The following is a 56,710-nucleotide window of genomic DNA, read 5'->3' on the forward strand; positions in this document are numbered from 1 at the left end:
GTACGACGTCCGGTACGTCGGTGATCGACGGCGGTGTCTCCTCCAGAGCGACGTACGGCGTGATGCGCTGTTGCCAGGTGTGGCGTACCGACTCACCGAGCCGGCCCGCGATGCTGACCAGGTCGAGGGGGAGGAGGGGAGTGCCGGGCTCGGAGACGCGATACGCCGGGTCGACCGCAACGGCATCGTGGGCGCTGGGCACCTCGTCCGGCAGCGCCGCTTCTGCCTCGGCGGTCAGTTCCGGTACGAGGGCGCCGATGGCCCGCAAGGGCGCCAGAGCCTGGTACGCAGTCTGGGCGCCGAGGGTGCGGGCGCGGGCGTAACCCACCAGCCGTTGCGCGGTGAGCGGGGCCCAGCGAGGGGTTTCGAACCACTCGTAGTCCACGTCCTCGTACATGCCTTCGTCGACCAGCGCCGCGATCTCGTCCCACGTGGGAACGAACTCCCTCAGCACCTTGGGCGGGTGTGGAGCCACGAGTGCGGCGCTCAGCCCGATGTTCTGGGCTTCCTGGTGTGCGGTGTTCCACAGGACCGACAGCTGCTGCCGGAGCCGCTGGCTTCCGGTGAACAGCACGGCCGAGGTCGCCGGCACGGGATAGTCGGCGCCATCCCAGCTGGGGTCCACCCCCGAGAACGCGTATCTGCTCGGCGTGGGCAGATCGTCCCAGGCGCACAGCAGGGCCGCTGCATCCGGGAGATCTACCTCGGCCTCTCTCAACTCGTCCAGGTACCAGGAAAGCTCCTCGAACGACTCCTCGTGTGAGCGGACGAAAGCGAGGTCCCGGAGTGATACGCCGCCCTCCAGGCGGATGCCCTCCTGGTGCAGCCACCGTACGAGGTTGGCCGCGTCGGGTGAGGGGACCGCGTCCCGTCCGGAGGAGCGCCTGGTGTAGCGCCGGTGGTGGACCACTCCGAGACGCTCCGTCTCACGGGCGAGGGCGCGCTCGGCCTCCCACACGGACATGTCGCACTCCGCGGCCAGCTCGATGGTGGCGGCCCAGGGCATCATGGGGCGGCCGTCGGCGCCGTGGACGATGAAGCGGCGCAGGACGGGTAGCACCTCCGGCGACACGGCAGCCCATCGGGCGGCCAGGATCGGATCGGGTGTGGGGCGTCCCAGCCAGGCGAACGTGGCCATGCGTCGGTGCACTTCATCTGCGGTGAGGCCTGTCGTGGCTGCCACTGCCGGCACGTCCCAGGGGTGCACGGCGGGCCGCCAGCGGTGCTTGTCCTCCTGAAGGTAAAGAAGCTTCAACTCGGTGTCCGTGCAGACGTGGTCGCGATGGTGGTCCGGTACGGCGCCCAGTGGTTCGCCCACGAACGGTGCGTATCGGGTGCATGCCTCGGCCAGCTTTCCGAGCGGCTCACGAAATCTCGCGGAGGTCCGGGCGATGCCGGAGAGATCTTCGGGCGTGTGCCGGTAGTAGATCTCATCGGCGGCCTGTCGCTTGGGCGGCAGGGGCCGCCCCCAGGCAGTGATGGCGAGGCCGTCCAATGGATGGGGTTTGCTGCCCAGGAGTCCCTTCATGATGTACCAGTCTGTGAATTCCGGTTTCCAGTCGAGGTCGCCGTCACTGATGACTGCTGGCCCCGCCAGGCGCGGATGGGCGATGCGCAGGCCCCGCGTCGCGCGGAGCACCTCTGCCACGGTTGCGTCCTGTTCGTCGGCCACCAGAATCGCGTTACGCCAGTCGCCCTCGACCTTCGCCGCGATGTCCGACCAGCCCGGCTGCGGAACGGGGTGGCCGGAGAGGGACAGCGGAACCGCTGCGTTCCGGGTGCGGAACTCCGGTCCGAGCACGGCCAGCCGCCAGGGGCGGACCGCCTCGGAGAGCTTCTTCTCCTCGTACTTCGGGCGTCGGTCCTCCATGGAGGCGTCCAAACTGAACCAGCCGACCTCGTCGAGGTTCCTCTGTCGGCCGCGGCCATCCGACACGAGCACGCCTTGATCCCGCAGAGCCCTCCAGAGGATGCGAGCGACCGAGGGGTCGTGAGACTCCATGGCCCATAGCCACTGAAGGTTCAACCTCCCGCCTGTGGCCAGTACTCGGGCGCCCTGCTGGAACTGCTTCCGTGCCCATTGGGTGTCGTAGCTCTCCAACGTCTTGCGGTTGACGCTGAGTTCGCCCGCGTGCGCGCCAGACAGGTTGAGCACATATCCGTAGGTCCGCTTGTTCGCGGCGATCCCGTCGCACACGATCGCTCCGTTGCCCGAGACCCACCACAATGTGCCCGGCACCGCCTCGAAGGCGAACCGAGTGGAGAACGCTCCCGGGCCTTCACCGGACTTGATACATCCGGGCAGCCAGGTCTCCTCCGCGCCGTCCTGGTCGCGTACTTCCAGCTGGAATTCGCTGATCAGGATGAGAGAGCGCAGTACGGAAACGGCGTAGCCCCCGGGAAGCGCCCCCGCACGGCGCAGGTACAGCCGGACGCGCGTTCCGCCCTTCGGCAACGCCGCGCCGCCGTGCTCGCCCTCCTCCCGTACGCGGAAGAGACTGCCGCTGACGGGGATCTCGACGCGCAGTGCCTTCTTCGCCGGGCGACCGTCCGGGCCGACATGGCGGGTCACGATCGTCATCTCGTCGGCGAGCATGAAGTAACTGAAGACACCGATACCGAAACGGCTGTTGGGATACAGCCGCAGTGAACTGTCGTGGCGAAGCCACGCGGCCTGTTCCCGGCGGAAGGAATGGGACTGGTCGAAGCGGCGGCCGGCCCGGGTGAAGGTGTTCTTCAGTTGGTCGAATGTCATACCGACGCCGTTGTCCACACACTCGACGTAACGACCGCGACTGTCCTCGCCCACCTCGATGCGGATCCGGCCCGCCCACTCCGCCGGTTCCCGGCCGAGATCCCGCAGATACCGACCGCGCATCTCTCGGTAGCGGCAGGCATCCAGAGCGTTCTGGTACAGCTCCCGCAGCGCGAGTTCGGGCTCGCCGTCATACAGCTTCTCCCCCATGAGCAGACGGCGGATCTCCGTCTGCGCCAGCGAGAACTGGGCGAGCGGAACGTCGTACGAGTCCATGCCGTGCTCGCGGTCCGGTCGCAGCCGGTGGTCGGACAGCCTCGCCGGGATGCCTCGCAGCAGCGCGGCCTCGTCCTGGGGGAGGCGGCGGGCGGACTCCCGTAGCAGCTGACCGAGGTCGTCGGCGTCCTCGACGACCGAGGCGAGCGCCGCGTGGATCGCCGGGTGAGGGCAGACCGCGTCCAGATGCAGATACGGAGGGGCGCTCCCTTCCTGGTCGACATCCCAGAAGGCATCCCTGAGCACGGCGACCGCCTTGCTCGGCACCACCGGATCGGAGACGGCGAGATGCTCGGCAAGGACTTCTGGCAGACACCGGGTGTCGAAGGCGAGCATCCCCGCGAGCCGCAGCAGCGCTGCGAGAGGGCGTACGCGCAGGCGCCACGGTGTTCCGCGGACGATGTGGCGGTCCGGCGGTAGCGGCTGGTCGTCCGGTGGAGCTCCGACGGCGAGGCCCGCGGAGACCATGCGCAGTGCCGTGGAGAGTGATTCTGCCCGGCCGCCGAGCCGCTCGCCCGTCGTCGGCAGTGTCACGTCGAGGAGCCGAGCCACGAAGCCGTCGGCCAGCACCGCGGGTATGGCCTCCTCGTCGGTCGCGAACCGCTCCTCGATCCAGCGGTGGACCAGCCACAGGGTGACGGCATGTCGGTCATCCCCAGGGTCTGCCAGCCATCGGTACGAGTTCGTGAGCTTCTCGGTGATCTGGGGGTAGTGTTCGGTGATCTGCTCGTAGAGTCGCCGCTGGTCGTCGGCCTCGTCGTCGCGCCACACGAGTTGCGGATGGAACTCGGCGGCCTGGCTCTGCCGCTCGGCCCAGGCCATTTCGTGCAACAGGACACCGGCGATCAGCGCGGTGACCTCCAAGGCGGACAGCTCGGCGCCCTTGGGCAGGAGCTGGAGGAGGCGGCCGGTCAGCAGCCGTACCGGATAGTCGTCGTCGGCCCATGGATCGGGCAGCCGCTTCTGAGCACGGTGGACGTGGCGGGCGGCCTGTGCGGCCAGGTCCGCCAGACAGTCCTGAAGGTGGGCCACGGCATCCGTGTCGCAATCCGGGACCCGTTCCCAGAGGGCAGGTGCGCGCACGGCGGCCTGCCACGTTTCCAGTAGCTGTCTGCCCTCGGCGACCACCAGGGACCTGGTCTGTTCCGCCAGGTCGGTGCCGTAATGGATCAGGACCTTCTGCGGTCCGCCCAGCGTTCGTAAGGAAAGGGACTGGGTGTCGCGTCGGGTCTTCTCGTAGATCTGCTCCACGGTCGTGGCCTCGGTCAGCGGGTCGAAGGCCCGGGCGAGCGCCGACGTGAAGAAGCTCCCCGTCTCCGCGAATCCGCTGGGTTCACCTGGGCCGCAGCTCGTCATCATGGCGAAACCGCTGTGTGGAGGGCCCTGGACGACATTGCTGCCGAAGGCGGGTTGTTGCTCGTCCCCGGCCCACCGGCAGGCGTCGATCAACCACAGCACGCTGCTGGCCGAGCAGTTGGCCAGATAGCGGCTGATGTCGGCCTCCAGAAGCGACTCCCGTACGTGGGGCTGCTCCCACCCGGCCGCGCTGTCGCGGTTGTCGGCAGGGGCACGGGCGTCGGAGGGCACCAAGTAGTCGGTGGTGCCGACCCGGATGCCGTGCCCGGTGAAGTAGAGGAGCAGTGTGCTGCTTGGCGGCGCGCTCGCCGAGAGCTCTGCGATGCGTTCGGTGATCGCGTTTCGGGTGGGATTGCGCAGGGTCTCCACGGCGTAGCCGCTGTCCTCCAAGGAGGTGCCCAGCACATGCAGATCCGCGTCGACCGTCGCGGACAGGGAGGGAAGAACATGTTCCGCCCCCGGATTGTCGCCCACACCGATGAGCAGGGCTATGCGTCTGTTGTCTTCCACTGGGCCTCGTTCCCTTTCCGACCCGCGCATTTTTTCACCCGGCCTGGCTACAAGGAGGCATAACGGTCGAGTCGCTGGTGGACGAGCCAAGGCGCACGCTCGGGCGCCACCCTCAAGGACGGTCCACACCGGCCAGTCGTCGGAGAAGGCCGCGCCGCTGTACCAGCACTCGGACTTGAACGGCAACAAGAAGTCGCGAGCGGGCTGGACGACCTCGTGCGGACGGCCCGCAGCAAGCCCGCTCAGAAGCCTTCTGGTGCGCGACGCCTGAACTGGTTCAGACAACAACGAAGGCCCAGGTCTTCGACCTGGGCCTCAACTATGGAGCGGGTGACGGGAATCGAACCCGCACTCTGAGCTTGGGAATCACTGCCGCCTTGGTGGTCGGTAGGGTCGCTGACCTGGTATTTCTTTCCGGCGTATGTGTTGTCTGCGGGTACTCCTGGCACCTGTGTTGACCGCTGTCCACCACTCCGAAGGGCACGCTTGAGGCACGCCCCCGGCGGACGTCGGGATGACACGGTTCACTGCGCCCGCCGTGTGGGACGCCGTGACTCTTCCCGCATCGTCCGTGAGCCCGCGTTGCGGGCGCAAGCGTTGGCACTCTCAGCCGCGCTTCTCCTCCTCGGCCTCCCCCAGCCGGATGCCCTGGTGGGTGAGCGTGACCATGGCGGGGATGTTGCCGGGCTGCCAGTCGACGGTGATCAGGCCCTCACCCGCCAGGTAGGTACAGGCGGCGGCGAGGTCCAGTTCCGGGATGTCGAGGTCGTGGGCGAGCCGGGTTCCGGTCCTTCCGAGGAGGCGGTTCCTTCGCCAGCTTCGTACAGCGCCCCGAGGATCTGCTCGCGGTAGCTCTTTCGCTCGCGGAGGGTCGCCATGGCCACTCCTCTCCTGGGGCCCGTGGCCGTCAGATCTCGTCGGCGTGGGTGTGGGTGCGGCTACCGGCGGGCGGTGTGCTGCTGGCCGACGGCCGCGCCCGCGTCTCCGAGAGGGGCGGACCGCTCTGGCCGACTCCGGCACTCCCCGCCCCGCACCGCTGCTTCTTCCGGACTCGACCCACCAGGCGGTGAAACCGGGTACGGCCGTGCTCCGTATGGAAACCACCCAGTCCCGGACCGGCATCCTCGACGCCGACGCCGACGCCGACGCCGACGCCGACGCCGACGCCGACGCCGACGCCCGGACCGGACTCCCGGCCCGCCTGGTCATCGACGACCGCGTCGTACACCTCACCCAGGCCACACAACTCCTCGTCGCCACCGTTGACGATCCGGGGCCTGACGCGTGACACGTGGTGCCAGAGGTTTTCCGTCCAGGACTCTTGAGGGAGTTGGGACGACCGGAGGCCCGCCTCGGTCCTGCCGCTCGTTCGGTTCGTACGGGGCTGATCACCCATCAGCCCCTTCTCCGTGAGCGCCGGTGCCGATGGACGCTCTGCGGTGGTGAGCCAGGAGAGGGCGGGTCTACGGCGTAATCGGCGCCCATCGAGGGGCCGATGGGTTGGGTCGTCCCGGGTGCCGGGGGCGCGGAAGGAACCGGGCAGTGCTCCAGCCGGGCCGCGCACGGCACCCACCTGGCCATGCGCGGCGCTGCCACGGGCGCGGATCTCCCACGGGCATCCGCGCATGAGTACGCCTTCGTCAGGGCTCCGGGTCGTATCCGACGGCTGGCGAGTTCACCTCAGTCCGAGGCCGGCGGCGGGGACGACTCGGCGGCGCGGCGGTATTCGGCGTTGATGCGCTGGGCTTCTTCGAGCTGGTCCTCAAGGATGATGATGCGGCAGGCGGCCTCGATGGGGGTGCCCTGGTCGACGAGTTCCCGGGCGCGTGCCGCGATGCGCAGTTGGTAGCGGGAGTAGCGACGATGTCCGCCCTCGGAGCGCAGCGGGGTGATCAGGCGGGCCTCGCCGATGGCACGCAGGAAGCCCTGGGTGGTGCCGAGGAGGGCGGCGGCCCGGCCCATCGTGTAGGCGGGGTAGTCGTCGTCGTCAAGGCGGCCGAACGAGTCGTCTGCTGTCATTGCACCTCTCTCATGGAACGCATGGAGGGGCCCTGGTGCCGTACGGCACCAGGGCCCCGAAGGAACTACTACACCATCTGTCGGCCCTGATACTGCGCCGACCTCCTGTTTCCGCCGCCCCGGCCGATTTGCTGCCGGGGGTGCGGGGATCGCGGTTGCTTGACCGGAGACCACCTCACTATCGATGTCCTGCGGTACCCGGGCTCGGCCTTCGGCCCGGGCGATCCTGATGGCGCCTGGCTCCTCCGTTCTTCCTCATTGATCAACTGCTGGTGAAGCGGGGAACTGCGTACTGCTGGTGGCCTGTCACAGCGCCACTCTTCGACAGCCGGCCCCGTTGCCCATCCTGCATCTGCTCTGGCTTGGAACCCCACTGCCGAACTTCCCGGTACGCGCGCCCGCAGCCGACGCCTTTACCGAGGTACTGCTCACTGACTGCGCTGCTGGTACTGCTCCTGGCGGCCCCTGATGACTGCGGGCCACCCGGTCCGGCCGTCAGTCCCGTCGCCGTCCTGCAACAACCCTGGCTTCGGAACTCCACCACCGGACCGCCCTGCGAACTGCAACTGCATGTACTGCTGCCCGGCAGTTCGTCTCTGCCGAGCCCTTCGGTCTCTCTGAGCTACGAGAGAAACCATAACCACGCCACCGCCCAATGTCTACTGCGGCCATCATAGATTTTCGTGCGCCTCGGGCTGAGCTAGCTGCACATGGTGGTCCCAGGCATGCAGGGCCGGCCATCACTGCTGGTCAGGCCCAAGGGCGTGGCGGCAGCCGAACGCGGGGGCCCGGTGTGTCGCCGATGCACAGTGCTTCGACTACTGCTTCCGGCGCGGTCCATCGCCTCGCCCGAGCGACTGCGGTCACCCGGCGCGCCTCTGGCGGCGAGACGTGGAGTGCCCTACTCGCCAGGGGCGCGACCACTGGTGAGCGGGGGACGGCCGGTGAATAGAATCGGCTCTCATGCCGAAGCCTGACGAGCTGCTCGCTGACGTCGCCGCCCTGGTGGAGTCGGGGCAGAGCAATCAGATGTCCCTGACCGTGGTCACCGGTGGTGCTGTCATCACCGGTCGGCTGGCTCCCGAAGCCGTGTGGAGGCAGCGGGTGTCAGAGGTCCTGACGGACTCCGCCCGCCTGGGCGAGTTCGCCTCCATCTTCACCGCCACAACGCGCCGGGAGGGTCCGCCCACACATCTGCACTTTCACATGGCCCGCATCCTTCAGGGACCGTTGGGGATCCCGGAGACGGGCGGGATGTACCGCGTCTCGATCGACGACGTAAGCGCCTGGACGATGGGCGACTTCAGCTACTCCGACCACTGACCCGGCGACGTGTGGAAGGACCCGTCGGGACGCCGGAGGGCCCGACCGGCACGTGCCGGTCGGGCCCTCCTCGCTGCTCGGGTGGCAGCCGGTGCCGTGCCCCTCGCTCAGTCGGTCACCGGTACGCCGAGCATCGCGGACGCCTGCTGGAGCGGGGTGAGGGGGTGCGTCGGCACGGTGGCCCTGGGCAGGACGTGGCAGGTGAAGCCGAGCTGCGTCATGGCTCGGAGAACCTCGCCGGCGCTGAAGTCGCGTCGGTCCTGCCGGGTGATGATCTGGCCGACCTGCTTGGCGGGGTAGGTGCGGCGGCCGATGGTCACGGACTCGCCGGTGACCTGCTCGGGCTTGACGCCCTTCATCGATTCCAGGACACCGCTCTTGGTCAGGTCGAACGGGAAACGGGCGATGACACAGCGCATGATGCCTCACAGAGGAAGGGGACGGTCACGTCGGAACTGCGGTCGTGAGGCGGTTCAGCGTGCGAGGGCGAGGACGACCGAAGAGCGGCCTTGTTCGTCGACAACGGGCAGGGCCGACTCCGGCCGGCGATGGCGCATCGCGTGCTCGGCCTCGACCGTCGTGGTCAGGGGTGAGGCGAACGGCTCGCGTTCGCCGAGGACATCGCGGAGCCGGAGCCGGTCCGTGTACGTGTCGCCCTCACGGACGGCGGCGAGCTGGGCCCGGGTGATCACCCCGGTGCACAGGTCGTCCTCGTCGCAGACGAGCAGATGACCCGTGCGGGCGCCGGCCATGACAGACCAGGCCACTTCGACGGTCATGTCGTCACAGACTTGCGGAACGTCCGACTCCATGGCATCGACCGCCATCCGGTGCACGGGGTCGCCATGTGCCGAGCGGTCCTGCATCTGGATCAACGTCACAACGTGCCTCCTGCAGAGGTGGGTCAGTTTCCTGATCAAGTGGTTCTCAGGCCGCCGCGTCGAAGGATGACTGCCGCCCGTTCATGCGCCGGGTAGCCGGGCGGGGCCTGCGTCGGCCGCGGGATGCGCTGCTGCGCCGGGGCCGCTCGGTCACGGGTGCGGTGATGGTGACCGGGATCCCGGAAGGGTCCTGGGCGCCGGTGATGCGGTGTAGTGACTCTTCGCCCGGGCGGACCTGGGTGGTCTGCGGGGTGATCCCGGCGGTGGCCATCAGACGGGTCATGCCGCGGCGCTGGTTCGGGGTGACCAGCGTGACGACGCTGCCGGACTCGCCGGCGCGGGCGGTGCGGCCGCCGCGGTGGAGGTAGTCCTTGTGGTCGGTCGGCGGGTCGATGTTGACGACGAGGTCGAGGCTGTCGACGTGGATGCCGCGCGCCGCCACGTTGGTCGCGACCAGCACGGTGACGTGGCCGGTCTTGAACTGGGCGAGCGTTCGGGTGCGCTGGGGCTGGGACTTCCCGCCGTGCAGCGCGGCGGCTCGTACTCCGCTGCTGAGCAGGTGTTCGGTCAGGTGGTCGACGGCGTGCTTGGTGTCCAGGAACATCATGACCCGGCCTTCGCGCGCCGCGATCTGCGTCGTCATCCGCTGCTTGTCGGCGCTGTGGACGTGCAGCACGTGGTGCTCCATCGTCGTCACCGCGCCGGCGGACGGGTCGACGGAGTGCACGACCGGGTCGGTCAGGTAGCGACGCACCAGCAGGTCGACGTTGCGGTCCAGGGTGGCGGAGAAGAGCATGCGCTGGCCTTCCGGGCGTACCTGGTCGAGCAGGGCGGTGACCTGGGGCATGAAGCCCATGTCGGCCATCTGGTCGGCTTCGTCGAGGACGGTGATGGCGACCTGGTTCAGCCGGCAGTCACCGCGGTCGATGAGGTCTTTCAACCGGCCTGGCGTGGCTACGACGACCTCCGCGCCTCCGCGCAGCGCGCCGGCCTGCTTGCCGATCGACATGCCGCCGACGACCGTGGTCAGACGCAGTTTCACGGAGCGGGCGTACGGGGTGAGGGCGTCGGTCACCTGCTGGGCCAGCTCGCGGGTGGGGACGAGTACGAGAGCGAGCGGCTGGCGGGGCTCGGCGCGCTGTCCGGCGGTGCGTGCCAGCAGGGCGAGGCCGAAGGCGAGGGTCTTGCCGGATCCGGTGCGGCCGCGGCCGAGGACGTCACGGCCGGCCAGGGTGTTGGGCAGGGTGGCGCCCTGGATCGGGAAGGGCACGGTCACGCCCTGCGCGCCGAGGGCGGCCAGCAGTTCCCCGGGCATGTCCAGGTCGGCGAAGGCGTCGACCGCGGGCAGCGCGGGGGTGATCGTCTTGGGCGGGGCGAACTCGCCCTGGACCACGGCGGGCCGGCGGCCGCGGCCGCCCGAGCGGCTCGGGCTTCCGGAACGGCTCGGCGTGGACGAGCCGAAGCGGCCGCCCCGAGGCGAACCAGCGCCGCCCGTGCCGAAAGCGGGGCCGCCGGTGCGGCTGCGGGTGCGAGAGGAGCGCTCGTTCCTACGTGCGGGGTTCATTCAGAACCTTCCTTGATACGGCACGCATCAAGGAACTCCCGCAGCAGAAAAGCAGCGCTGGGAATTACGAGACCGGGCCGAATGGAACGCGAAAGCGCATCTGGTCCACGGGAAATCCGTACAGGCCCAGGCGCTGAAATAGGCGACGTCCGGTGGATGTGAAATCCAGGACGGCGGTCGAGGGGCGCGACTGTGGGGAGGGCGCGACCCGAAATCCTGCGTCCCGCAGGAGAAATCACCGCGGGGAAATGTGTGCAGCTGAGGTCCGCACCCCGAGAGATGCGGGCCCCAGCTACAAAATGCGCGTCAGTGTCAGGCGGGAACAATGTTCTCGGCCGTCGGGCCCTTCTGGCCCTGCGCGATGTCGAAGGTCACCTTCTGGCCTTCGAGCAGCTCACGGAAGCCTTCGGCTGCGATGTTCGAGAAGTGGGCGAACACGTCGGCGCCGCCACCGTCCTGCTCGATGAAGCCGAAGCCCTTTGCCGCGTTGAACCACTTCACGGTGCCAGTAGCCATGTCATATCTCCTTGGGGCAGTGCACCGGAATCCGCACCGTGCGGACACCGTGTCGCCGCGATGATGCCCAGCCCGGAGAATGGCCGGGAAATATAAAGCGCTCCTCAGCGGCGCGGAGGCCGACTGGAGACGCTTGAAAATTTTGGGTACCAAAACTGCAACCGAGATCGACAGTAGCATGCTGCGGTGGCTTGTGTGCGCTAAATATTTCCACCCTATGTGCGGTGGTAGAAAGCCTCCTCGCGGGGTCCATAAAATTCTTGCACCGCGGGCATAGATATGGGGTGACGAGCAGGGCCGACAGCAGGGCGGGCTCACCGCCGGTCATGTCGATGGCCCAGGTGACCTGCCGGCCGCCGGCCAGGTCCAGAACATCGCCTCCGTCAAGGTCGGCTGCCTCGTCCGCATCGCCGAGAACGTGCCCGTCGCGTACATCGAGGCCAACACGGCCCAGCCTGCGTGCCGCACGCGGTCCCCCTACGGGAAGGCGGCCTGACGGCGGGTCGCAGGCCCCACCGCCGACGCGAGTTCGGCTCAGTCCGGCAGCTCCCCTCGGGCCGCTGGCAGGCCCGCTCCTGGGCGCCGGACGTCAGCCGCCGGACCGCCCCGAAAACCTTCGGCACCAAGACCGACGCGCAGACCTGGCTCACCCTGACCCAGGCCGACACCGAGCGCAAGGACTGGGTCGATCCGGATGCGGGCGCCGTGAACTTCGCGCCGTACGCCCTGCATGGGTCGAAGAGCGCGGCCTCGCCGCCACCACGGATGAGCTGGTCAGGGGTCACGTCCTTGACCGTGCAGCGGAAGGGCGGTCCCTCGCCGTCCCGCTGCGCTGTTGCGAGGCCGTCGCGGACGGCCTTGAGCGCCTCGGCCAACTCGGTACCGCTGGATTCCATGTGGTCCCCTTTATCTCCGGGCACCAGTAGGCCAGTTGGCCACTGACGAGCGTTACCCAAAGCCTGGAACCGGTGCGCTTCGCAAGCGCAAGTCGGCAATTATTCGACGCTTCAGTGGTGCACGTCACGCGAATCGCCTCTCGTCATTCGAGATGGGTGGCCGGCACTGGGGTCTGGGGGCGGCTTGTTGCCTCATAGCTCGCTGTTTCCCGCTGAGTTGGGGCACGCAGAGGGCATGCCGACCCACAAGGGGTCTAGGCAACAAGTAAGCCCCAGGTCGCTGACCTGGGGCTTCTGTATGGAGCGGGTGACGGGAATCGAACCCGCGCTCTGAGCTTGGGAATCACACGGCGCTTGACCCATGCATGGGGCCTGACCTGCAGAAATGTCAACTTGGTCACGTCTCTTCAGCGTCTGGCGGCTCCCCTGTTGTCCGCTGTTCACCGCCTCTACTGCCACGTAGTGGCACGCCCCCTTGGATGGCGTGCAGGTGCGTCGGTGACCACCTCCTGCCGGGGCGAGACGTCAGATCGAGACAACGGCGGAACCTCAGGTCTCGGACCTGGGACTGCTGTTCACCGCTCCCAGGGACACGGTTGGGCCACAGAGCGCGGAGAGCATCCCGCCCTGCGGAGACTCGTTTGATCGAGCCGGTCCGGCCACGATCCACTCAACCTGGCGCCGTTGTCAGTGCCTCCTTCTAAGGTCACCACATGACGACATTCCGTTCCGGTTTCACGCTCTGGCAGATGGTCAGCAGGGCTCGGGAGCTCACTGAGCACCCGAGCGTGCTGGAGCGCATGGATGCAGTGCTGCGCATCATGGGTCCTGCCTTCGGCGGGACTGGGTACGGCAAGGGCAGGCCATTGGTGAACGCCTTGGAAGACGTTGCCCAGGAATCGCTCCTGCTCGGAGACTTCGCTCTTGCGCAGCGGTTCCAGCGCTTCGCCGCCTACGCCGGCGGCGAACTGTTCCTCGAGATCCTGGAGAACTACTACGACGAGAATGCTCGGCATCGTAGCGAGGAAGGGATGCGCAGGCTGGTGGCCATGGGCGCCGATCGAGCGGTGGCCGTTTTGGATGCCCTCTCCAAGGACAACCCCGAGGCGACGGTGGCCGACGCGCGGGACCTTTTTCGCGGTATAGCCCTGTCCGTGGACCACTTGGGCCTCGGTACGGGGGAGGGTGGGATTCGGCTCCCCACTCGAGAGAGGAGGCGACTCCAGCAGTACGGGCACATGGAGCTGGTCCTGAGGAACCTGCCGCGACCGGCCTCGACTGAGGCAGCGCGGATGGTGGGCGACGTCCTCGCGGATGCCGACGCGGGGTTGCTCGCTCAGCTGTTGGAGCTGAAGGCCCGGCGAGCGGGTCTCGACGCTCTGCGTGCTGTGGTGGAGGACGAGACGAGCTCGGAGAGCGCCCTCCACGCCCGTCTGAAGAATCAGGAGTGGATCTTCGGCGGTGCCTACGTGGCAGAACTGGCACGTAGGCAGTACACCGCGGACACGATTCTGGATATCCCGCTTCTGCGTGGTGATGGGTCTCTTCACGTGGTGGAACTCAAGCGTGCCAACATCAAGGACCTGGTGATTCGCCGCAGCGGCCACCTCATGTTGGGTGCCGCGGCCCACCACGCGGTGTCGCAGGCGCAGAACTACCTCCGCACCATGGATGAGAACCGCGAGGTCATCCTCGCAGACCATGGAGTCGATACCCGTAGAGCCTCGGCAACGGTTGTGATCGGGCATCCGCGATTCGTCAGTGGGGGCATTACCCCCCAGGACATCGCGGAGACACTTCGCACCTACAACACGCACGCGGCACGCATCGAAGTGATCACGTACGAAACCCTGCTGGAATCAGCAGCCCGGATGCTGGCCCTCGCGTCGGCACAGCAGGATCCTGACCAGACCGAGGAGCCCACGGCATGACCGAAGACAACCGGCCCGCGATCGAACAGCTGCTGGCCCGCCTGTGCGGCGGCGTGATTACAGGCAAGGACTACGTCGGCTACTTCCTCAACGAGCACGGAGAAGAGCTCGTCTTCGCCCAGCGCCGGGGAGAGAAGACCGCCCGGTTCTGGCACAGCGACGCCGACTGGCAGATGCTCCGCGTCGACGACCACTCAGTACGGGTCGGCAGCGTGATGGGCGGAGTGATCACCGTTGGCGACCTGATCATCGATCGCAATGAGGCGACATGGCTGTCCTCATGCCTTGCTGCCTCCCGCCACCTGCGTCAGAAGCGCGGCTGACACGTCGCTCGGAGAATGGGCAACGACGAAGGCCCAGGTCACCGACCTGGGCCTCAATTATAGAGCGGGTGACGGGAATCGAACCCGCGCTCTGAGCTTGGGAATCACCCGGCACTTGAACCCGTTTATAGTCTCTGAACTGGGAGAACGCGCCCGAAGAGTACTTCACGTCATCCCTCTCTTGGGCCGTTGTCGTTCGCAGTTCACGTCTACAGTGGCACACTGTGGCACGGTCACTTGCGTGATACAGGAGAGCCGACGCTTCTGCTGGGGCACTGCATCGTGCGGACTGCCGAATCATCCTGTTCCCTCACCGCGCCAACAGTTGATATGGACGTCTGCTGGTTACGTTGCCAGCTTCGGCCGCCACCGACGGCAGACTTTGCGCACTGGGTTTGTGCACGGGCGTGAGCCTGAAGGTTTCGTGGGCCGGACCGAGACGAGGTCCGACCCCCTCCGCCCTCAGAGAGTCGAGTCGGCCAGCCGTCGGGTCTTCCGCGGGACGTCATGCCTGCCTGCCGTCCGGCTGTCGCGCATCAGAGTGTGCTGGGTGTCGACCAGCCGGGGCGTCAGCCGCAGGGGGACCTGCTGTACCGGGTGGAGGAGGCCGTCGTCACCGAGCTCCGCCCGCCAGACCCGGTAGTCCAGCTCGGAGTAGGCGGGATTGACGCCGATCTCCCCTTTAGGAAAGGTTCCGTTGAAGGGCAGCGAGATGTCCATGTGGTTCCAGTAGTTCCATGCCTGGACGGCCTTGTACGCGTCGAAGAAGTGGTAGAAGTCCGGGTATCGGCGGAAGCGGCGCAGCTCGCGATGGACGAGGTGCCCCAGGAGCGGGCCGAAGGTCTCCGCGACGTGGTCGAAGTCCCACCGGATGCGATGCCACTGCTCGGAGGCCTGTTCCGGTCCGAGGAAACGCGCGGTGGCCAGGTGGCTGATGCGCGCCGTGAGGTGGGCTCGGGCATGGGCCGCCTCGATGCTCGGGTCCACTTGGCCCAGGATCTGCTCCAAGAGGGCGAAGCCGGGACGGAACCGTGCCAGGTCGAAGTGACCCGCCGTGCCGGGGAATCCCTCGAACAGCACTTTCTTGTAGAGCCAGTTGTTGAACTCTCCCTGCTCCGCCAACCGCTGCGTGTGGGGCGAGCGGGAGTACATCATGAGGTACTCCGACAGGGCCTCGAAGTAGACGTAGCCCAGGACGGGGAGTCGGGGGATGGTCTCGGAGAGGAGGCGGGGGAACGCCTCGTACTCTGCCGGTTCCGGCCGGTGGGCGATGGCGGCCGCCAAGCCGAGGAAGTCCGCCGAGTTCTTCACCCGGCTCACCACCGCTTCGCGGAGCGCGCACCGCTCCGCGGGACCCAGGAGGTTCTCCAGCTCGCGGTAGTTGCGCAGGTGGATCGAGCCCAGTCGGAGGTAGTCGATGCCGGCCAGGCCGCGGTAGCCGTGGCGCGGCGTGGTGATCTCCAGGATCAGCGGGGTCGTGACCCGGCCGGAGAACGGGGAGCGGGCCAGGGAGGCGGGCGCCTCCCTGGTGAGGATGTATTCGGCGAGGTTGTGCATGCGCAGCCCTCCGGACGTGGGCGTGAGCGGCGCGCAGTAGAGGCTCCCCACCAGGCAGCCGCCCGACGGCCGGAGCGTGCCGTCGCGCATGATGCGGTCGAAGGAGTGGGTGACGTGGAGCAGGTGCTGGGTGTTCCCACCGCGCAGCGACGCGAACATGGCGTTGTCGGTTAGCAGGGCCCCCTGAGGTGCCGCTTCGGCCAGCCGGGCGTTCCACGCCGCCGCCTGTTCGGCGAGAGGGCCGGAGCGGTGGGCGACGCCCGGTCCGGCGGGCGCGGAGTAGGAGACGTGGGCGTCGGCCCACATGCCGTGGAGATCGGGGTTGCTCATGGGGCGATCACTCCTAGGTCGAAGCAGAGCTGAACGGCTCCGTCGTCTTCTTCGGGCTCTGTCGGTTGATCCCGGGTGGTGGGCAGGACGTACTCGGTGGCCTTGCGGGCCAGGTGGAGCGGGAGCGGTAGGGCGAGCAGGGGGGCCCGTCCGGGCGACTGCCGCAGCCGGTGGGCGAGGGTCGCCCACAGCTCGGGGTCGTCGTCGGGCAGGCATCCCGCGACGACGATCTCCAGCAGCCCGGGGTTCCACGCCGGCCGGTCGGTATCGATCGTGGAACCCGTCTTTCCCTCCCTGGTGTAGGAGCGGAAGGCCCAGCGCGACGCCATGACGGACACGTTCGTGCCCGGCCCCGCCTTCTCGCCGGTGCTGCCGAACACCCGGTTCCGCGGGTGGTGGCCGGACGGTCTCCACAGCCCGGTGGCGATGCCGAACCTCTCCTCCTCTTCGCCGTCGTCCGAGGTCTGCGGTCCGTGGCCCCACCACTGGGGGGTTTCGGTGTCGGTGCTGTCCCGGACCCGGACCAGGCGGAGCCCGGAGCCCTGGACGGCCAGCCGTTGGGCCGGCCGGCCGTGGAGCCGGACCCTGTCCGGCTCGATGTGGCCGTCCTGCAGCCACGGCCACAACCAGCGGGCATTCTGGGCGTGGACCAGCAGCAGGGTCGGGCGATCGCGCAGGCCGAACAAAACCTCCTGCACGGCGTCCGCCACGATCCTCCGATGCCGTTCGGTGGAGCCGTTCCGGTCCTCGTCCTGATCGGGGGCGACACCTTCCTCCGTCCCGGCGGGGCCGCCCGCACCGTCGGAGGGCGGCTCCTCGTCGGAATCGTCGGCGGTCGGCAGTTCGGCCGATTCGGCCAGGCGCATCAGGAGCGTCGGGTACGGGACCCACTCGCCGGTCCTGACGTCCCAGCCGGTGATGCGCTCCGGGGCGGGGTCGCCGGGGCGCACGCGGACGGCGATCGGCACGAGGTCCGCCCGGCGGGTCGGCCCGTCCCGGCGCCGCTTGACCAGCCACAGGGCGGCGTACTGCGTGTCGGCGGGGATCGCCGGACCGAGGCCGTGGGCGGGTACGGCGCGGTGGCCGAGCTGACGGAAGCCGTCCGTCCAGCATGCTTCGAGCTTCCTGGCCCTGGCCGTGTCGGCGTCTGCGGGCTTGCCCGGCACCCTGCGCGGGTTCACCACGAACTGGGTCACCCGCCCCGCGTCCCGGAACCCGAGTCGCAGAGCGAACTTGGGGTCGGAGGAGCGCGGAGCGTAGGCGCCCTTGGGATGGATCTCCAGCAGGGCGAGCGAGGCGCGGTCACCCGCCGACGCGGCGGGCAGGCGCCGTACGACCTGGGCGCGGCGGTCCGCGATGGCCGCGTGCAGGGCACTGGTCCTCCTCTGGTCGGCGGGGGAGAGGGCGAGGCTGTCGGCGAGCCCGCCGATCCGTGCCAGGCGCAGTTCCACCGCGAGCTCGGGCGTCTGCCACGAGAGCGTCTCCCCGTCCGGGGAGGGTGCTTCCCCGGCAGGTTTCCGCACGGGTTCCCCGTCGAGGCCGAGCAGGGTGGCGAGTGCCTGTACGCCCGCGTCCCTGATGGGCTCGGTGAGCCAGAGGAACTCCGCCCGAAAGGGTTCTCCCGCCAGCAGCTCGGCCAACTCCTGACGACGTTCCGTGGTTTCCCGCGTGTCCGGGGCGAGGACTTCCCCGGTACGCTGCCCGGCCGGTCTCCGCACCGTGAACCAGCGGTTCGCCCGCACCGGGTCCGGTGCCCGGCGCAGTTCTTCAGGCAGGGCCTGCTCGAACCATTCCGTGAGCGGGACGCGATCACCGGGCATCAAACCGGCCTTCACCCCGTGCGAGCCCATCGGCGCGCTGTGCACCACGGCGGCGGTGACTCCCCCCGTACCGGCGAGCCAGCGGGTCGGGTCGCCGGTGAGGCTGTCGGGCTGGGGGAACGGCTGCCGGAGCCGCAACCGGGAGAGCATTCCGTCAGGCCCGCCCGCCTCCCATCGACGGGCGCGAAGCGCGCGGTCGTACCGGAGGCGTCCTACGGAGAAGCGGGCGGAGGCCCGGTTCTCCGGGCCGTCTTCGATCCATGGCGCGTTCGCCAGCAGGTAGACGGAGGCGGCGCGACGGGGCGGGAGGTACAGGCCGTTCGGTCCGGTCCGCGTTGCCCACCGCCGGACACCGGACCGCAGGTGGACCCGGAACTCCGGGGAGAACGGGACGGTCTGGAGGGTCAGCGTGAGGAGAGCCGAGAACCACCACGTCCGCCCGTCGCGGTCCACGTACCGGTCGGGCGGCCAGGAGAGTAGCTCTGCACCCCGGTCGGAGGGCCGCCGGGCCACACCGCGGAATCCCAGGGACCCGCCTGGGTAGGAGAACGGATCCAGTCCCAGGGCCAGACCGGCGAGGGCGTCGGGGAGCAGTTGGTAGAGCCGTCCGTCCGGCTGCGCGGTACCGGCGGCCGTCGGCGTTCGGGCCAGCATCGGGACCTCGCGCCGCTCCCAGCGGAGTTCACCGGGACGTAACGCGTCGAGCACCTCGCGGACCGCCTGCCGGTGCTCGGGCTCGGGGCGCAGGTCGTTCGCCCAGGCGTGCACCAGTGTCGCGAAGACGTCTGCGGGTACGGGGCCGCGGGCGTACAGCCACGGCTCGTCGCGGGAGACGTCGAGCCATTTCGCCACCGAGACCACTTCGGGGGCCAGCGCTTGGAGGAGCGAGTTGAGACGGCCGACCGGGACGGCGAGGCAGTCGTTCGGCCGCTTGAGTCCCAGGCGGTAGAGGTCGAGGAGCAGCTTCCGCTGGGGCCGGAGGAGGGCCAGCGTGTAGTAGGGGACGGTCCACTCGGCGTCCGGGTCGGGGACGTAGCCGGCGAGTCTGATGCTGTCGTAGCGGGTCACGGGGTTCCTCATGCCGTGCGGCGCGGCGTGTCCGGCCGGTGGGTGGGGATGTTCTTGAGTGCCAGGTAGAGGGGCTCGTAGAGGGTCTGTACCAGCTGCCGCTGGTCGAGGGGGAGCGGTCCGTCGTCGTCGAAGTACGGGGCGAGGACGTGGACCATGCTGGCGAGCAGTCCGGTGCGGAAGGTGTCGGGCCCCAGGCCGGCGGCCTCGCGTTCGGCGAAGCGGGAGTCCACGAAGACGACCCTGGCCGGGACCCCGCCTCGTACCAGCCGCCCGATCACCTGCCACATCACGACCAGCCGGTCCCAGGTGAAAGCGGCCTTGTCCTCGTCGTTCAGGTGCCGCCAGGCCATCTTCCGGGTGAGCAGGTGGCGCCACCGGATGCGCGCCTCCCGGCGGAAGGCGCGTCCGGCCCGGTCGAGGTCCGGAGCCGAGGAGACCAACTCGTCGAATCCGCCGCCGGCCACCAGGCGGGTCACCCAGCTGTTGATGTCCTGGACCGCCAGGCCGATGTCGTGCGGGCGGGGGTGCGGCCGGGCCAGGAAGAAGACCGAGCCGATCGCCGCCTGTCCGGCGTCGTTCAGGATGTTGTGCCCGCGTTCCACGGACATGAGCGGTGCGATGAGGATCTCGGCGTCCATGGAGCCGAAGGAGGAGACGTCACCGCGCCGCAGCGTCCCGGGCTCGGTGACCGTGGACGGGTCTCCCGGCGTGGCCCCGCCGAAGGAGACCTCCAGCTCCGCGTCGTCCGCGATCAGCCGACGCACCTTTCCCTTCCAGCGGGGGATGGTGTCGAGGAGCTGGAAGCCCCGGCGGGCCTCCTCGTACGAGCCGACGAGCACCAGCAGGCGCTTCCTCCTAGCGCTCCCGATCAGGTTCAGTTCCTGTTCGAAGTCGCTCTGGAGCTGGTCTCCCCGGGGTCGGGCGAGGCCTTCGAGCATCAGTTCCAGGACCTTGGGCCGACGGTCGGGCCGCATGCCGGACAGGTGGAGGGGTTTCCCGTCGGGCCCCGGGATGAAGATCTTCCGGAAGGAGGTACGGCGCAGCGCGCCGCGTTCCTTGGGGGAGGACTTCAGGATGGCTTTGACCGGCGCCAGCACGTGGGCGCCCACCGCGGTGCCCGCCCAGCTGGTTCCCGACATCAGGAGGACGTTGGCCGGCGGGGCGCCGTCGAGCGAGGACACCTCGTGCAGTGAGGTCAGCAGCGACCGTCCCACTCCGGCGCAGCGGAAGAAGCGGAGCACGGCGCTGCCGGAGCCTGGTGCGGCGTCCGGCTCCTCGGGGAGGAACTGGAACCCGAGGATGTTGCCCATCGGCGATTCCGGGACGAGGGGGCCGTAGTCGAGCGGGGGCCGGCGGGACAGCTGGTTGTCCGTCGATTCCAGGTTGAGTGCGGCCTCCACCGTCGGCCACAGTTCGGTGAGGACGTCGAGGCGTTGCTGGAGCACCCCGAGCAGCAGAGTGAACTCGAACCGCATGGTCTTGTCGAGAAGTTCGTCCGCGGAGGCGGGAGCGATCCCGGACAGCCGCCGCAGTGCGGCTTCGGCCCTGGCCCGGGTGCGGTCCTCGTCCAGGGTGTGCAGCAGATCGTGGGCGAGGCCCACCAGCTCGGCTAGTTCGGAGGACTCGGGATGGACGCCCCCGAGGGGCTCATCGCGGAAGGCGTCCAGCACCTCCATGACCGCGGCCCGGCGCGCGTCGTCCGGGTCCGCCGGCTCCTCGCCCTCTCCGGTGCCGTGGGCATCAGGGTCGTCCGGGTCGTCCTCCTCGGAATGTTCTTCCTCGAATTCGTCGTCCGTCTCGTCGTCGGGCTCGTCCTGGGCGTTCTGGCCGCCGAGGGCGGAACGGCCCCGGAACCAGTCCTCGACCAGCTTCTGCTGGAGGGTCCAGGTGCTGAAGTAGTCGGCCTGCACCCAGGCCCGGAGCTTGGGGTGGCGCATCAGCATCGAGTACAGCCGGTTGGTGGCGGCGATCGACGCGGTCAGGGCGGAGGACCAGCGGTCCACGTCCGCGTCCGACAGTTGTAGGCGCCCGTTCCTGGCGAACTCGTCGGTCGTGTGGGCCTGCAGTTCGTCGAGCCAGGAATCCGGGGATCGTCCGACGAGGGTGGCGGAGGGCACGAACATCGAGTCGAGCTGCATCTGTACGCGATCGGCCTCGTCCACGATGATCAGATCGCTCCGGACGCACGCGATCTCCAGAAACCGGGCCCGCTCCCGGTTCTGGTGCCGGGGGGCCAGTCCGTAGAGAAGGCTGGCGGGGTTGGCCACCCAGATGTCCGCGTCGACCAGGTCGCGGGCGCCGCGTTGCCGGGGGCACCCGGACCACAGGGGGCAGCCGTGCCCGGTGCCCGACCGGCTGGTGCCCGTCTCGCCGGGCCCGTCGGCGGTCGGCCCGGCCGGTGGTTCCGGGGTCGGCGCGTCCGTCCCGGCCGGCTCCGGCACGGCCGTTCGCGGGTCCGCCGGGTACAGGCGGGTGCAGGGCGATTCGAGGATGTCCAGGGGCTGGTGTGCCTCGGTACCACGCAGGGCGTCGAGCGGGCAGGCAGTGCTCAGATAGGTGAAGTGCCTGGCCTCGTGGCCGAGCAGGGATGTCGCGCCGGCGCCCGCGAGCCTGCGGTGCATGCGCTGGGTGTTCCGGGCCCGGGTGGAGGACCCCAGCACGGGGGCGACCTTCAGTTCCAGCGCGCCGAAGAGGGCCACCAGCATCAGCTGTTCGGCGACGTCCCCCACGACGATGGTCACCTTCCGTCCTTGCCGGACGGCCTGGACGGTGAGTACGTCCCGCAGCGTGCTCTTGCCGGCACCGACCATGCCCACCAGGTGGAAGAGGCCGGCGACGGACAGCTTCCGGCTCGGCCGGTAGGCCGTTCCTTCGGAATCGAGCATGTCCAGTTCGACTCGCTGCACCCGGTTGTGCCAGGCCTTGCGCGGGTCGGTGATCCCCAGCCGGTCGTCCATCCACGCGGCGGTCGCCAGCAGCTCGTCCCAGGTCGTCTCGACCGGAAGCCCCACGTCGGGAGGGCGCAGGAGGCCGTGCGCTCGGGCGACACCGACCGGGAGGTGTTCGGGCAACCGGACGGAGGTGAGGAGCTTGCCCTGCGGGAAACGGTAGGACCTTCCAAGCCCGGCGATCTTCAGTCGCTGCCTCAGATGGAAGGGGGGAGCGGTGGTGAGGGCTCGTTCGTACGCTCTCCAGCGATCGGAGGCGATGGCCGGTTCGTGCCGTTGGGCAGGCGCGTCGTGGTCGCTGATCAGGTAGCCGCGCACCTCGGCGGGGAAGGACGCGTACTGCCGCAGCGCGCGTTCCCAGGTGCGGGGGCGCCGGAGCATCCACAGCAGGTGCCGTGCGACCCGGAGCATCCTCTCCCGCTCCGGTGTCCGGTCCCCGACCAGGGCGAAGGGATAACCTCCGAGGACCGTCCATGCGGCGCGGGCCGGCTCGCCGGGGCAGAGGCGTTCCAGCAGGTAGAGCCCCAGCTCCACACGGAAGAGGCGGGTCGCTCGGATCGGGCCGCGGTCCTTGGGCCAGGCGGTGCGGACGCGGGGGGAGAGCTCGGCGAACCAGGAGCTGCGGTCACGCATCAGAACAGTCCCTCCGGTGCTTCCCCGGGCGCGGCCGGGGCGATGTCCTCGTACGGGCGGCCGGCGGCGACGAGTCGCCGCGCAGTGCGGAGCAGTTCCCGGTCGGTCACGAGTTCCGGCGATGCGGTCGGCCGGTAGCGCTCGAAGACCGCCTGGAAGCCGGGGTGATCGCGGAGCCTGCCGGCCGGTATCACCCACAGGCAGCGGTCGTACGGAGGGTCGGGCGGCGGCGGGGCGGCCCGGCGTCCCAGCAGTGCCGGGCTCGTCCAGTCCTTGCAGTCGACGGCCAGGGTCGGGCCGCTGGGGAACCGGACGCGCATGCCGTACGCGCCGAAGCCGGGCCACAGTTCGACCTCCGCCCCGATGTCCGTCAGTTGGCCGGCCAGCCGCTTCTCCATGAGGCCGGGCGCCGACACCCACTGGCGCAGCGGCCTGATCAGCAGCTGGACTCCGCCGCCTTCGTCGGCCCGGTACTCGCGCCCGCGTCGGACGGTGCTGGCCTCGTGGCACCGCCGCTGCTCGCACCACAGTCCGCCCCCGGTCGTGGGGTGGAGCAGGCCGTGACAGCGCTTGCAGGAGACGTAACTGCGCCGTTCCCAGTCGAGGTGGCCAGCCGGTGCCGGCTGGTAGACGTCGTACAGCAGGTCGCCGAGCGAACCCAGGTCGCTGCCCGCCGCCGCGGGGAGGGTGGCCAGTTCACGGCGGGTCAATACGGGACGCCGCACCAGCAGGAGTCGAAAGGCCCGGTACGCCTCCGGGTACTTCTCCTCGCGGCAACGCTGGGCCACGACGCTCATGTGGTGCTGCCCGGAGTACCGGGCTGCGGAGTCCTCCGCGTCCACGGCCCATTCGTAGCAGAGCTGGGTCGGCTGGCGGGTGGCCTCGTCGAGGAGCCGGGCCTCCGGAGGAACCACGTCCGGCGGCAGTGTGACGGGCCAATGGTCGAGTGGGCGGCGCGCCGCCCACTCGACGAGTTCGGGAAGGCTCTCCGGGGGGCGTGCCTTGAGCAGCAGGCAGGTGAGGATCGTGGCGTTCAGGGCCCGCTGCGCCTCCTCGGGGTACGGCACGGCGGACGCAGTCCCCGGATCGCCGACCTCACCGAGGCGGACCATGGCGGTGGCGACGCTCCGGAGCAGGAGTACGCCGTCCGCCTCCGACCATCGGGCCGTGCGGACTGTCCGGTCGGGGTTCATCTCAGCCTTTCGTCGGGTCGGGAAGGTCGGGGCGGCACCAGACGGACATCTCGCAGGCCCGGCAGTGGGGGCCCGGACGGGCGACCGCGGTGGTGTCCGCGTGCCAGTCGGAGGCCAGGGACCGCACGACCCGGCGTGCCGAGGCGCGGATCTCGGCGTCGAAGGGGTCGATGACGGTGAGCCGGGCGCCACGCGGACCGAGGACTTCCAGCTCCACCCGTGTGGTGGAGACGTCCTCGCCGACTACCGGGCTGGTGCTGAGCAGGACGGCGAGCGCGAGTTGCGGCCTTTCGCGCAGGACGTCGGTCTCCGGCGGAGGGTCCCGCCGGGCGTCCGTCTTCGTCTCCCGGTAGACCCAGGAGGAACCGTCGAGGTAGAGCGTGTCGGTCTTGGCGAGCACCACTACGTCGGCCTCGGTGTCGTGCACCACAAGGGTGTGTTCGTGGACCAGCTCGCTGACGGTGGAGAGCCCGTACGGGCAGTGGCGGGCGTGCGCTGCGATCATCCGCGCGCCGAGGTCCGCCTGGTCGGGCGGGACCGTCCAGCGTCCCGCTGACCAAGAGGTCCGGCCGTCGGGGGCGTCGTCGGGGCGGCAGGCGAGTCCCGGGTGGGACTCGTGGCGCTGCTGGATCCAGGCGTGCACGGCGTGGCCGCGGACGACGTGCGGGGTGAAGGCACGGGCCTCGGGGTCCGGCAGCCGGAGCCGGCGCAGCCGCTCCCTGGCGGGGCAGCTCTCGTCGCGGTCCGGGCGGCCGACGTACGAGCGCCCGTTGGTGACCGACCACGTACGGCGCGGCCGGTTCCGCTCCTCGATGCTCAAGAGGCCGCCGAGGCGGGGCAGGGCGGGGCAGCTGGGCGCGTATTTGCAGTCCTCGCAGTCGTGGCCGGGGAGGAAGGTGCTGGCGGAGACGGCGGCGGTCAGCCTCGGGAGGCCGTGGGCGGCGTAACGCCGGGCCACGTCCTCGGGACCTTCGGAGAGCACCTCGCGCCGTCCCCCGTCGAGGCAGCTCACCTCGGTGATCCTCACCTCCCCGGGCTTGCGCCGGGCCGCTTCGCCGACGTCCCGCACGGGTCGGGCCGCGTCGCTCCAGTGGAAGCGGTCCGGTAAGCGGTGCGGCTCGCCGAAGGCCACGACCTGCGCGGCCGCCGCGAGGTCGGCCCGTTCGGCGTGTCCGACGCGCTCCGCGGCTTCCCGGCCCGGCCCGCTCAGTCCCCTGGCGACCGGTACGCGCAGTTCGCGCAGTCGGCCGTCTGCCGAGGCATACGGGCGACCCCAGACGCACTGTTCGTAGCGCCGCGCACCGCGGCCGTCGGGTTTCTTGAGCCGGGTGACGAGCACCCAGGAGTAGGGGACCGGCCGCAGGTCCGGGGTCCTGTTCTCCAGGTAACGGTCGAGGGCGGAGCGGGTCCAGGAGGCGAGTCCCGGATCGGCCCGGGGACGCTCCCGGGTGGCCGCCAGGGCCCTGCGGAGGGCTTTCTCGGGGTCGACGTCCTCGTACTCGATCAGGTCGAGCGCCTCACCAAGGGGCCCGAGGTTGAAGCCCTCCCGAGCGTCGGCCTTGTACGCGGGAAGCGGGCCCGGAGCCAGCCTGATTCCGGTCCGGGCCTTCAGCGCCCCTTTGTAGGGGCAGCTGCCATGGGCGCTCGGGCGGAGGAAGGATCCCGCGAACACGCGGATCAGTCCGCTGGTCCACGTGCTCTCACGGGGGGGCATCCATGCAGGCATGCGATCTCCAGGACATCGACCTTGGTGGGTTCCTCATGGGAGCATTTTCTTGTGAAAGGAGTCAACACACTCTTTCGAGTGACTTCAATCAACCCTCTCAAGAGCTATGATCCCCGGGATGCGGCCTGCGAGGAGGATCATCATGACGAACGGAGCCACGGTCACCGCGACCGAGATCGCCCGTATCGCCGGGGTCGGGCCGGCGGCGGTGAGCAACTGGCGCCGGAGGTACGCGGAGTTTCCCACTCCTGTGGGCGGTACGGCGGCGAGTCCGCAGTTCTCCCTGCCGGAAGTGGTGGATTGGCTCGAAGCCCACGGCCGGCCGGTGCACCTCTCGCCGGTCGACGAGGTCTGGCGGGCCATGAACGCCCTGCGGGACCCGGGACGGCCCGGCGGAATACTTGCCGCGGTAGGGCTCCGCCTGCTCGGCGAGGAGCCGCCTCGGCACTCCGGCCGGACGGAGGTGGACGTCGGCGGCCTGCCCATGGACCTGGGCGTCCATGTCGACGCGCTCGGAGACCGGCTCGGCGCGGCAGAGGCGTTCGAAGCGCTGCTCAGCCGCTGGACGGAGGCGCACGCCCGCCAGGTGGAGGTGACCCCCGCCCCGGTGGCGTCACTGATGTGCGCCCTGTCCGGCTCCGTGGACGGCACGGCTCCCGACTTCGTGCTGGACCCCGCGTGCGGGACGGGTGGACTCCTGCTCCAGGCCGCGGAGAACGGCGCCGTCTCCCTGCTCGGTCAGGAGGTCCAGCCCGATCTCGCCGAGGTCGCGGATGTGCGGCTGCGGCTCCACGGGCACCACGACGTCACCGTGGCCACGGGCGACTCCCTCTTGGAGGACGCCCACGACGCCGCACGGGTGCGGAGCATCGTCTGCAACCTTCCGTTCGGCCAGCGGGACTGGGGCCGCTCGAAGCTGGGGTACGACACCCGGTGGACCTACGGTCTGCCTCCGAAGGGAGAGCCCGAACTCGCTTGGGTCCAGCATGCCCTGGCCCATCTGGACGACGGCGGCAGCGCGGTCTTCCTAATGCCCGCAGCGGCAGCGGCCAGGCCGTCGGGTCGCCGCATCCGGGCCGAGTTGGTGCGACGCGGGGCGCTGCGCGCGGTCGTGGCCCTGCCGTCCGGCTCCGCCTCCACCCACTCCCTGGGAACCCATCTCTGGATCACCCAGCCGAGCAACGAGCCGTCCTCCCCCGCCGTACTCGTCGTCGATGCCGAACCGCTGGTCGAAGCGGCTCCGGAGAACCGTGCCGTCGGCGCGGACTGGAAGGCCGTGCACACCGCCGTGACCGAGTCGTGGCGGCGCTTCCGGACGGGAGCGGAGCTCGACCCGGCCGTCTCCAGCGCAGTCCCCGTCATCGAACTCCTCGACCAGGAAGTGGACATCACCCCCGCGCGCCACGTCCGCACGGACCCCGGTGAGACCTTCGATCCGGCACAACTGGAGGAGGACCGGACCCACTGGCGCCGGACGCTGGCCGGGTTGACGGACGTCCTCCCCACGGTGAGGGAGGTCCCGGCGGCCGACCCGCAGGTGCTCGTCTCGCTGGAGGACCTCACCCGTTCCGGTGCCCTGCGGATGTGGCGCGGCTCCTCCGTCAGGGAAGCGCTCGATGGGGTGGAAGCGCGGGTCCCGCTCCTCAGCCTGATCGACGGGCAGTCCCGCACGCCGCCGGGCCGCTGGACGTACGCCACCGAGACCGAGCGCGTCCGCGAGGGGGACGTCCTGGTGTTCGCCGGCTCACCGCAGGGCGCGCGTCCTGCGGATCCGCAGGAGTACGGTGCCGCGGTCGGCCAGGGCATCACCGTCCTGCGTCCCGAACGGGAGTCGCTGGACTCCTGGTTCCTGGCCGGAGCGCTGACCGGGGGACCCGGGGTAGGAAGCTCGACGGGAACCACCGGGCGGACGAGCCGCCTTGATCCGGGGCGTGTCTTCCTCCCGGTCCGGGAACCGGCCGAGCAGCAACGGATCGGTCGGGCCTTCCGGGACATCGCGCGGCTCGACGAACTTCTGGACGAGGCCGCCGAGCACGGTCGCCGCGTCGCCCGCCGCCTGGTGGACGCACTGGCCGCCGGGCTGGCAGACCCGATCGACGACGACAGGCGGGGCTGAGGCGCCGTGGGAAGAGGCCGACGGCATGTTTGAGATTCGGCAGGGTCACGTCCTGAACTCCCGTTACCGGCTCGACGGACCCTTGCGCGCCGGTGGCATGGGGATGGTCTGGCGGGCTTACGACGTGAGGCTCAGTCGCGTCGTCGCGGTGAAGTTCGCGAACCCCGCCGCGGCCCTGACCTTCCAAGGCCGGGACGAGATGCTGAAGCGTTTCCAACAGGAGGCCGGGGTGGCGGCACGATTCACGAACACCGGGGTGGCGTCGGTCTACGACGTCGGAGAGGAACACGGACACTTCTACCTCGTCATGGAACTCGTCCAGGGCTCGACCCTGGACGAACTGATGGAGGAGTGCGGGCCGCTCGAACTCTCCGTGGCCGCCAGCATCATCGTGCCCATCTGCGCCGTCCTCGCGGCGGCCCATCGCGCCGGCATCGTGCACCGCGACCTGAAGCCCTCCAACGTGATGGTCTCCGAACAGGGTCATACCAAAGTCCTGGACTTCGGCATCGCCCGGGTGGAGGGCGCCGCCGTCGACACCAGGCTCACCAGGACGGGAAGGAATCCGGGAAGTCCCGGGTACATGTCGCCCGAGCAGTACGAGGGCAGACAGGTCACCGGAAAGTCCGACCTCTACGCCCTGGGCTGCCTGCTGTACAAGATGCTCGCGGGCCGCCCGGTCTTTCTTCAGGACGACGAGTTCGTGCTCCGCCACATGCACACCACCGTCACCCCCGACGCGCTGGGCGGGTTGCGCGAGGGGCTGCCAGAAGCAGTACTGGACCTCGTCGACCGGCTGCTCGCCAAGGACCCGGCGGACCGCCCCACCAGCGCGGACGAGGTCAACAAGATCCTCCGTGTCTACCTGCCCGCCAACGGTGACGACCCGCCGGACGACCACGTCTTCCCGGACCCCACCCGTCCCTTCCGCCTGCCGTTCGCGCCCGAGGATGTGCCGCTGACCGGCCCTCGGGTGGAGCTGCCCGGCACCGTTTCCCGCACGTACCGGCCGAGGGCCGACGCCAAGGACCTCCACCACGAGGCGCGACGCCTGCTCGGGACGGAGCCGGCGAAGGCGGTCGACCTGCTCAGGGAGCGCCTGCCGGACCTGGCGGAGCAATACGGCCTGCGCGCCCACGAAGTGCTGGACCTCCGCTTCGATCTGGCCGAGGCCCTGCTCGCCCAGATCGACCGCGAGGAGGCCAGAGACCTCTATACGGCGATCCGGCAGGACACCGCCGATGTGGACGGACTGGAGATGTACCGGACCCGGGCGGAGGAGGGCATCGCCCGCTGCGGCTGACGGGGGCGGGCGGTCACGACTCCGCCGCCATGGCCTCGGCCCGTTCCTCGGCCCGGTCCGCCCATCCCGCGATCCTGCGGCTGACACGGTCGAGAGCGTCCCGTACCTCTTTCACCTGGGGGGGGGCCCAGCCCTCTTGGGCGACGAAGCTCGCCCCGCCCTCCTCCACGGGCACGCCCGCCATCCCGTCCACGTCCCTGCGCAGCCTGTCGACGCTCTCCCGCACGCACGCCCAGCTCACGGAGGCGGCTTTGCTACCCACCCGGGAGTCTTCGAGCGGCACCGGCCCGCCACTGTAGGCGTGGCGCACCAAGGCGTCCGTGAGGATCCGTGGTCGGCCCTCGGCCGTGGCCAGGGGGCTGCCGCTCTCGTCCACCTCGTGGAGGCGTTCGCCCGCCCGTCCCGCCCGGACGGCCTCGTACGCCTGGAGGATGCCGCGCCGCCGGGACAGCATGGCCCGCAGCACCGTCGCGGCCCCCCGGTCGTCCTCCTCCTCCCCGCCGCCGAAGACCTCGCGCTGCAGGGCCATCGGCTCGGCCATCGCCATGTGGTAGGCCGCCTTCACCGCGAGTTCGGTCTGCGCGGGGCCGAGCCTGCCGCTGTCGCCCAGGCCTCGGTCCGCCTCGGCCAGGGCCGCGTCGCGCAGCTTCTCCAGGGCGTGGCCGCCCGCCCCTGGCTCCTCCCACCGCGCCTCGGCCCGCAGTTGCTCGATCTCCGGCAGCCGGTACGCGCGCTGGAGCACCGCGCGCCGCGGGCGGACGAACTTGGCGTCGTCGCTCAGCCCGGTGCGCACCGGACGCAGGATCAGCTCCACGGCGACGTCGACACGCTCGTCCCGCTTCGGCCGCTGCTTCGCGGTGAGGGACCGGATGCCCTCGTTGACCCGGCGCGCGGTACTGATCCCACCGCCCAGCAGCGAGCGCACGATTTCTTCCGCGCGGATGTCCAGTTCATGGCTCAGCCCGGCCGCCTTCACCTCCTCCCGGGAGATGGTTCCGGAGAACCAACGCTTCTCCGTCTCCGTGATGTAGGCCGTGGCGGACCGTCCCGGCTCGGCGAGGCTGTCGAGGACGGCGTCCGCCTTCGCCTCGTTCTCCACGGCCGGCCCGTAGGGGCGCGGCGGACGGATGTGGGTGAGGCCGATGAAGTTGCGTACCGCCGTGTGGAACATCTGCCCCGTGCGGGTGTCGGGGCGGAACCCGACGACCACGCGGGCGGGGACGCTGAGCGCGCGGACCTTGCTCCGCTCGTCCTCGGTCAGCCCCGGCCACCCCTGCTTCCGCACCAGCCGGGCCCAGCGGCTGATCTCACCGCGAAGCTTCCGGTCGTCGGCACCCCACTCGTACGCGATCCTCGACGGCTGGTAGTCGAGGAGTTCGTGCACCGCGCTGATCCGGCTCGACCCGTCGGCCGCGATGAGCAGCGCGCAGTCGGGATGGCCGTTCTCGTGCACCACCGTCAGGGGGACCACGGTCAGCGGCTGGAGAACCCCCTCGACGGCGATGTCCTGGGCCAGAGGGTTGTCCCGGACCAGCCGCCCCTTCGCGTCCTCCAAGCGTTGGGCAAGCCTGGACGGCGTCTCGGCGCGCATCTCCAACCCAGCGGCGTCACCCGGGGCCGACCGCGGTTCTACCAGCGTGGACCGTCGCATTCCCAGGCCCGACAGCGCGTATTGGCGGTGCCCGTACTCCCGCGGATTCGCGGGATGGGGCAGTACGGTCGCCGACCACAGCCGCGTCTCCGCGATCAACAAAGTCCCGCCCTGAACCCTCAGTTCGGCGGGGTCCGCGAGCCTCCGTCGCATGTCGTCCGGACGCATGGCGGCGCGGGCCATCGCGCGCACCCCGCCCTCCGTGAGTCCGTGCCTGCGCAGGGCGTCGGCGAGGTTGTCGACCGCCGCGGTGCGGGGCAGCGCCCAGGGGGTGGGCTGCCACCCCGGGACCACTTCCTCTTCCACCGCTCCGTCCAGGCCCGCAGGATCCTCAGCCATGGGCGATGACCTCCGTGATGCGGTCCACGAGGAGCAACGCCCGTGTCGCCTGCCTGTGGTTCTCGCGCGGGGACGGCGCGTCGCCCGCGGTGCGCGTGAGACGCGCGGCGTATTCGCTGAGGGCTGCCCGTGCCTGGTACCACTCCTCCAGGGTGAGTGAGACGCTGTATAGCCGTTCACCGTGGACGTTGACGGTATCGCAGTGTTCCTCGCGCTCAGAGATGGCCGCCCACCGTGCCGCCATACGACCGAGGGTGACCACCGATCGGTCGTATGGCGGGATGCCGGGCACATCCACGGCCCGGCAATCCCGGGCCGCCCGGTGCAACACGGCGGTCACGAGGCTGACCTGTGCCTGGTCGAGGGGGATAAAGAAGGTGTTGGTCGTTTCCGTCACGAGACCGCGCTCCGCTGGGTCGGCCGATGTCTCATCTGTCTCATCGGCGTTGGCGCCTGGCTTGCCCGACCACGGGTGCGTCGGACAGAGCGAGAGAGCGCGGGCGTACCCGACCGCCGACCTCCACCCGTGTCGGTCTGGGGCGGGAAAGGAATCCACAGACCTCTGGTGCCGCGCGGACCGCACACCATCCGGCCCTGGAGAGGAGGCGGTGAGCAGCCTCATTCCCGAGGAGCGCGGCGAGACGACACGACGGCTCGGAACCTGAGGACCGAGCGGGCCGTGCCGCCATGGTGTCGGACACCGAGCGGGTCGCTCGGCGGGACTGTAATCACGCGAGCACGTAACGTGCAAGTCGGCTTCTGAGTGGTGTGGGAAGCCCTGGTGTGCTCGCAGTCATGTGGCAGCCGGGTCCATTTGGTTCGCCGCTCATTCGGTGGGCCGTTACCAGTGCCCTGCTGTGGCTCGTGCCCGCGTCGCCGTCGACCACATCTGGGGGTGCGGCCGGCGGCAGGTCAGCTGATCGTCAGGTAGATGCAAATGTGGCGGCCTCGCCCCCCTGTGGGTGCGGCGGTGGATGATCTCGTCGAAGGTGGCGCGGGCGCCCGTGGGGTCGATGTAGTGCATCGCCAGGAGGGCCGCGATGGCAGCGCCAACCAAGTCGTTCTGGACCTCGGACCAGGTGTGGTCGTCGCCGCAGGTGGTGAGGCCCTTCAGGCCGTGAAGGGTGTGCATGGCCTGGCCGGCTTCCTCGGAGACCTTGCCGACCTGGAGGGCTTTGAGCTCCTTGTCGGGGAGGTGGGCGCCGGCCGCTCGGCAGACGGCGGAGAGTTTCTCGATGTTGTCCCACAGGGTGTCCACGTCGGACCTCCGATCGATGGGTTCGGCTATTCCTGTGCGAGTCGTCCGAGCTGGCGGACGGTCCATCCGGCCATGCGCCAGGCGTCGGCGTCGATGAGGTTGCGGAGGTCGACGAGAACCTGGTCCGCGACCAGCGGGGCGAGGGTCTTGGGGTCGGCCCCGCGCTGGTGCATGAGCGCCGCGATCGCCAGGGCCGGGGATTCGCGGACGTCGTCGGTACCGGGCTTGAAGGAAGCGCCCCAGACGGCGATGCGTACGCCGTCGACAGGGCGGCCGAGCGTCTGCTTGATGAGCCTCAGCGCAGCGGAGGAGGTGAAGGCGCGGACGTCCCCGGGGCCGGTGCGTTGACCGCGTACAGCCGCGTGAGCCGTGCCGCCTCGTCCTCCCGGAACGTGGCGACTTCCCGGCATCGCTGGCTCATGACGAACTCTCCGAGTGGTAGGCAGAGGTCCATGCGTTGGGTGCAGACGCCGACCATGAAGTGGCCGTTGGTGGCGCGGTACATGCGGATGCCGTAGTAGCCCTCTTGGCAGTCGTCGGGGTTATTGAACCGGCAGTCGGCGCAGGTCTCCGGGAGGCGTACGGGCCGGATGCTCTTGGCGTACAGCGTCCGCCCGTCCGACAGGCGGTACCGGATCCGTTGGTCCGATGCCCCGGCTGTGATGATCCGCCGGACGGGGACGGCGCCGAGGTGGTCGACGACCTGCTGCATCGCGGCGAGTGAGGCGCCGTCGTCCTCCAGGGAGACGAGCATGCGGACCACGACAGTGCGGCCGTGTTGTTCGATGATGCGCAGGACGCGTTCGACGTGGTGGTGGTCGGGGATGACGATGTTCGCGGAGACCTTGATGCCGTGCTCGCGGGCGGTCGCGATCGTCTGCGTGAGCGCGTCCAGCTTCCGGGCCGCGAGCTTCGGGGAGGCGAGGCGTGGGGCTTGGACGGCGGCGAGTTCGTCGGGGGTGGTGCCGAAGGCGCTGAGGTTGATGCGGTCGAGGCCGGCGGCTGCGGCCTCGGGGAGGGCGGCGGCGCCGTTCTCGCCGTTGGAGGTGAGGCCGACGGTCAGTCCGAGGCGGCGGGCGATGCGGATCAGGCCGGGCAGGTCGGGGTGGAGGGTCGGTTCGCCGCCGGTGAAGTGCACTTCGTTGGTGGGGAGGCTGCCGCGGACGGCGGCGAGGGCCAGGGCGAAGTCGGTGTCGGCGGGGATGCGGGCGGGCAGGAAGTCGGCGCCGTTGGTCTTGAGGTAGATCGACACGCGGCCGGAGCGGCCCGGTGCGCCGGTGAACTGGTCTGCGGTGCGGCCGGTGTTGTCGGCGGTGACGGGTGTTCCCTCGTTGTGGCAGAACGAGCAGGCCAGCCCGCAGGCGTCGATGATCTTTACACGTAGCGTGCGGTCCGGCCTGACCTCGACCGGCAGGTTCTTGAGGTCGTGCATGATGCTCCCCCTTTTCCCGTACCGGCCTGGGCTGCTGCCCCGGCCGATGTCGACGGATGCCGCTGGCTACGTGAAGCGCAGGTCGGCGATGGTGTCGAGGTCGATGCCGTAGCGGGCGTAGACCTTGGTTGTGTTGATCGACGTCAGGTATTCGCGGTCGATCCCGAGGACCGTGGCGGTGTTCCAGACCTGGGCTTCGTCGTCGGCTTCGATCTCCAGGTACGGCGGGATGCGGGGCCACTCGTCGATCTCCAGCCGCACGCCGCCGAGCGTGTAGGAGGTGCGGCGGTTCTCCTGGTAGCTGCGCGGCGTGAGACCGACCAGGCCGAGGAGCGCGCCGGCCTCCTCGAAGGAGTCGACGGTGATCTCGGTTTCGTGGGTGCCGTCGACGGCGTCCGTGGCGATCTGCTTGACGCACAGGGTGACGCCGTCCCCGGTGTCGCGGAGCCGTACCCAGCGGCCGGGGACGGCCGGGACGGTGTCGTAGACGTAGCGGCGCATGAGCCGGGGCTCGGACTGCTGGATGCCGCCCGCCTCGACGATGAGCCGAGCGGTCTTTTCGGGGTCGATGTCGAGGGCCTTCGCCTCGTATTCGATGCCTGCCATGAGGGATCCGATCTGTGTAGGTGTCGCTGGGGTGCGAGTGGTCGCCTCGGGTCGGTGGGGCAGCCGTGTTCGTCGGGTATCTGGCTACGGGCCGACCGTCGGCGAATGCCGGGACAGAGCGACTGCCACGCCGACCACGAAACCGCACGAGGTCGAGAACAGAATGATGAGCAGCGGGCCGGCGTAGCGCGCGAGCCAGCGCACCAGGCGCGTTCTCACCGTCCCCACCGCCCATTGGCGACAGACACTTTGGCACTCAGCTCTTCGGCACGGGTGGGTTGGCGAAACTCATCGGGAGGCACGTCCCACTCCGTGCCTCCCCGAGGCGGCCGGAGCTGCACGTACGCGCCCACGTGTCCCATGACCACTCCGGCCCGCCCGCTCCGTTTGTCGATCGTCAAAGAGCCCACGGCGGGGCAAGCCGCACTGCTCAACACGTTCACCGCCTCCTGGCCTCATCGACGGCATGGCTCCGGACCGAGGTACCGGTCCCGATGCTCGTCAGCTGTTCGTTCGCCATGGGGAGAGCATCGCGAGCGGGGCAACCTGCTCCAAAGGCCCTGCTGATTACCCAACTTGGGTACCATCACGGCCTGGTGATTCGTAGCGACAGTGAGTAGTTCTCAGTAGTTGGAGCTTCGCGATGCCCGAGACCTCCCGTGCGCAGGAACTGCCTGCCCGGCTGCTCACCGACGCGGAGATGATCGAGGCTTGCCGCGTCCGCGACTTCGCCAGGGTCTTCCAGCTGGTCAAGGTGCGAGCAGGCATCTATCCGTCGATGATCGCCCGCCGGTGTGACCTGACTCCGAGCCGCGTCGGCGAAGTGATGGCCGGGCGTCGCCAGTTGGTGCACATGGACGTCATCGAGCGCGTCGCGGACGGCCTGCGCATCCCCGGCCACATGCTCGGCCTCGCCCGGCGCTCCTGGGAGACGCCCACTGCTCTCGCGGTGTCCGAGCGGCAGCCGCTCCAGAAAGCGGCAGTACAGGAACCTGTTCCCGCCACGCTGCCCGGTTCCGAGGTGGACAGCTTTCTCGCACTCGCCTCGCGGGCGGACCCCGGCCCGTCCACGCTCCGGGCCCTGCAGGCGTCGATCGAGGACTATTGGCGCCGGGACGACCAGCACGGTGGCGAGGCCCTTCGGCCGGCCGTGGTCGGCCAGTTCCGGTACGTCGTCGGCCTGCTGCGCGACGGCTACCCCGAACCCATCCGCCAGGAGCTGCACGGAGTCGCGGCCGAGCTGGCGCGCCTCACCGGCTGGACGTACTTCGACGCCCGCCAGTACAGCCAGGCCCGTGCGTACTTCGCCGAGGCGCTGCAACTGGCCAAGCAGATCGACGACCGGCAGTTTATCGGTAACGTCCTGGCGTGCATGAGCCTCCAGGCCACGTACCAGGACAAGCCCGGAGATGCCCTGGCCTACGTCAACGCCGCCCAGGACGCGGCACGGGGAGCGCCCGGGGCGACGCCACGCGTGATGTCGATGCTGTCCATGCGGGAAGCCTTCGCCCACGCCACCCTGGGCAGCCACACGGCCACTCACGCGGCGCTGTCCGAGGCGCACCGCCAGTTCGACTGCATTCGCCCCGGCGACTCCGACCCGACGTGGGTGCGGTACTTCGACGAGCCGAAGCTGATCGTGGACACCGGCATCGCACACGGACGCCTGGGCGAGGCGGCAACCGCCGAACCGCTGATCGCCGACGCCCTGCGCCGGGAGAGCGACTCCAACCAGCGCGGGCGCGCGTTCCACACGCTCTGGCTCGCCCGCACCCAGCTCCAGCGCGGCAAGCTGGAACAGGCGTGCCGGACGGCCACGGAGGCCCTGGAACAAGCCTCAGCGGTCGCATCTCAGCGGGCGACCGGCCACCTCAGAGAGTTCTACGACCAACTCGGCCCACACCGGAACGAGCCCACCGCCATTGCCTTCGAGGCACGTCTGCGGGAACTGCTGCCGGCGTGATCCGCTCGGGCGTCAGCGGATCGCCTCATCCATCAGCACGTACAGCAGACCGACGAGGGAGCCACTGCTCACGATCTCCCGGCGGTCGATCATGCCCCGCACGTCGGCGAGCGGAATCCACTCGATGCGGTCGGACTCGTTCTTCTCCGTCGGCGGCCCGACGTGGGTCGCGCCGTCGGCCCGGAAAACATGGTGCTGCGAGTCGGTGATGCCGTTCGCGGGCTCGGCGTAGATGAGCTGCTTGAGCGGTCCTGGGCGCCATCCCGTCTCCTCCAGGACCTCGCGGCCCGCCGCTTCCTCCGGGGTCTCGCCTTCCTCGATGAGCCCCATGGGCAGCTCCCACGCCCAGGAGTCGGTGATGAACCGGTGCCGCCACATCATCAGGACCTCGCGGCGGTCGTTGACCACCGCCGCCACGGCCAGGTGCCGGAGCCGGACGACGTGGTGTTCCCACCGGTGCCCGTCAGGCTGTTGGACATCCACCAGGCACAGGTTCACCCACTGGTTCGTGTAGATCTGCCGTTCGCCATGGGTCTTCCACTGCATCTACGCCGCCCCTTCCGCGTGCTGGACTCAGCATCGCAGAGCGATCGGGTGAGGTGACCATGCCCGACGCCGTTCTCGCCTCCTCCGGCCCGTGTGCGGAGGGGACGAGAACACCGGTCGGGTGTTCAACGCCGTCGCCGCTGCACCGCTGGCGCGGTGGGCTGAGACCGGCTGAACGTCGCGTCGTGCATCCCACCTGTACGGACTGGCCCTGTGGTGCTGCGGGCCTGCGCGGCGAGGGCTCGGACGCTGGGGGCCGGCCTCTGCGCGAGTCGGTGGATGCGCCAGGTCAGCACCTTCGCCGGAGAGCGGGCATCGATCAGGGCACGTTCATCGGCGGCCTGGTGGAGGAGCCGTACCGGGTCGTGGCCTGCGGTCTCTGCGGTGGCGAGGACCGCGGTGAGGGCGTTCCAGGCGGGGTCATTGAGGATGTGTTCCGCGTGGTTGGGCACGGCCTGCCGGAGCTGGTCGGCGTGCCGTTCCGTTTTCTGCTGCGGAGGCGTTCGCCGGGCCAGTGTGGCCAGCGGCTCTACGGCGGCCTGGTCGTAGGCGGCCTGGAGGTGGTTCAGGCTCTCGTGGGCGGCCGCGACCTGCTGGTCGTGGTGGCGGGTCTGGTGCCAGCGGGTGGCGGCGAGGGCGATGAGGACGGCTGCGTCGAGGAACATCGCGAGGGCGGCGCCGTCCTTGGGGGCGGATTCGCGGAGCATGGCCCGGACGGCGTTGCGCAGGGCGCGGGCGTGCTGGTGGTCGGCCTGGATGCGGGAGCGGGTGGCGCGCTCGAACGTCTCCGCCGCCTGGCGGAGGTGGGGGCGGATGTTCTGGGGTGCGAGGTGGGGCAGGGCGTCGAGGGCTTCGCCGAAGGCGGCGAGGTGGGCCTGGGCGGCTTCGTCGGTGGCCTGGTCGAGGTGGTGGGGGACGCGCTCCGCGGCCGCGGTGGCCTGGTGGAGTGGGGCGGGCCTGCGGTGGCCCGGCTTCGGGGTGGTGGGCGCCGATTCGGTTGCTGCGAGGCGTTCGCTGATCTTGGGCAGGGACAGGTCGGGGGCCAGCTCGGAGCCGGAGAACCAGACGGGCTCGCCGGCGTCGTTGGTGTCGTCGGCCAGGGCGACTTTGTAGCCGCGGAGGTCGCCGGAGGGGAACCGTACGACCTCGACGAGGACGCCGTCGGTCCGGTCGAGCAGAGCGACGAACTCGTCGGTGCTGGTGGCCACGGCGACGTAGGTGCGCACGGTGGTCCGCAGATGCTCGCGGGCGGTGCGGGCGCGGCCGGTGCGGTGGACCTTTTCCCGTTCGGCGCGGGTGGGTCGCTTGGCGGAGGTGCGGTCGCCGCGTACGACCTGGCGCAGGTCATAGTCCTTCTCGATGGCGGCGAGTTCCTTGTCGGCGGTGAGGTAGTCGTTCCAGTGCCGGGCCGGGCGCAGGTCGGCTCGGACGGTGGTGGCGGCGATGTGGATGTGGTCGACCGCGTGGCGCACGGCGGCCCAGCGGCAGCCGTCCGGGTCGCCGTCGGGTGCGATGCCGGTGGCCGCGACGACGCGGCGGGCGATGTCCGCCCACTCGGCGCCGCTCAGGACGCGGTCCTCGGGCGCGGCGCGCAGGGAGCAGTGCCACACGTGCTTCTCCGGTGCGCGGTCGAGGCGGCGGGCCTGCTTGGTGTGCAGGTCGAGGTCGGCCACGAAGAGTTTCGTCGCGGCGGTGAAGTCGTCGGCGCGGCCGGGGTCGGGGGCGAAGCCGTCCCAGGACGCAACGAGGTGCGGGTCGGTGTGCTCGTTGGCGCGGCCGGGTCCGTAGAGGTAGCGGATCAGACCAGCGGTGCTCTTGCCCCGGCTGATCTTCGCGATCACCGGCCGGCCTTCGTGGCGGTGGCCTGGTTCGCCGCTGCCGCGATCTGAGCGACGGTGGCACGGACGCTGTCCAGGGTGCGCTCGGCGCGGACCAGGACGGCGGTGTCCCCAGGGTGTGGGGAGCCGTCGGAGTTGAGGACGCGGGCGATCTGGTTGATGTTGGTGCCGATCCTCGCGACTTGACCACGCAGGGCGTTGAGTTCGTCGATGTAGTCGTCGGTCCGGGTGCGCTGGCCGGGCAGGGCGAGGTCACCGTGGACGTAGGCCATGACCGCGGCGGCGACGAGGTGGGCACCGGAGACGTTCAGCGAACGGGCCTTGGCCAGGATCGCGCCCTTCTCCTCGACGCTGTAGCGCGCGTCGACACGCTCCTTACGCTGCTCGCCCTTGCGCGTACGGCGACGGGCCACGCGGTGGAGGGCGGCTTCGTCGGCGGCACGCGGCAACGACGGCACGGCGACGCCGACGGGCCGCTCCTGCTCGGGCATCCCCTGGTGCCCGAGTGCCTCCGCCACCCCCAGGGCGGAGGCACCCCCGTGAGACCGGCCCCTGGACGGTCCAACGGGATACCTTGCTCCGCCTGGGGGCGTGCGGGCACTCCCTCCGTGCTGGTCGCCATCGGACAGGTTGTGCGGGTGGTACATGGCAGATCTCCGTGGGACCCGGCGGGCCGGAGGCAGCAGGTTCTGCCTCCGGCTGCTCGGCCGGGATGGGGCGGATGGGTGGGGGAGAGGGCGCCTGGGCCTGTTAATGGCCGCGGCGCCGCCTGCGGTCGTCGCCGCCGAGGATGACGCGGGTGGTCATCTCGGCGAGGCGGGAGGCGACGCGGTCGCCGACGGCTTCGCGCAGGTCGGCGATGCGCAGATTGGTGGTGACCAGGGTTGGGAGCATGTCGTTGTAACGGCGGTTGACCAGCCGGTACGTCAGCTCCTCGGTCCACTCCGTGCTCTTGGCCGCGCCGAGGTCGTCGAGGATCAGCAGCGGGCAACGGCCGAGGGCCCACAGGGCGCGCTCGGGGTCGTGGCCCTGCCGGGGGCGCAGGCTCGCGTAGAGGTCGGCGGCAGTGGTGGCCTCCCAGCGCAGCCGGACACCCGCGGCCAGCAGGGAACGCACCGCGCCGTACGCCTGGTGAGTCTTGCCGGTGCCGGTGGGGCCCGCGATCAGCAGCGACGGGCCGTGTGCGATACCCGGAGCCCGCGCCGGGCCCCGGATGCCCGGCGCGGGTGATCTCCTCTAACCAGCCGGTGACCTGGGGATGGTCGGCACGGGCCCTGCGGTAGCGGACGGGGACGCGGGCATCGGCCAGCTCCAGTGCGGTCACCGGCTCGGCGGGCGGCTCGGGAAGGGGCGCGGCGGGGTCGATACCCCGGTCGACGAGGATCGCGTCGAGCCGGGCCAAGGCACCGATCCGCTGCGGCTCACGGGCGGCAGGAACGGCGGTGGTCACAGCTCACCCCCGTACGCGGCCTCGACGTCGGTCGGGTTGGTCCAGGCGCGGTGCGTTGCCCGTGCGGGCGGCTGCGTGGCGTTCATCGCCTCGTTGACGAGGCTCGGCAGCACGCTGGGGCTCAGGCCCTTGGTGCGCAGACGCTCCAGCCCGGCCCGGATGTGCGGGGGAGCGATCTGCTTGGCGAGGAGTTGGCCGACCTCGCGTCCGAGGTGTCCGAGGACCTTCTCGGGCGGGCGGTGGGCGCAGGCAGCGACGAATTCGCCGATCAACTGCTGGGCCGAGACGGTGTCCGGCGCGGGGCCGCTCGCGTTCCCCGAAGGTACTGATCCTAGGTCCAGGATCCTAGGTCCTAGATCCGGAACGTGAGGGTGCGAGGAGGGCTCACTGAATCGCTCCTGACCTGCATCTTCGCTGTCCTCAAGTAGACCGCCGCGAGCCCTCACTGAGGTATCCGTGAGGGTTCCGTGGAGGGTCCGTGCGGGTACACTGCGCGGTGCTCCGTCGTGACGTAGGCAGGCGGGGTGACGGCTGCCGCTCGGCCGGTTGATTTTCTGGTGGCGGCGCCAGGTGACGATGCGCAGGTACCGCTTGCCGTCCTCGCCCTCGTAACGGCAGATCAGACCGGCATCGTCGAGCTGGTTGAGGTCGTCCTCGACGCCGATGGGGCCATGCTCGGGGCGCAGCGACCAGAGCAGGCCGGCGATGACGGCAGCCTGATCGCGGAACCGGCCGTGGTCGTCGGCCTGGGTGAGCAGGCCGAAGAACGTCCGCTCGGCGGTGACGGACACCGCGGCGAGGGACTCGGAAGCGAAGGCTTCCGGCTTGATGGTGCGTATCCGCGCCATGCCTATCGCCCCGCCTTCGCGGAGGGGTGGCAGAACGAGGGTGCAGGGAAGGTACGTGGGCACGTACTCTGGGGCATAGAGTTCCTCACGCGGCAGGCCATCGAGGCGGCAACCTCGGCCTGACCGGTTGTCCGTTCAGGGATGGGCGGTGGTGGGGGTTTCGCTTCGGCCCCGGTGCTCGCGCACCGGGGCTTCTTGCGTTTGCGGGGGCAAGGGTCCTCTGCGTGATCAGGTGTACCACAGATTATGCTTAATGCAGCAACTCGTTGCGTATCGCAGAATAGGGGTACGCGTTTAGGGTTGCCAATCGCAGCACCTTGCTGCCTGAAGGAGTGGAGCTGGCCATGGGTGCCGACGCCGGTCCTGGTGAATCCCTGGTGCTGAGGGGGGAGGAGAACGTCGCCGTACGGATCAAGCTGGAGAGGGAAGCCCGTGGCTGGAGCACCAGCGCGGTCTCGGACCGGCTGAACGAAGCGGGCTACGAGATCAACCCGTCTGCCGTGTGGCGCATCGAGAACCGCAAGCGGCGGGTCAACCTCGACGAGGCCATCGGTTTCGCCGAGCTCTTCGGTATCTCCCTCGAAAACCTCGTCGGCCCTCCGCGGCTGGCGGCCCAGCGCCGCGCCATGGAGCTGATCGAGAACGTCCGTCGCCGATATCGTGAGATGAGCCTGGCCAATCGCGCTGCCGCCGACGCACGCGACGCACTCGACGCTTACCTCGCCGATCATCCGGATCTGCGGGAAGAGGCCGACGTCCTCGTCTCGAACGCCATCGCCGAAGACCTCATGGCCGCCGTGCAGCCCCCCGGCTCCCTGCCTCGGCCGCCGGAAGAGCCAGGAGGGCGCCACCCCGGCGCTGGCTCCGGCCGCTGATCCCGGGTGCGCGGACGCCGCGAACGCCCGCGACCGAACGTGGAAATCCCACCGCCCATCCCTGAACGACGACCGGCAGAACCGGGGTTGCCGCCCCGTGCCGGTCAGAAAAGGACCCACATTGCGCCGAGCCGCAATACCCCCTGCCCTGCCGCCCTCCTCCCGCACGGCCGAGGAGGTGAACACCCCCGCCGACCGTCTGCTCACCGTGTCCGAAGTCGCCGAACAACTGGGCACCGGTGAACGGTTCCCGCGTCGGCTGATCGCGGAGCGACGCATCCGCTACGTCAAGATCGGCCGGCATGTCCGCATCCCGCAGAGCGCGCTCGACGCGTACGTCGAAGCTCGCACAGTAGAACCGGTACGCCGGACCCGCTCCGCCTTCCGGCTGGCGGCCTGATGGCCCGCAAGCGCAAGCCGCAGCGGCGGCGGTACGGATCGGTACGCCAACTTCCCTCCGGACGCTGGCAGGCCCGCTACCCGGATACGAGCGGAGCCCTGCGTGCCGCCCCGGAGACCTTCGAGACGAAGACGGACGCGGAGATCTGGCTCAGCCAGACCGAGGCCGACCAGACACGCGGCGACTGGATCGACCCAAACGCCGGAGCAGTCAGCTTCGTCGCGTACGCCACGAAGTGGATCGACGAGCGGGGCCTCGCCGCAACCACGGACGAGCTGTACCGCAGGCTGCTGCGCCTGCACCTGGAGCCGTTCTTCGGCGAGCTGGACGTCAACGAGATCAGCGCGGCGAAGGTGCGCACCTGGCGGGCCGAACGTCTGAAGGCGACGGGCGCGACCACGGTCGCCAAGACGTACCGCCTGCTCAAGGCCGTCATGGAGACCGCCCTCGACGACGACATGGTCAAGAAGAACCCGTGCCGCATCCGGGGCGCGGGCAGGGAGGAGGCTGACGAACGGCCCGTCGCCACCGTGGCGCAGGTCTTCGACCTCGCCGACGCGATCGGTCTGCGCTGGCGCCTGATGATCCTCCTCGGCGCCTTCGCCTCGATGCGTCCGGAAGAGCTGGCGGAGCTGCGCCGCAAGGACATCGACCTGGAGGAGGGCTCGGTCTGGGGCAAGCGCGCCGCACCGGAGCTGACCACCGGCAGGCGAGTGGTCGGCGATCCCAAGTCCCGGGCGGGCGAGCGCGAGATCGTGCTGCCTCCGTTCGTACTGGAGGATCTGCGGCGCCACCTGGACTGGTTCGCCGAGCAGGGGCCCGAAGGGCTGGTCTTCGTCGGGGAGCGCGGGGCGCCGTTCCGGCGCTCCACCTTCGGGCGCAAGTTCCGTAAGGCACACGTGAAGGCCGATCTGCCCGAGGGCTTTCGCTTCTACGACCTGCGGCACACCGGCAACAACCTGGCGGCCGACACCGGCGCCAAGCTCAAGGACCTCATGGTCCGGGCGGGACAGTCTAGCGAGCGGGCCCAGCTGATCTACCAGCGCTCCAAGAAGCAGCACCAGCGCAAGATCGCCACCGGCATGGACGCCGACGTACGGCGTGAGCGCCGGGAAGCCGCCGAGCGCAACGTGCAGAAGGGGGAGTTGGCAACAGTCCATCAGCTGCCCGGTTCGGCTGGTCCATACGCTTCGTCAGGAGGCCGTATAGCTGTCCGAAGGGGTGGAGTTCGGTGAAGGAGGGCTGGGTCGGCACATTGCCGGCCCAGCCCCCAGGGCAGCTCAGGAAATTATTTCGCATTGCTGGGCGGACGTGATTTTGATATCCAACCCAACTGTGTAGGCAGCGGCGGGCTGGACGACGCATTGACTAACCCGCCAGATGGGGAACGGGTGAGGAACCCGCTGAGCCTGGTTTCCGATGGCCACCACGCCGATCTCTATCCGGTGGAATTATTCGAGTCTGCGGTAGTCTGGCGACCTTCTCTTTGATCGGATGATTGCTCCAGCTGAAGCTCTCGTTTCTTTTGCTCATCCTTGAAGTCCTCTACCCGTTCAGCGAGCTGTTGAAGGGCTTCCTTCTCTTCGAGACCCTTGTAATCTCTGATGCGTAGCTCCGCAGACTGCATCTCTTTTTCGATGCGGTCGGAGGTTTGCTGCTCGTTAAACCCTCGTTCGCGGAACTTGAAGTATGCAGAGATCCCGGCGGATACACTCACGAGGAAACTGACGATGGGGGCCGCGATTCCGATGAACCCTCCATCTGGCGCGCTCGCGCTCGTGAAACTGGTGGTGGCGACCGAGCCTGCGATGACGATCCACTGAAGAATATTGCTGTACCGTCGGTTCTTCTTTGCGCCGCTTCGGTACTGGTCGATGTACCGGGCGGCGTCTGCTCGGTACTCGCGGAGGGAGTTCAGGGGGTCGTGCCGTTTTGTTGCCTCGACCCAGTAGCGCCTCTGTGCTCGGGCGAGTCGCGCCGAAGCCGAGTCGATCTCCCGGGTGTTATCCAGTAGGAAGTATGCTGCTGCGGCCGTTGAGATTACCGCGGCCACGCAGCCGATGATGCTCAGCTGCCCCCTATAGGACTGGAGTATTCCTGCCAGCATTGACCAGCCCAGTAGGAGGGCGGAGATTATGCTGGCGAATAACCAGAGGTATCGCAATCGCTGCTTCAGGCGTAAATTATGTAGATCCGATTCCAGCATCTGCAGGTCCGAATTTCTTTCGGATTGCATGTTTCCCCCTCTGTTTGTGTGCTGTCATCTGCGCAGGGCATTGTCGCTTACTTCGTGACTTGGTGGGGGTGTTTTCAGAAGAAGTGCCGCATTCGCTCATGCGTTCCATCTGGTAGGTGCGGGTCGACTATGAACGGGCTCGCGGGTGGCCCTCGCGCGTCCCGGGTGTAGGCAGTTGGCGACCGGCCGGCGGGTCTGTAGTGCGAGCAGGGGTGGGGTGAAGCGTCCGGCGCCCTCCTCCTTGCTGCCGCCCGCCAGGGGGAGTGCCACGCGGGTTTTAGGTGCAGCTCGGCGAGGCTGGTTGGTGATATTGCATTGCCCCCGCGGTGGCACGGTGCGACAGCTGGGACCTCATGCCTGGCCCACCCCCGTTGCTGGTTGTCGCTGCTCTCTCGACCGTCGAACTCTTCGAGGAGCCCTCGTGAGGAGCGGGTCAGGTTCCCTGAGTGCGCCTGCGACTTGAGGCGGCGGTTGGTTCGAGCCGGCGGAGGGGTGAGGGCATCAACTCGGCGTACTGGCAGTGTCGTTATGGCACGCGAATGGCACGTCGTCCGAAATTGGTCCAGACAACGAAGAAGCCCCAGGCCGCTGACCTGGGGCTTTCGTCTGGAGCGGGTGACGGGAATCGAACCCGCGCTCTGAGCTTGGGAATCCCTGGTCACTGCGGAGCGCAGTCGTGTTGACCTGCGCAAACGCTCCGTATGACGCTCATGGCGGGGTACTTCATTTACCGCTGTTGACCGCAGGTATCCGCAATACGTGGTGCGGAGGTGGTGCGACGTGGTGCGGTCCCTTGGCCTCGATGCTCACGACCGTTCGTCGTCCACCCGGGCCTGTGCCAAGGCGTCTCCGTGTGCGCATCGCGAGGACCTTTCTGGGGCCTTCCGGTCCTGTTTCGGCCTGTCCCGTTCGGGGTGGGCGAGCTACGAGGAAGCGAGAATCGAATGGCTGAGTCATCCGCACGCGTCCACCGTTACGCTGGCCAGCACCAGCCGACGATCCGGGAGGGCACGCCGAGGATGGGACCCAAGACGCTGCGGGTCTACGAGACGATCCGCTCACGGATCGAGTCGGGCGAGTACCTCCCCGGCGAAAAGATGCCGAGCGAGCGCACCCTGAGTGCCGAGCTGGAGATTGGTCGCACCGCCCTACGGCAGGTGCTGACCAGGCTTGCCAGCGAGCGTCTCATCAGGGCGTACGGCCGCAGTGCCTACCGCGTCATGGGCGGAGAGCGAGTGCCGGACCCGACCGGACTGGAGCCGTGGGAGATCCACGGGAGCCGGCGGATCTACGAGAACCGGTGGGTGAACCTTGACCTCGTCGACGTGACCCCGCCCGGCGTCGACCGGTTCGAGCATCATGTGGTCCGGCTGCACCACGTCGCGATCACCGCCGTGGTCGACGAGCAAGAGCGTGTGCTGATGCTGTGGCGCTATCGGTTCGTTCCCGAGCAGTGGGGGTGGGAACTGCCCGGCGGGATCGTGGACGCCCACGAGGACCCCGCGGTCACGGCTGCGCGCGAAACTGAAGAAGAGACCGGTTGGAGGCCTGCGACGGTTGAGCATGTGGTGACCTACCAGCCGATGATTGGCATGGTCGACTCGCCGCACGAGATCTTCGTGGCGCGAGGGGCTGAGAAGGTGGGAGAGCCCACCGACGCCGAGGAAGCTGGATACGTTGCGTGGATCCCGCTCGATGAGATCCCCACCCTGATGAACGAGGGCAAGCTGATGGGGTCGGGGACGCTCGTCGCCCTACTCCATCTCCTGTCCACTCGGTCTACAGCCGGCCGGTGAGGAGTTCCACCCGTCGGCGGTGCCGCACGGAGCCTGTGCGGTTCGCCAACAATCGGGCCTGCTGAAGATGGGACCGGGCCTCGTCCGCTTCACCGCGGGCGAGGTGTGCCTGTGTGAGGTCACAGTGCAGCCCCGACCTCGCCCGCACGAAGGACGGATCGACGTGCTGCAGGGATGCGTACAACTCGTCCATGGCTGAGGCGTCCCCGACCTTGGCGAGCACGTTCCCACGCCATCTCGCGAGATGGCCGGCGTTGAGGAAGATGCTCATCATGTCGGGGTCACGCAGTTCCCCGTCCTCGGGTAGCAGAGCGGATGCTCGGTCCAGAGCCGCATGGGCGTCCGGCACCATGTCCGGCCCGGCAGCGGCGCACAGCTCGGCTTCGGCAGCTGCGAGCCACGCGCGCAGCCTGGGCGTCTGCCGCTCAGGCTGTGTCCGCTGCGCATCCCGCACCAACTCGACGGCGAGCAGGGGCCGACCGGCGTCCGCCAGCACGTAGGCCTGCTCACCCATGGCGTGTGCCAGGTACAGCGGGGACTCGGCCTCCTGAGCCGCCCGCTTGGCAAGCTCGTACCGGCGCCAGGCTCGCTCGACCGCGCCCGCGTCCAGCGCCTGCCACGCAGCGAGGGTGGACGCGCCGGCGAGGGCGGTCGCAATGGGGCGGCGCGTGCCCGGCAGAACGGCGAACGTAAGCGCGTCCTCCATGGCCGCCAGGTGCCCGTTCATCTGGTCCACCAGCCCCGCGGCGCCCATCTGACGGTCCATCGTCCGCAAGAGCTCCGTCTGGTCGAGGAACGACTGGACCATGCCGGCGCTCAAGCTGCCCGCAGCGTCGATCCGGCTCAGCAAGTCCGTGTAGCCATCGGCTACGGGCTGGGAATCGGTCTCGCCTCGTAGCTCGGAGTCCGTGACACCGAGGAGCGGCCGCAGGATCGCTGCGTACCGCTCTGTGATGGCGCGGCGTCCGTTCTCCCACTCGGAGATGTAGGTCTTCAGGCTCGCCGCCGAGGCGATGTCGACGAGCCTCTGTTCGGCGAATCGCCGCATCTCGTAGACCAATCGGTCCTGCGACCACCCTCGTGCCGTCCTGGCTGCTCGTAGCCCCGTCGTCATCCCGTTCCCCGTAAAGCCGCAGGTGAGAGCTGGTTAACCCCTCTGAGGTTAACCCCAGTTGGCTACCGGAGCACCCAACTGGCGCCGTTCTCTGGAGATGTGCGCCGCACCGATCGCACCGAAGGGGTTGCATCTGGTGCGCACCAGATGTCATTCTTCTGGTGCGCACCAGAAGGGCCCCGGAAGGGGCCGGACGGCGTGTGTCGAAGGCGGGGACGCTGCAATCCCGCTGAAGGCCAGGGGACAGGGCTTCGGCCCGACTGGCGAGGTGGCCCGGTGACCGCGAGCAACGGCCGGAGGGTGGGGACTCGGTCCCCCTTGCAGTGCAACACCTTTGACCTCCTCCCTGAAGGGAGTCCTTGCTGATGAGAGTTCGTCGCCATATCTAGGCGCTGCCGCCGTCTGACCAGCACGGCAGCCACGCCCATCGCGTCCCAGCTCGGGGCCGCCTCACGGACGTATCCGGAGGCGGCCCCGAGCGTTCACCGGAGTTCCGCGGGCTACTTCCCGCGCCGGTTGCCTCCTCCGCCCGTCCGGGCGCCCTTCGGGGCGGTCGTACGGGCGGGGTTGCAGGGAGTCGGGATTCACCCTCCGTTCACCGTCTCGCCGCCCGAAAGGGGTCTGCTCATGTTCAGCAGCATCGTCGCCGTCATCGGCACGCTTCTCGGTTCGATCACCGCCTACGTCCTCCAGCAGCGCGCCGCCCGCTCGGAGCGGGCCGAGGCTCGCGATGCTGAGCGCCGCGCCGCTCAGCTCGCCGCCGTCGCGGACCTGGTGGCCGCGCTGGCGGATCACCGCCGCGCGATGTGGATGCGTGAGGACATCGCGCTGACGTCGGGCACTGACACCGACGCCTACCGCGAGGCTCGCGCCGCCAGCCACGCCACTCGCGCCGCGCTCTCCACCCCGCTGACCACGCTGCGTCTGCTGGCGCCCGACCTGGCCGACGCCGCCGACGCCGCGGCCCGCGCCTCCTACGCCCTGCGCAACGCGGCCGACGCCGACACCCTGGCCGCCCGCCGCACCGCCGCCGTCGAGGCCGCCGACCGCCTGGCCGCCGACGCCGCCACCCACCTCAACCGCTGACCTGCCTGACCCGCAAACAACGGCGCGGCCCGGTGCTGGAACACCGGACCGCATGAGCCGTCTCTGAAGGGACCAACTCATGAACCACATCGCCATCCCCCTCGCCCCCGTTACGCCGCCCACTCCGGACGGCGGTCCGTCGGCCGCCGAGCTGGCGGCGATCGAGGCGGAGATGCCCGTCATCACCGCCGAAGTCGAGCTTCTCGACGTGGAGATCGCCGTCCTCGACCGCGTGCCGAACGAGCTGGACGAGCGGCGCCTGCGCCGGGCCCGCCGGCGGGTGCTGGCCGCCCGCTGCGCCGTGGCCGACCGTGCCGCTCACTCTGGGGGTGCGGCGTGAGCTTGGCCGATCGCCGTCAGGCGGCGCGGGACGACCGGGCTGCCGACGCCGAACAGGATCGCCTGGACGCCGCGGCCCGCGAGGATCGACGGGCGCAGCGCCAGCAGGCGCAGGACGAGCGGGCGGCGCGCCTGCGGGACCAAGCTCGCATCGACAAGGCGGCCGACCGTGCTGCCCGCGCCGAGCGGCGGGCGGAGCGGGCGGGGCGGTGGGCGGAGGCGTTGACGCCGGAGCGGATCTACCGCACCGGCACCCTCGCCCTCGTCATCGCCTCCGGCCTCGCCTCCCTACCCGCGCAGATCCTGCACTTCGTGGGCATCTCGCCGATGCTGCTGCCCGTCCCGCTGGGCCTGGAGGGCGCCGCGTGGGTGATGGCGGCGGGCGTCGCCTACGCCGACGCCCGCGGCGTCGCGGTGTGGGTCCGCTGGCTGCTGCGAGCCCTCGTCGCCGCCGCCGCGGGGTTCGCCGCGTCCATCAACTACACCTACGGGCTGCATCTCGACGGCTTGTCGCCTGCCAACGCGACGGCCGCCGGGGTCGGGTTGGCTGCTGTCAGTCTGCTGGGTCCGCTGGTGTTCGAGATCCGGCAGTGGGTGTCCACCCTCGCCGCCCACGACGCCGACGCCCGCGAGCGTCGTCGGCACGCGTCCCGGCGTCGTCGGCATCACTGGCGGGTGCGTCGGGTCGCCACCCGACTCCTGTCCGCCGCCCCGCACGAGACCCTCACTGAGTCGGAAGCGTGGGAGCAGGCGTGGGAGATCGTCCGCGGCTGCGCCAAGCCGGGCATGACCCCCCGACTGCACCGCCGGGCCAACAAGGCCGCCGCCAAGCTGGCCGCCGCCCTCGCAGACACCCCCAAGAATGTGGAGGAATCGCCGCAAGATGGTGTGGAAGGGTCGGGGTCTGACCTGCATGAGTCGGCTTCGCCGCGCCGCCGGTGGCTGCGTGTCCGCACCCGACTCACCCGCCGCCCCCGCACCCGAGTCGGGTCGACCGTCCAGCCGACCGACTCCATCCCGACCACCGGCCTGACGGCCGTCCCGGACGACGGGCCGCGTCCGCGCCGGGCGACGGGTCGGGTCCCGGCGGCGGCCCGGCCGACCCGACCCAAGCGCACCCGCGACCAACTCCTGACGGAAGCGCGGCGGGTGACGGCCGACTGGTCGACCGACGAACTGACCGCCGACCGCATCCGACGGGCCGTGCGCACCTCCGCCGACAACGCCCGCGGGTTGCGCGACACCCTCCGCGCCGACCGCGCCGAGCAGTCGGCCAGTGAGGGGGCGGCGGCGTGAGCGAGCCGATCGCCTACGCCGGTCTGTGGCGGCCGGTGATGGAGGCCGCAGGGTGGCGGTGCTGGTGCACCGGCCAGTGCGGCACCCCCCACCGCAAGTCGGAGGGTCGTTGCCCCCGCACCCACGACGGCTACACCAACAAGCACGGCGGATGGGTCCGTCTCATCGCCGCCCCCGCCGACCCCAGCATCCCGCCCCTGGCCGCCGCTCAGCTCGCGCCCGGCGACCTGCGGGCCTGGTGCCCCGCCTGCCACGCCGGCGTCACCCGCGCCCACCGCAAGACCACCCGCCCCGCCCCGCCCCGCCGCAGGCCGACGGCCTGTTCGACCTCTGAGGAGACCCGCATGATGGCCATGACCGAGACCAGGTCCTTCGGGCAGCAGGGCAGTCACCACTGGGTGATGACCCTGGAGCTGCCGGGCAAGGCGATGTTGACCCGCACCGGCACCTACACCCCGCCCCCCGGGTTCACGCGCTACGACGCCTTCCAGGACCTCAAGGAGTCCGTCGCGCTGGAGTACCCGGAGATGAAGCGGGCGATGGTCACCTTCTTCTCCCTGGAGCCCAACCAGATCTGACGGTTGCCCAGACGCACCCCGGCCCGAGTGGTCGGGGTGCGGTGGGGAGCCGGGACAGACCCGGTGAAGGGAGGCCCCAGTGACCTCGCGTCGCTACGAGTTCGACAACCCCCTGCCCGCACCGCGGCAGGACACCTACCCGCCCGTCCACTACCCCCAGCCGATGCCCGGCCCGACCGCCGCCTACGACGGTGACGGTGGGCGGCCGGTCGTCGTCCAGCACATCCACCAGGCCCCGCCCGACCGCACCACCCAGCGCATCGCGCTCGGTACCGGCGTCGGCGCCGGCACCGTCGCGGCGGGGGTCTACTTCGGCCCGCTGCTGGTCGCCGCCCTGTCCTCCATGGCCATCTCCCTCGCCGTCGTCGCCCTCGTCGCCGTCGCCACCGCCTGGGGCGTCGTCACCGTCGTGCGCTCGATCGGCGGGGACGACGGCAAGCAAGCCGCCGAGAACGTCGCCAAGGCCGCCCGCCGCCGGCGCTGACGACTGCCCGATCCGCCCGCCCGGCACGTCTGGGCGGGCGGTGAGGGGAGTCGGGACAGACCCGGCCCGGAAGGGACCGACATGGCGACGAACGAGCCCAAGCTGACCGCCGGAGAGAAGGCCCGCCTCGCAGGGCTGACGGCCCGCATGTGCAAGCGCAGCGTCGCGGGTGAGGGCGTCGACCGGAGCGACCTGGAGCGGCGTTTCGACCGCATCCTCGACGGCGCCCGCGAACGCGAACAGCGCAACCAGAAGAAGTGACTTCGCCCCGGGGCGGCCGCATTCGCCTGGCAGCACTCGGCCGCCCCGGGCCCCGTCCCACCACACGGCACGACAGGAGATACCAGCATGACGGACACCGTCACTCAGGACGAGACCGCACCTCCCGCCGCCCGCCTGCACGCCGTCCCCGACCCCAAGCCCGCCGCCGAGCCCGCCCCGGTCCCCGACGACGGGGAGGAGGGGGCGCGGGCGGTGGCGGTCGACAATCCGAACCTGCCGGAGCCGAAGGTCACCACCGAGAAGCGCCGGCCGATCCTCGCCGGGTGGCTCACCAACCGGCGGGACTTCACCGCCACCACCCGCCACGCCGCCGCCAACGCCACCTACGCCGCGGGCTACCACGGTGTGCGCATCCCGGTCTACGCCGCCCGCCTGAGCCTCATGGCGCCGCGGGGCGCCTGCCGGTTCGTCGCCGCCACCGGCCGGTGGGTCTGGGACCGGGAGGCTGCCCCGTTGCGGGCGGTCGCGGTCCGCAACGAGGACGCCGAGGAGTACATGCGCCTGTCCCGCCTGCGGGCCGGACGCGTCCGCCTGCGGGGCCTGGTGACCCTCATCGCCGCCGTCTTCGGCCTCGGCTTCGCCCTGTGGCTCTACGTCATGGCCCCCGGCGCCCTCTACGCGTTCGCCGCCGGCGGCGTCCTCCTCCTCGGCGCCGCAGGCCAGCAGAAGGACGCCCCCGTCATCGGCCCCGCGGTGCTCAAGACGGAGGTGCAGAAGCTCACCGGGTCCATCGTGCTGCGGGGGATGGACGCCATCGGCAACGCGAAGATCTCCGCCGCCATCAAGAAGGGCGGCGACATGAACGGCATGCGCTTCACCTCCGAGATCGTCCGGGACGGCCCCGGCTACCGCGCCGACCTCGACCTGCCCTACGGCGTCACGCCGGAGGACATCATGGAGGCCCGCAAGCCCCTCGCCTCCGGCCTGCGCCGCAAGGTCGGCTGCGTCTGGCCCGCCCCCGACCCCACCGAGCACGAAGGCCGCCTGGTGCTCTGGGTCGGCGACAAACCCATGAACGAGACCACCAAGCCCACCTGGCCGCTCGCCAAGACGGGGCAGGTCGACCTGTTCAAGCCCGTGGTGTTCGGCAACGACCAGCGCATGCGCGACGTGGCGGTCACCTTGATGTTCGCGTCCGTCGTCGTCGGCTCCATCCCGCGGATGGGCAAGACGTTCCTGATGCGGCTGTTCCTCCTCATCGCCGCCCTCGACCCCCGCGCCGAGCTGCACGCGTTCGACTTCAAGGGCACCGGTGACTTCGGCGCCCTGGAGCCCGTCTGCCACCGCTACCGAGCGGGCGAGGAGGACGAGGACATCACCTATGTCCTCGACGCGCTGCGGGAGTTGAAGGAGGAGCTGCGGCGCCGGGCAAAGGTCATCAAGAACCTGCCGCGCTCCCGGTGCCCGGAGTCGAAGGTCACCCCGGAGCTGGCCAGCGACAAGGCGCTTGGCCTGCATCCGATCGTGGCGGGATTCGACGAGTGCCAGGTGCCGTTCGAGCACGAGGAGCACGGCAAGGAGATCGAGGCGATCTGCACCGACCTCGTCAAACGCGGCCCCGCCCTCGGCATCGTCGCCCTCTTCGGCACGCAGCGGCCCGACGCCAAGTCCCTGCCCACCGGCATCTCAGCGAACGCGGTCCTGCGGTTCTGCCTGAAGGTCATGGGCCAGCCCGCCAACGACATGGTGCTCGGCACCTCGATGTACAAGGCGGGCTACCGGGCCACCATGTTCTCCCGCTCCGACCGGGGGATCTGCTGGATGGCCGGTGAGGGCGACGACCCCCGCATCGTCGCCTCCGCGTTCGTGGACGCGGTCGCCGCCGAGCAGATCGCCGCCCGCGCCCGCCAGCTGCGCGAGGAGTACGGCAACGTCACCGGCCACGCCCTCGGCAAGGGCCCCGAGAAGAGCAGCACCAGCGACGTGCTGGCCGACGTCCTCGACGTCATCGCCCCGATGGAGAAGGCCGTGTGGTCCGAGCGGATCGCCGCCCGCCTCGCCGCCGCCCACCCCGACCTCTACACCGGCTGGAAGGCGGAGAACGTCGCCGCCGCCCTCAAGCCCTGGGGCATCAAGACGACCCAGGTGTGGGGCACCACCGACGACGGCGAAGGCAAGAACCGCCGCGGCATCGACCGCACCGACATCACCGCCGCCATCACACGCCGTAACGCTGAGCGGGCCGCAGCCTGACCCAGCACCGCCGCTAGACCTAGCACCCTCGCGCGCTAGGTCTAGCGGCCCCGCTAGCACCCCGCAGGCCATCTGATCAGGCAACTAGCTCCTAGCGCCTGACCTGCGACAACCCCGGAAAACACCCGAGACAGCAAGGGACACCCCACATGCTGGCCGCTAGCTTCCTCATCCTCGCAGCCTGCGCCGGTTACGCACTGTTGTGCATGGTCCGGCCGTTCGCCGTCTGCCGCCGCTGCTCCGGCACCGGCCTGCGCAACCGCACCGGCCGCAACCTCAAGCCCTGCCGCCGCTGCCGCGGCCACCGCACCCGCCTCCGCATCGGCCGCCGACTCCACAACCACGCCCACCGCCTCCACACCGACGGCACCCGCCCCAACCGACCCACCAAGGACACCCTGCCGTGGCAATAACGATCTCCCTCGTCGCCCTCTTCGGCGTCCTCCTCGCCCTCCTGATCCGCTTCAAATCTCTCGGCATCGGCGCCGCCCTCGTCGCCGTCCTCTTCGGCTTCTACCTCGCCTCCACCGACGCCCGCCACACCATCACCCAGCTCACCAACGCCGTCACCCGCACCCTCACCGGCCACTGACACCCGTAGGGGAACCCATGGAAACCGAGACGTTCGAGACCATCCGCTACACCACCGACATCATCGCCATCACGCCCGACGACCGCGTCCTGCTCATCGAACGCGGCTGGGACCCCTATGAGGGCATGTGGGCGCTGCCCGGCGGCCACGTCGACCCCGGCGAGACCAGCCTCACGGCGGCCGTGCGGGAGCTGGAGGAGGAGACCGGCGTCCGCGTCGCCTACCGCGACCTGCGCCAGCTCGGCGTCTGGGACATGCCCGACCGCGACCCGCGCGGCAGGTACATCACCGTCGCCTACCTCGTCGTCGTCCCCGCCGACACCCCGATCATCGCCGGGGACGACGCCCGCCAGGCCGCCTGGTGGCCCATCAACGCCCTGCCGCCGCTGGCCTTCGACCACGCCGACATCCTCCGCACCGCCACCGGCCACTGACACAGGAGACCGCCATGGACGCCATCACCATCACCACCGCCACCGGCGAGACCGTCGAGGCCACCTCCGCCGATGCCGACACCACCCGCTGGTATGAGGATCTGCCCTTCACCACGGACAACGTCACCAGCGTCTCCGTCGACACCGAGAGGAACTGACCCGTGGACACCGTGATCGAGGCCGTCGCCGCACGCCACACCCGCCCCGTCTCCTGCTACATCCCCGTCTGCTCCCTGTGCGGCGGCAGCAGCGACATGGAGGGGTACACCCAGCACTTCGACAGCCCGGAAGAGGCCCTCGACCAGGCGACCGCCGACGACGAGGCGGGATGGACCCTCACCGAGGACGGCCTCCTGGTCTGCGACACCGTCCGCGACACCGCCCACGAGGACGTCCACGCCGCCGCCGGCAAGCGGATGTCCGCGTGCGCCATGACCGTCACCTGGGGCGACGCAGCGTAGTAGCCGACTGGTGGAGGCGCCTCCGGCAGGTCCCGGAGAGCCCGGGTTTGAGGTCCTGAGAGTCCTTTCCTTCGCCTTGCCGTCAAGGACGCACGGCACCGGCGTGGTCGGAACGCCCGGCCGCGCCGTCTCCTGAGAAGAGGCAGTCATGTTCGAGATCCGCATCATCTGCGAGCCCGCCGACGTCGACCGCATCACCGGCGACCTGGCCGACACGTTCGTCCTCGGAAAGGTGCGCACCTACCCCGCCCGCGACCGGCGGCGCGTGCGCCTGTACGCCACGGCCCACCACCGCCTGGACGCCCCGCAGCAGGACGGCGGCGACGTCCGGTAACACCCTCGTCCAACACGATCTGTGAGAGGACACTCACGCCATGACGCACGCTACGAGGATCTTCCCCTTCGACCCGGATGCCGACATCGCCCCGCTCTGGGCCTGCTACCACTGCGGCGCCACCGGGGCCGACGACGCCGGCATGAACGTCGCGACCCACGTCCTGACCGACCCCGCGGTCTACCTCCGCCCCTGGTGCGCAGCCTGCCTGCCCACCCCGCCCGGCCCCTACGATCCCGCAGACCGCACCTGGCACGCCCACACGCGCACCGCCGGGGACCGGGCCCAGGCTCTGAGCGCTCACGTCGAGAACGGGCTCGTCGTCGACAGCTACGGCACGCACGCTGAGGCCACCTACCAGGTCCTCTGCCCGGTCTGCGGTGGACAGTTCACCGAGGGGCGCGGGCCGTGGCGGCCCGTCTACGCCGTCGCCGCCGACCGCGACGAGAACGCCTGCCCGCCCTGCATCGAGACACGGCCCGCAGCCGAGATCGCCGAGGCATACCGCCGCCGCGCACTCGGACTGACCCCGCTCTGGTCCCTCTGACCACCCGCACCGTGAGGGCCCGGCGACATTTCGCCGGGCCCTCACGGTGCCGCCGCAACATCTGGTGACCCGCACCCGGCCTCCGGCCGGGTAACGAGCAGCGCCCCCGAGAGGTCACTGGCCGCTCACGCGTTCGATTTCCCCTATGGCTAGGGCGGGCCGCTGTCTTTTGCCGAGAGGCGGCCCGCCCTGGTCTCCCAGACAGGAGGACCCCAGCATGACCCAACACACCCCCGTTCCGCGAGCATCCGGACACCTCGCCGTCGCACTCGACCTCGCCCGGCGCGGCGTGCCCGTCCTGCCGCTGCGTGTGGGCAAGGCCCCTTTCGGGAACTGCGCCGCCTGCGCGAAGAACGCGTGCGGCGGCCGGCCGAACATGAAGCAGGCCGGGCCCTGCATGTGCCCACGCCCCTGCCATGCCTGGGCTGCGGCCACCACGGACGCCGCCACGCTCACGTCCCCGGCCTGGGCGGCCGCGTGGAGGCAGGCCGCCGCCGTCGCCTACCACCCCGCCGGTGTCCGTCTCACCGTCGTCGACCTCGACCACGCCGACGCCGTCGCCTGGGCCCACGCCCACCTCCCGCCCACCCGCACCGACGCCCGCCACACCATCAACCAACTCACCAACGCCATCACCCACGCCTTCACCGACCACTGACAGGAGTTCCTATGTCTCCCCGCATCC

At 69.9% G+C, this 56,710-nt stretch carries 49 protein-coding genes and 4 pseudogenes (2 of these 53 only partly in view); 28 read left to right on the forward strand and 25 right to left on the reverse strand.

The features are described 5' to 3' along the window. Both ACZ4U4_RS03640 and ACZ4U4_RS03645 read right to left on the reverse strand, forming a co-directional pair. Positions 1 to 4,897, reverse strand: partial view of an HD domain-containing protein gene (locus ACZ4U4_RS03640; RefSeq protein WP_467868790.1) — the 5' portion only. Its footprint begins 206 nt before the window's first position; 4,897 of the gene's 5,103 nt are visible here — the first part of the coding sequence; its start codon is at positions 4,895 to 4,897; its stop codon lies beyond the left edge, outside the window. Positions 4,898 to 5,503: 606 nt separating this feature from the next. Next, positions 5,504 to 5,775 (reverse strand): annotated as a pseudogene (locus tag ACZ4U4_RS03645) (hypothetical protein). A gap of 215 nt (positions 5,776 to 5,990) precedes the next feature. Here ACZ4U4_RS03645 and ACZ4U4_RS03650 point away from each other — a divergent pair. Next, positions 5,991 to 6,185 carry a hypothetical protein gene (locus tag ACZ4U4_RS03650; protein ID WP_467868791.1) on the forward strand — a complete coding sequence of 65 codons (195 nt, stop codon included), beginning with the start codon at positions 5,991 to 5,993 and terminating at the stop codon, positions 6,183 to 6,185. A gap of 392 nt (positions 6,186 to 6,577) precedes the next feature. Here ACZ4U4_RS03650 and ACZ4U4_RS03655 read toward each other — a convergent pair whose 3' ends face one another. After that, complete coding sequence (locus ACZ4U4_RS03655) at positions 6,578 to 6,916, reverse strand: MerR family transcriptional regulator (protein WP_467868792.1); 339 nt, start codon at positions 6,914 to 6,916, stop codon at positions 6,578 to 6,580. A gap of 963 nt (positions 6,917 to 7,879) precedes the next feature. Between ACZ4U4_RS03655 and ACZ4U4_RS03660 the strand changes: the two genes are divergently transcribed. Next, positions 7,880 to 8,239 (forward strand): hypothetical protein, encoded by a 360-nt coding sequence (locus tag ACZ4U4_RS03660; protein ID WP_467868793.1) that lies wholly within the window; start codon positions 7,880 to 7,882, stop codon positions 8,237 to 8,239. Between the two features lie 107 nt (positions 8,240 to 8,346). Here ACZ4U4_RS03660 and ACZ4U4_RS03665 read toward each other — a convergent pair whose 3' ends face one another. From ACZ4U4_RS03665 to ACZ4U4_RS03680, 4 genes are all read right to left on the reverse strand, one after another. Then, positions 8,347 to 8,658, reverse strand: a complete 312-nt coding sequence (locus ACZ4U4_RS03665) for an SCO5918 family protein (protein WP_467868794.1) — start codon at positions 8,656 to 8,658, stop codon at positions 8,347 to 8,349. A gap of 54 nt (positions 8,659 to 8,712) precedes the next feature. Then, positions 8,713 to 9,120, reverse strand: a complete 408-nt coding sequence (locus tag ACZ4U4_RS03670) for a CBS domain-containing protein (protein WP_467868795.1) — start codon at positions 9,118 to 9,120, stop codon at positions 8,713 to 8,715. Positions 9,121 to 9,166: 46 nt separating this feature from the next. Further along, complete coding sequence (locus ACZ4U4_RS03675; RefSeq protein ID WP_467868796.1) at positions 9,167 to 10,684, reverse strand: DEAD/DEAH box helicase; 1,518 nt, start codon at positions 10,682 to 10,684, stop codon at positions 9,167 to 9,169. Between the two features lie 312 nt (positions 10,685 to 10,996). Next, on the reverse strand, positions 10,997 to 11,200 hold the full coding sequence (locus ACZ4U4_RS03680) for a cold-shock protein (RefSeq protein WP_467868797.1): 204 nt from the start codon (positions 11,198 to 11,200) through the stop codon (positions 10,997 to 10,999). A gap of 492 nt (positions 11,201 to 11,692) precedes the next feature. Here ACZ4U4_RS03680 and ACZ4U4_RS03685 point away from each other — a divergent pair. The 3 genes and pseudogenes from ACZ4U4_RS03685 to ACZ4U4_RS03695 form a co-directional block, all read left to right on the forward strand. Continuing rightward, positions 11,693 to 11,991 (forward strand): annotated as a pseudogene (locus ACZ4U4_RS03685) (tyrosine-type recombinase/integrase); the annotation flags it as partial. An 818-nt stretch (positions 11,992 to 12,809) separates the two neighbouring features. Then, positions 12,810 to 14,027, forward strand: a complete 1,218-nt coding sequence (locus ACZ4U4_RS03690; RefSeq protein ID WP_467868798.1) for a Shedu anti-phage system protein SduA domain-containing protein — start codon at positions 12,810 to 12,812, stop codon at positions 14,025 to 14,027. Beyond that, entirely contained in the window at positions 14,024 to 14,350 is a 327-nt protein-coding gene (locus ACZ4U4_RS03695) for a hypothetical protein (protein WP_467868799.1), read from the forward strand. Before ACZ4U4_RS03690 ends, ACZ4U4_RS03695 begins: the two co-directional genes overlap by 4 nt. Before the next feature lie 462 nt (positions 14,351 to 14,812). Here the strand turns inward: ACZ4U4_RS03695 and ACZ4U4_RS03700 are convergent, their stop codons facing one another. From ACZ4U4_RS03700 to ACZ4U4_RS03720, 5 genes are read right to left on the reverse strand one after another with little or no spacing between them, the layout of a single operon-like run. Continuing rightward, positions 14,813 to 16,237, reverse strand: a complete 1,425-nt coding sequence (locus tag ACZ4U4_RS03700) for a hypothetical protein (protein WP_467868800.1) — start codon at positions 16,235 to 16,237, stop codon at positions 14,813 to 14,815. Beyond that, positions 16,234 to 19,125 carry a pPIWI_RE module domain-containing protein gene (locus tag ACZ4U4_RS03705; protein ID WP_467868801.1) on the reverse strand — a complete coding sequence of 964 codons (2,892 nt, stop codon included), beginning with the start codon at positions 19,123 to 19,125 and terminating at the stop codon, positions 16,234 to 16,236. Before ACZ4U4_RS03705 ends, ACZ4U4_RS03700 begins: the two co-directional genes overlap by 4 nt. A gap of 8 nt (positions 19,126 to 19,133) precedes the next feature. Further along, a complete protein-coding gene (locus ACZ4U4_RS03710) occupies positions 19,134 to 22,709 on the reverse strand; it encodes a pPIWI_RE_Z domain-containing protein (RefSeq protein ID WP_467868802.1) in 3,576 nt (1,191 codons plus the stop codon). Then, a complete protein-coding gene (locus ACZ4U4_RS03715; RefSeq protein ID WP_467868803.1) occupies positions 22,709 to 23,902 on the reverse strand; it encodes a pPIWI_RE_Y domain-containing protein in 1,194 nt (397 codons plus the stop codon). Before ACZ4U4_RS03715 ends, ACZ4U4_RS03710 begins: the two co-directional genes overlap by 1 nt. A 1-nt stretch (position 23,903) precedes the next feature. After that, positions 23,904 to 25,574, reverse strand: coding sequence for a PD-(D/E)XK nuclease family protein (locus tag ACZ4U4_RS03720; RefSeq protein WP_467868804.1), 1,671 nt, complete (start codon positions 25,572 to 25,574; stop codon positions 23,904 to 23,906). A gap of 196 nt (positions 25,575 to 25,770) precedes the next feature. Between ACZ4U4_RS03720 and ACZ4U4_RS03725 the strand changes: the two genes are divergently transcribed. Then, positions 25,771 to 27,744: an HsdM family class I SAM-dependent methyltransferase gene (locus tag ACZ4U4_RS03725; RefSeq protein ID WP_467868805.1), complete on the forward strand. Its 1,974-nt coding sequence runs from the start codon at positions 25,771 to 25,773 to the stop codon at positions 27,742 to 27,744. 25 nt (positions 27,745 to 27,769) lie between these two features. Continuing rightward, entirely contained in the window at positions 27,770 to 29,047 is a 1,278-nt protein-coding gene (locus tag ACZ4U4_RS03730) for a serine/threonine-protein kinase (protein WP_467868806.1), read from the forward strand. 13 nt (positions 29,048 to 29,060) lie between these two features. Here the strand turns inward: ACZ4U4_RS03730 and ACZ4U4_RS03735 are convergent, their stop codons facing one another. The 6 genes from ACZ4U4_RS03735 to ACZ4U4_RS03760 form a co-directional block, all read right to left on the reverse strand. Then, a complete protein-coding gene (locus tag ACZ4U4_RS03735) occupies positions 29,061 to 31,037 on the reverse strand; it encodes a hypothetical protein (protein ID WP_467868807.1) in 1,977 nt (658 codons plus the stop codon). Further along, positions 31,030 to 31,434 carry a hypothetical protein gene (locus ACZ4U4_RS03740; protein ID WP_467868808.1) on the reverse strand — a complete coding sequence of 135 codons (405 nt, stop codon included), beginning with the start codon at positions 31,432 to 31,434 and terminating at the stop codon, positions 31,030 to 31,032. The genes ACZ4U4_RS03735 and ACZ4U4_RS03740 overlap by 8 nt, the downstream gene beginning before the upstream one ends. A 444-nt stretch (positions 31,435 to 31,878) precedes the next feature. Next, positions 31,879 to 32,295 carry a MazG-like family protein gene (locus ACZ4U4_RS03745; protein WP_467868809.1) on the reverse strand — a complete coding sequence of 139 codons (417 nt, stop codon included), beginning with the start codon at positions 32,293 to 32,295 and terminating at the stop codon, positions 31,879 to 31,881. Between the two features lie 26 nt (positions 32,296 to 32,321). Further along, the gene (locus tag ACZ4U4_RS03750; protein ID WP_467868810.1) at positions 32,322 to 32,705 is read right to left on the reverse strand and encodes a UDP binding domain-containing protein; all 384 of its coding nucleotides are present in this window, start codon (positions 32,703 to 32,705) and stop codon (positions 32,322 to 32,324) included. Further along, positions 32,591 to 33,727, reverse strand: a complete 1,137-nt coding sequence (locus ACZ4U4_RS03755) for a radical SAM protein (RefSeq protein ID WP_467868811.1) — start codon at positions 33,725 to 33,727, stop codon at positions 32,591 to 32,593. Before ACZ4U4_RS03755 ends, ACZ4U4_RS03750 begins: the two co-directional genes overlap by 115 nt. Positions 33,728 to 33,793: 66 nt before the next feature. After that, positions 33,794 to 34,333 carry a class IV adenylate cyclase gene (locus ACZ4U4_RS03760; protein ID WP_467868812.1) on the reverse strand — a complete coding sequence of 180 codons (540 nt, stop codon included), beginning with the start codon at positions 34,331 to 34,333 and terminating at the stop codon, positions 33,794 to 33,796. A 643-nt stretch (positions 34,334 to 34,976) separates the two neighbouring features. On the opposite strand from ACZ4U4_RS03760, the gene ACZ4U4_RS03765 reads away from it, so the two are divergent. Next, positions 34,977 to 36,296 (forward strand): helix-turn-helix domain-containing protein, encoded by a 1,320-nt coding sequence (locus ACZ4U4_RS03765; RefSeq protein WP_467868813.1) that lies wholly within the window; start codon positions 34,977 to 34,979, stop codon positions 36,294 to 36,296. Between the two features lie 12 nt (positions 36,297 to 36,308). Here ACZ4U4_RS03765 and ACZ4U4_RS03770 read toward each other — a convergent pair whose 3' ends face one another. From ACZ4U4_RS03770 to ACZ4U4_RS03790, 5 genes and pseudogenes are all read right to left on the reverse strand, one after another. Beyond that, a complete protein-coding gene (locus tag ACZ4U4_RS03770; RefSeq protein WP_467868814.1) occupies positions 36,309 to 36,842 on the reverse strand; it encodes an NUDIX hydrolase in 534 nt (177 codons plus the stop codon). Between the two features lie 125 nt (positions 36,843 to 36,967). Then, on the reverse strand, positions 36,968 to 38,683 hold the full coding sequence (locus tag ACZ4U4_RS03775) for a relaxase/mobilization nuclease domain-containing protein (RefSeq protein ID WP_467868815.1): 1,716 nt from the start codon (positions 38,681 to 38,683) through the stop codon (positions 36,968 to 36,970). Further along, complete coding sequence (locus tag ACZ4U4_RS03780; protein ID WP_467868816.1) at positions 38,680 to 39,198, reverse strand: MobC family plasmid mobilization relaxosome protein; 519 nt, start codon at positions 39,196 to 39,198, stop codon at positions 38,680 to 38,682. Before ACZ4U4_RS03780 ends, ACZ4U4_RS03775 begins: the two co-directional genes overlap by 4 nt. A gap of 232 nt (positions 39,199 to 39,430) precedes the next feature. After that, a pseudogene (locus ACZ4U4_RS03785) lies at positions 39,431 to 40,130 on the reverse strand (ATP-binding protein). After that, complete coding sequence (locus tag ACZ4U4_RS03790) at positions 40,127 to 40,978, reverse strand: hypothetical protein (RefSeq protein ID WP_467868817.1); 852 nt, start codon at positions 40,976 to 40,978, stop codon at positions 40,127 to 40,129. Before ACZ4U4_RS03790 ends, ACZ4U4_RS03785 begins: the two are co-directional and overlap by 4 nt. A gap of 344 nt (positions 40,979 to 41,322) precedes the next feature. On the opposite strand from ACZ4U4_RS03790, the gene ACZ4U4_RS03795 reads away from it, so the two are divergent. The 3 genes from ACZ4U4_RS03795 (at position 41,323) to ACZ4U4_RS03805 (ending at position 43,488) form a co-directional block, all read left to right on the forward strand. After that, positions 41,323 to 41,853 carry a helix-turn-helix transcriptional regulator gene (locus tag ACZ4U4_RS03795; protein WP_467868818.1) on the forward strand — a complete coding sequence of 177 codons (531 nt, stop codon included), beginning with the start codon at positions 41,323 to 41,325 and terminating at the stop codon, positions 41,851 to 41,853. Between the two features lie 178 nt (positions 41,854 to 42,031). Beyond that, positions 42,032 to 42,253 carry a helix-turn-helix domain-containing protein gene (locus ACZ4U4_RS03800; protein WP_467868819.1) on the forward strand — a complete coding sequence of 74 codons (222 nt, stop codon included), beginning with the start codon at positions 42,032 to 42,034 and terminating at the stop codon, positions 42,251 to 42,253. Next, positions 42,253 to 43,488: a tyrosine-type recombinase/integrase gene (locus ACZ4U4_RS03805; protein ID WP_467868820.1), complete on the forward strand. Its 1,236-nt coding sequence runs from the start codon at positions 42,253 to 42,255 to the stop codon at positions 43,486 to 43,488. The genes ACZ4U4_RS03800 and ACZ4U4_RS03805 overlap by 1 nt, the downstream gene beginning before the upstream one ends. A gap of 203 nt (positions 43,489 to 43,691) precedes the next feature. Here ACZ4U4_RS03805 and ACZ4U4_RS03810 read toward each other — a convergent pair whose 3' ends face one another. Then, the gene (locus ACZ4U4_RS03810) at positions 43,692 to 44,306 is read right to left on the reverse strand and encodes a DUF4231 domain-containing protein (protein ID WP_467868821.1); all 615 of its coding nucleotides are present in this window, start codon (positions 44,304 to 44,306) and stop codon (positions 43,692 to 43,694) included. A gap of 1,202 nt (positions 44,307 to 45,508) precedes the next feature. Here ACZ4U4_RS03810 and ACZ4U4_RS03815 point away from each other — a divergent pair. After that, positions 45,509 to 46,285 (forward strand): NUDIX domain-containing protein, encoded by a 777-nt coding sequence (locus tag ACZ4U4_RS03815; protein WP_467868936.1) that lies wholly within the window; start codon positions 45,509 to 45,511, stop codon positions 46,283 to 46,285. Here the strand turns inward: ACZ4U4_RS03815 and ACZ4U4_RS03820 are convergent. After that, complete coding sequence (locus tag ACZ4U4_RS03820) at positions 46,269 to 47,399, reverse strand: helix-turn-helix domain-containing protein (RefSeq protein ID WP_467868822.1); 1,131 nt, start codon at positions 47,397 to 47,399, stop codon at positions 46,269 to 46,271. The genes ACZ4U4_RS03815 and ACZ4U4_RS03820 overlap by 17 nt on opposite strands. Before the next feature lie 627 nt (positions 47,400 to 48,026). On the opposite strand from ACZ4U4_RS03820, the gene ACZ4U4_RS03825 reads away from it, so the two are divergent. The 16 genes and pseudogenes from ACZ4U4_RS03825 to ACZ4U4_RS03900 all read left to right on the forward strand — a co-directional run. Next, positions 48,027 to 48,485, forward strand: coding sequence for a protein kilB (locus ACZ4U4_RS03825; protein ID WP_467868823.1), 459 nt, complete (start codon positions 48,027 to 48,029; stop codon positions 48,483 to 48,485). A 79-nt stretch (positions 48,486 to 48,564) separates the two neighbouring features. Further along, a complete protein-coding gene (locus ACZ4U4_RS03830; RefSeq protein ID WP_467868824.1) occupies positions 48,565 to 48,825 on the forward strand; it encodes a DUF6284 family protein in 261 nt (86 codons plus the stop codon). Further along, positions 48,822 to 50,120, forward strand: a complete 1,299-nt coding sequence (locus ACZ4U4_RS03835) for a hypothetical protein (RefSeq protein WP_467868825.1) — start codon at positions 48,822 to 48,824, stop codon at positions 50,118 to 50,120. Before ACZ4U4_RS03830 ends, ACZ4U4_RS03835 begins: the two co-directional genes overlap by 4 nt. Beyond that, positions 50,117 to 50,698 carry a hypothetical protein gene (locus tag ACZ4U4_RS03840; protein ID WP_467868826.1) on the forward strand — a complete coding sequence of 194 codons (582 nt, stop codon included), beginning with the start codon at positions 50,117 to 50,119 and terminating at the stop codon, positions 50,696 to 50,698. The genes ACZ4U4_RS03835 and ACZ4U4_RS03840 overlap by 4 nt, the downstream gene beginning before the upstream one ends. A 79-nt stretch (positions 50,699 to 50,777) precedes the next feature. Continuing rightward, positions 50,778 to 51,182: a DUF6251 family protein gene (locus tag ACZ4U4_RS03845; protein ID WP_467868827.1), complete on the forward strand. Its 405-nt coding sequence runs from the start codon at positions 50,778 to 50,780 to the stop codon at positions 51,180 to 51,182. 81 nt (positions 51,183 to 51,263) lie between these two features. After that, entirely contained in the window at positions 51,264 to 51,443 is a 180-nt protein-coding gene (locus ACZ4U4_RS03850) for a DUF6257 family protein (RefSeq protein WP_467868828.1), read from the forward strand. An 87-nt stretch (positions 51,444 to 51,530) separates the two neighbouring features. Continuing rightward, positions 51,531 to 53,657, forward strand: a complete 2,127-nt coding sequence (locus ACZ4U4_RS03855) for a cell division protein FtsK (RefSeq protein ID WP_467868829.1) — start codon at positions 51,531 to 51,533, stop codon at positions 53,655 to 53,657. A gap of 149 nt (positions 53,658 to 53,806) precedes the next feature. Next, a complete protein-coding gene (locus ACZ4U4_RS03860) occupies positions 53,807 to 54,070 on the forward strand; it encodes a hypothetical protein (protein WP_467868830.1) in 264 nt (87 codons plus the stop codon). After that, positions 54,061 to 54,249, forward strand: coding sequence for a hypothetical protein (locus ACZ4U4_RS03865; protein ID WP_467868831.1), 189 nt, complete (start codon positions 54,061 to 54,063; stop codon positions 54,247 to 54,249). The genes ACZ4U4_RS03860 and ACZ4U4_RS03865 overlap by 10 nt, the downstream gene beginning before the upstream one ends. Before the next feature lie 17 nt (positions 54,250 to 54,266). After that, entirely contained in the window at positions 54,267 to 54,683 is a 417-nt protein-coding gene (locus ACZ4U4_RS03870; protein WP_467868832.1) for an NUDIX domain-containing protein, read from the forward strand. A 14-nt stretch (positions 54,684 to 54,697) separates the two neighbouring features. Then, on the forward strand, positions 54,698 to 54,841 hold the full coding sequence (locus tag ACZ4U4_RS03875; RefSeq protein ID WP_467868833.1) for a hypothetical protein: 144 nt from the start codon (positions 54,698 to 54,700) through the stop codon (positions 54,839 to 54,841). A 3-nt stretch (positions 54,842 to 54,844) separates the two neighbouring features. Next, the gene (locus ACZ4U4_RS03880; RefSeq protein WP_467868834.1) at positions 54,845 to 55,144 is read left to right on the forward strand and encodes a hypothetical protein; all 300 of its coding nucleotides are present in this window, start codon (positions 54,845 to 54,847) and stop codon (positions 55,142 to 55,144) included. A 148-nt stretch (positions 55,145 to 55,292) separates the two neighbouring features. Next, positions 55,293 to 55,478 carry a hypothetical protein gene (locus ACZ4U4_RS03885; RefSeq protein ID WP_467868835.1) on the forward strand — a complete coding sequence of 62 codons (186 nt, stop codon included), beginning with the start codon at positions 55,293 to 55,295 and terminating at the stop codon, positions 55,476 to 55,478. Positions 55,479 to 55,518: 40 nt separating this feature from the next. Beyond that, complete coding sequence (locus ACZ4U4_RS03890) at positions 55,519 to 56,025, forward strand: hypothetical protein (protein WP_467868836.1); 507 nt, start codon at positions 55,519 to 55,521, stop codon at positions 56,023 to 56,025. A 217-nt stretch (positions 56,026 to 56,242) separates the two neighbouring features. Then, positions 56,243 to 56,620: pseudogene (locus ACZ4U4_RS03895) on the forward strand (bifunctional DNA primase/polymerase); the annotation flags it as partial. Positions 56,621 to 56,694: 74 nt separating this feature from the next. Beyond that, positions 56,695 to 56,710 carry the start of a hypothetical protein gene (locus ACZ4U4_RS03900; protein WP_467868837.1) on the forward strand. It continues 206 nt past the right edge of the window, so only the first 16 of its 222 coding nucleotides appear in the window; it begins with the start codon at positions 56,695 to 56,697; its stop codon lies beyond the right edge, outside the window.

The sequence above is a fragment of the Streptomyces sp. NPDC029159 genome (genome assembly GCF_055564055.1).

Bases quoted from the DNA above. Each gene is read 5' to 3' on its own strand.
- ACZ4U4_RS03735 (WP_467868807.1), bottom strand. From the start codon at position 31,037: ATGGCTGAGGATCCTGCGGGCCTGGACGGAGCGGTGGAAGAGGAAGTG.
- ACZ4U4_RS03805 (WP_467868820.1), top strand. From the start codon at position 42,253: ATGGCCCGCAAGCGCAAGCCGCAGCGGCGGCGGTACGGATCGGTACGC.
- ACZ4U4_RS03660 (WP_467868793.1), top strand. From the start codon at position 7,880: ATGCCGAAGCCTGACGAGCTGCTCGCTGACGTCGCCGCCCTGGTGGAG.
- ACZ4U4_RS03855 (WP_467868829.1), top strand. From the start codon at position 51,531: ATGACGGACACCGTCACTCAGGACGAGACCGCACCTCCCGCCGCCCGC.
- ACZ4U4_RS03770 (WP_467868814.1), bottom strand. From the start codon at position 36,842: ATGCAGTGGAAGACCCATGGCGAACGGCAGATCTACACGAACCAGTGG.
- ACZ4U4_RS03795 (WP_467868818.1), top strand. From the start codon at position 41,323: ATGGGTGCCGACGCCGGTCCTGGTGAATCCCTGGTGCTGAGGGGGGAG.
- ACZ4U4_RS03710 (WP_467868802.1), bottom strand. From the start codon at position 22,709: ATGCGTGACCGCAGCTCCTGGTTCGCCGAGCTCTCCCCCCGCGTCCGC.
- ACZ4U4_RS03755 (WP_467868811.1), bottom strand. From the start codon at position 33,727: ATGCACGACCTCAAGAACCTGCCGGTCGAGGTCAGGCCGGACCGCACG.
- ACZ4U4_RS03655 (WP_467868792.1), bottom strand. From the start codon at position 6,916: ATGACAGCAGACGACTCGTTCGGCCGCCTTGACGACGACGACTACCCC.
- ACZ4U4_RS03760 (WP_467868812.1), bottom strand. From the start codon at position 34,333: ATGGCAGGCATCGAATACGAGGCGAAGGCCCTCGACATCGACCCCGAA.
- ACZ4U4_RS03650 (WP_467868791.1), top strand. From the start codon at position 5,991: ATGGAAACCACCCAGTCCCGGACCGGCATCCTCGACGCCGACGCCGAC.
- ACZ4U4_RS03875 (WP_467868833.1), top strand. From the start codon at position 54,698: ATGGACGCCATCACCATCACCACCGCCACCGGCGAGACCGTCGAGGCC.
- ACZ4U4_RS03825 (WP_467868823.1), top strand. From the start codon at position 48,027: ATGTTCAGCAGCATCGTCGCCGTCATCGGCACGCTTCTCGGTTCGATC.
- ACZ4U4_RS03830 (WP_467868824.1), top strand. From the start codon at position 48,565: ATGAACCACATCGCCATCCCCCTCGCCCCCGTTACGCCGCCCACTCCG.
- ACZ4U4_RS03715 (WP_467868803.1), bottom strand. From the start codon at position 23,902: ATGAACCCCGACCGGACAGTCCGCACGGCCCGATGGTCGGAGGCGGAC.
- ACZ4U4_RS03750 (WP_467868810.1), bottom strand. From the start codon at position 32,705: ATGCCGGGAAGTCGCCACGTTCCGGGAGGACGAGGCGGCACGGCTCAC.
- ACZ4U4_RS03700 (WP_467868800.1), bottom strand. From the start codon at position 16,237: ATGAGCAACCCCGATCTCCACGGCATGTGGGCCGACGCCCACGTCTCC.
- ACZ4U4_RS03730 (WP_467868806.1), top strand. From the start codon at position 27,770: ATGTTTGAGATTCGGCAGGGTCACGTCCTGAACTCCCGTTACCGGCTC.
- ACZ4U4_RS03850 (WP_467868828.1), top strand. From the start codon at position 51,264: ATGGCGACGAACGAGCCCAAGCTGACCGCCGGAGAGAAGGCCCGCCTC.
- ACZ4U4_RS03870 (WP_467868832.1), top strand. From the start codon at position 54,267: ATGGAAACCGAGACGTTCGAGACCATCCGCTACACCACCGACATCATC.
- ACZ4U4_RS03675 (WP_467868796.1), bottom strand. From the start codon at position 10,684: ATGAACCCCGCACGTAGGAACGAGCGCTCCTCTCGCACCCGCAGCCGC.
- ACZ4U4_RS03790 (WP_467868817.1), bottom strand. From the start codon at position 40,978: ATGGCGCGGATACGCACCATCAAGCCGGAAGCCTTCGCTTCCGAGTCC.
- ACZ4U4_RS03690 (WP_467868798.1), top strand. From the start codon at position 12,810: ATGACGACATTCCGTTCCGGTTTCACGCTCTGGCAGATGGTCAGCAGG.
- ACZ4U4_RS03885 (WP_467868835.1), top strand. From the start codon at position 55,293: ATGTTCGAGATCCGCATCATCTGCGAGCCCGCCGACGTCGACCGCATC.
- ACZ4U4_RS03665 (WP_467868794.1), bottom strand. From the start codon at position 8,658: ATGCGCTGTGTCATCGCCCGTTTCCCGTTCGACCTGACCAAGAGCGGT.
- ACZ4U4_RS03765 (WP_467868813.1), top strand. From the start codon at position 34,977: ATGCCCGAGACCTCCCGTGCGCAGGAACTGCCTGCCCGGCTGCTCACC.
- ACZ4U4_RS03725 (WP_467868805.1), top strand. From the start codon at position 25,771: ATGACGAACGGAGCCACGGTCACCGCGACCGAGATCGCCCGTATCGCC.
- ACZ4U4_RS03860 (WP_467868830.1), top strand. From the start codon at position 53,807: ATGCTGGCCGCTAGCTTCCTCATCCTCGCAGCCTGCGCCGGTTACGCA.
- ACZ4U4_RS03695 (WP_467868799.1), top strand. From the start codon at position 14,024: ATGACCGAAGACAACCGGCCCGCGATCGAACAGCTGCTGGCCCGCCTG.
- ACZ4U4_RS03820 (WP_467868822.1), bottom strand. From the start codon at position 47,399: ATGACGACGGGGCTACGAGCAGCCAGGACGGCACGAGGGTGGTCGCAG.
- ACZ4U4_RS03680 (WP_467868797.1), bottom strand. From the start codon at position 11,200: ATGGCTACTGGCACCGTGAAGTGGTTCAACGCGGCAAAGGGCTTCGGC.
- ACZ4U4_RS03815 (WP_467868936.1), top strand. From the start codon at position 45,509: ATGGGACCCAAGACGCTGCGGGTCTACGAGACGATCCGCTCACGGATC.
- ACZ4U4_RS03890 (WP_467868836.1), top strand. From the start codon at position 55,519: ATGACGCACGCTACGAGGATCTTCCCCTTCGACCCGGATGCCGACATC.